Here is a 57,671-nt window from a genome sequence, read left to right on the forward strand (position 1 = left end):
ACAGCGAGTAGACCAGCCCGATCTCGGGGAGCCCGAAAACGAACAGGGTGAGCAGCACGAGCAGCGGGACACTACGGACCGCGGACACGTAGAACCGTCCGAGCAGTCGCAGCGGCACAACCGGGCTGACACGGCAGAACGCCAGGAACGCGCCGATCAGTGCCGCGAGGACGAAGGTACAGGCGCTGATCTCCGCGGAGACCAGCAGCCCGTGACCGAACACGCCCAGGTGGGCGACGACGAAGGTCATGACAGATCAGTCGATCGTGGGCGGGGTGGGAGCCGGGCCGGGCACCTGGGTACCGACGGTGGCCTTCCACACCTTCGCCCAGGTGCCGTCGGCCTCGACCTGCTTCAGCCAGTTGTTGACGAAGGCCTTGAAGTCGGGGTCGTCGAGCGAGAGCCCGATGCCGTAGGGCTCCTGGCTGTAGGTGCCGGGGAGTACCTCGAGGCCGGGGTTGGACAGTGCGTTGCCCGCGAGGATTCCCTGGTCGAGGACGTAGGCGTCGGCCCGGTGCTGGCTGAGCGCCTGAACGCACTCGGTGTTGGTCTCGAACAGCTGAATCTTGGCCGAGGGCGCGGCTGCCTTAATGGCCGTCGGCACAGTCGACCCGGATTGGGTGATCACCGTCTTGCCGGCCAGGTCCGCCAGCGACTTGATGCCCGTGGTCCCCTTACGGACCTGGATGGCAAGGCCGTCGGTGTAGTAGGGGCCTGCGAAGTTGACGAGCTTCTCGCGCTCGGCAGTGATCGTGTAGGTGGCGAAGACGGCGTCCACCTGGTGGCTCTTCAGCAGCGCCTCGCGCGTCTGTGCGGTGACGTTGACCAGCTTCGTCGACGGCTTGCCGATGATGTACTTGGCGAGCAGCCGGGACATCGCCGCGTCGAAACCCTCGACCTTGCCGGTCGTCGGGTCGAGCAGGGAGAAGAGCGCGGCGGTCTGGGTACCGCCAACGGTGAGCGTACCGCGCTCCTTGATCTTGGCCGCGGTGGATCCCGCCGGTATCTGCGAGGCATCGGCCGGCTTCTCAGCGGCGATCAGCGCATCGATGGCCGATCCGTCGATGGCCGCCGGACGGGCTGCCTTCCCTCCCGGCACGGCCTCGGTCGTCGCGGATCCGCTGGAGCAGGCGGTCGAGAGCAGGGCGACCGCGGCGAGGGCAGCGGCGGCGGCGGCACGGCCTCTGCTGGTACGGGGGACTTCTCTGGACGTGGTCATGTGCAATCTCCTGTCGGGATGACGAGTTGGCGGATCGACGTACGAAAACCACGGCGGTCGGCGGTCGGAGCTGTGGCGGAAGCGGGGACAGCCGCTGCAGGAACAGCCGCGGACCTGGAGGGGCCCATCGGGGTGTCCGTCAGTGCTGCAACACCCTCGACAGGAACTCCGTGGCCCGTTCGTGGCCGGGTTGCTCGAAGAAGCGTTTCGGCGGGGCGATGTCGAGGATTCGGCCCGCGTCCATGAAGACGACCCGGTCGGCGACCTCGCGGGCGAAGCCCATCTCATGCGTGACCACCAGCATGGTCATTCCGCTGGACGCCAGCTCGGTGAGCACATTGAGGACTTCCTGGATCATCTCCGGATCCAGGGCCGAGGTGGGCTCGTCGCACAGCAGGACCGACGGTTCCATGGCCAGCGCCCTGGCGATGGCGACTCGCTGCTGCTGGCCTCCGGAGAGCTGAGGGGGGTGGGCGTCGGCCTTGTCGGCCAGGCCGACCCGGGCCAGCAGCCGTCGTCCCCGCTCCTGCGCCTCCGCACGCGACAGGCCGCGCACCTTCACCGGAGCCAGTGCGATGTTCTCCAGGGCCGTCAGGTGCGGAAAAAGATTGAACGACTGGAAAACCATGCCCGCGTCGGCCCTCAAGCGGGACAGCGCACGCCCCTCGGCCGGCAGGGGGACCCCCGACACCTCGATGGTGCCGGACGAGATCGTCTCCAGGCGGTTGACGCAGCGGCAGAGGGTCGATTTCCCTGACCCCGAGGGGCCGATGATCGCCACCACCTCTCCGCTGTGCACGTCCAGACTCACATCGTGGAGCACCTGGGCCGTGCCGTAGTACTTGTTCACGCCCCGCAGACGCACCAGCGGGGCTCGGTCCGCCCCCGCGGCGGCGGAAGAGGCCACGGGGTTGTCAGAGGGTTCGATCACAACGGGGCTCCTGCGATACAGCGCCGAGACAGCCTGTCGAGGGCCAATTCCAGTCGATCACCCGCGCATATGTCCAACGGGTCATTTTTCGTGGACTCATCAAAAGTCTTTATGGTTTCATCTGCGTGTGGACGTACAGCAGCTTCGCGTGCTCGCCGAGGTCTCGCGCACCGGCTCCTACACAGCCGCGGCCCAGGCCTTGGGCTACACCCAGCCCGCGGTGAGCTACCAGATGCGCCGCCTGCAGCAGTCCGTGGGTGCCCCGTTGGTCGTGCGCGTCGGGCGGGGGCTGCAACTCACCGAGATAGGGCACGCGCTGGTCCGCCACGCCGACACGATCTTCTCTGCTCTCAGAGCGGCCGACCAGGAGATCTCCGCGACCGTCGCGCGCAGGGGCGGCCTGGTGCGCCTGGTGGCCTTCCAGAGCAGCTGCGTCACGCTCATGCCACGCGTCATCGAACGGCTGGGCACACTGAGTCCGGATATCCGCATCACCCTGACGCAGGCTGAACCGATCGACGCGCGGAAACTGATCAGGAGCGGCGAGGGAGAACTCGGCCTGCTCTGCAACTGGGAGAACGAAAGCCTGCCGGAGGGAGAGGAGACCATGCTCCGGCTGGAACTGTTCACCGACCGCCGTTGCGTCCTCATGCGCGAGGATCACCCCCTGGCCGGCCAGGAGACCATCCACCTCGCCGACCTGGCGGACAGCGACTGGGTGATGGAGAGCATCCGGGACCGCTTCACGGCCGCATGCACCAACCTGGGTTTCTCACCCCGCGTGGTCGCCACGGTGGACGATGCACTGGCCATCCAGACCCTCGTGGCCTCCGGGCTCGGTATCAGTCTGATGAACGAACTGGCCCTGCGTTCCTACGTCGTTCCCGGGCTCGTCCATCGCCCGCTGAAGAGCTGGCCGCTTCGTCGCACCTACCTGCTCCTGTGGCCGGACATGCTCCAGGTCCCTGCGGTAGCCGCTACGATCCGGGCGGTGCAGTCCGTGGTCCGGTCCGAGTGGGAGCCTGTCTGGGGCCCGGAGAAACCAGCGGCCGACGGCACCCCGATCATCGACCTGGCCCCCCGGTGTGATGGGCCCGCGGGGGCCCATCCGTGAACCGCGGTGGCCCGGGGGATGCGTGCGGTCACTGGGCGACTCCGAGGAGCTGACCGCCCGCGCGCGCCGGTCCCGCGGGATGAGGCGGGACCGGGCGACCGGACCCTCCCGCACCGCGGTGAGGGGATCCACGCGGGGACGAAGAAGCCCCCGAAGACAAAGCACGCCCCAACCCGGAAGTCCAGGGTGGGACGCCCGTCGTGGCGCCGTCAGCTGGTACCGGCACCAATACCGGGATGAGCCCGGCCGCGCACGTCATGCGGTGGCGCAACCGCCTCGCCGCCCCGTGACCGGGTCCCGTCGCGCGCTGCCCCGCCCGCTGCGCGACGCCGCCCGGTGACGGCGCGGCGCGATCCGGGTACCGTACGCGCAATGCGGATCCTGCATCTCTCGGACACCCACCTCGACCGTTTCGGCTCACCGCAGGCGGGTGGGGTCAACGCGAGGGAGTCGCTGCGCGGACTGCTCAACGACCTCGAGCCGGTGGCGGACATCGACGTCATCGTCATCAGCGGCGACATCGCCGACGACGGGTCGCTGGACGCGTACCTCTCCGTGCGCGACATCGTCCGGGACTTCGCCCTGCGCCGCCAGGCACCGGTGTTCTACAGCACGGGCAACCACGACGAGCGGCGCGCCTTCGCCCGGGCGCTGGGCAGCGGGCACCTGCGCCCGGACGGCCGCAACCACGCCCTGACGATGCTCACCTCGCCCGCCGGGGAGCGGGCGGCCGTGAGCCTGGTGGACGGCTACCGCTTCGTCACGCTCGACTCGCTCGTGCCCGGGATGGGTTACGGCCTGCTCGGCGGGGCGCAGCTCGCCTGGCTGAGGGAGGTCCTGTCCGTACCGGCCCCCATGGGCAGCGTGCTGGTGCTGCACCATCCGCCGATCACGCTCGACGTCGAGGTGCAGCGTGCGCTGGGCCTGCGCAACCCCGGTGAGCTGGCCGACGCGATCCGCGGCACGGACGTCCGGCTGATCCTCTGCGGCCACTTCCACCTCCAACTGTCCGGGCACCTGGAGTCCGTGCCGGTGTCGGTGACGCCCGGGGTCGTCGGCCGGGTCGACCTGACCGCGCCGACCGGCACCGAGCGCGCCGTCCGGGGAGCCTCCGCGACCTTGGTCGAGATCGGCGCCCACGGCGGGCCGCTGATCCACACCCTGCACGCGCGCGACCCACGCGCCGGCGAAACGATCTACGAGCTCGACCGGCAGGAGGTCCGTACGATCATCGAACGCCTGGGACCGGGCGCCCGGACCGAGCACGGCGGCTGACCTCATGCGGGTGTCCCGCCGTTGCTCCCACCCGCTTCCCTGGCGACTCCTGACGCCGTCCGCTCGACGGCGGGTCAGGAGGGGCCCGGGCCGCCCCGGCCTGCCCCTTTCCGTAAAGATCCGCCCATATGTTGGGCCGTTCTCGTGATGCGCCGAGTCCGGGTGAACGGGGGCGGCCGGCGGGCCGTACAGGCTTGTCGGCGGCCCGGGCTCTCCCGTCCGGGTCGCCGTCCCTCACTGTGGCTCGCTCGGAAGGAACGTCGGGTGTCGCTCTCCAGCGCTCATCAGCGACCGTCAAGGGACCAGGCGGCGTCGACGGAGCGACAGCCCCCGGACGGGACCCCGTCGAAGACGGCCGAAGCGGAGCCGGGGGAGCCGGCGGAAGCGGCAGAAGCGGATTCACCCGCCCCGGAGGCAGCCGCCGGCGGCGGTGCGGAGGAGGAACAGGGCACGCAGGGGGACTCCGGCGCGCCGGGCTCGCCCACCCGCCGCCGGGAGCGGCATCCGGGCGTCCGGCGCGCCGCGTCGTGGAGCCTCACGGCCCTCGCCGCCGTCCTGGTGCTCTCCGCCTTCCTGATGCCCGATCGGCTCTCCCGTCTGACCGTCTCGCATTTCGCCCGTGTCCCGGCGGAGCCGATCCTGCTGGCCGCCCTGCTGCTCGTGCTGCCGCCCCGGCCGCGGCGCGCGGTGGCGGTGCTGACCGGTGTCGTCCTCGGTTGCCTGCTCGTCCTCGACTGCGTGGACATGGGCTTCCACCAGACGCTGCGGCGCCCCTTCCACCTGCTGTTCGACTGGCCGCTGTTCGCCGACGGGCTGTCGTTCCTGAAGGACTCGGCCGGGCGGAAGACCGCGTACGGCGCGCTGGCCGCGGCCCTGGTCGCCGTCCTCGCCCTGCTCGTCCTGATGCCGCTGGCGGTGGTGCGGCTCACCAAGGTGATGGCGCGGCACTCCCCGGTGGCACGCCGCGGCGCCCTGGTCGCCGGCGTGGTCTGGATGACGTGCGCGACCCTCGGCATCCAGGTCGCCGGGACGAACCTCGCCGCCAGGAACGCCAGTCTGCGGGTGCGGGGCCACGTCGATCTGGTGCGGCAGGGCCTGGCCGACCAGAAGGCGTTCGCGACGAAGCTTGCCGACGACCCGTTCGCGAAGCTCCCGCCCGAGCGCCTGCTGTCCGGACTGCGCGGCAAGGACGTCATCTTCACGTTCGTCGAGAGCTACGGACGCGGCGCGGTCGAGGACCCGGCGCTGGCCACGGGGATCGACGCGGTGCTCCGCGACGGCACCCGCCGGCTCGCCGACGCGGGGTTCTCCGCCCGCAGCGGCTGGCTGAGCTCCCCCGTCACCGGAGGGGGCAGTTGGCTCGCCCACACCACCTTCCTGTCCGGGCTGTGGGTCCCGGACCAGCAGCGCTACCGCTATGTGAGTTCCAGCGACCGGATGACCCTGACCAGCGCCTTCAAACGCACCGGCGACTTCCGGACGGTCGGCATGATGCCCGGCGTCACCCGGGCGTGGCCAGAGGGCCGGTTCTTCGGCCTGGACCACGTCCACGACTCGCGCGGCATGGGCTACCGGGGGCCCAAGTTCAGCTGGTCGCCGGTGCCCGACCAGTACACACTGTCGGCCTTCGAGCGCCTGGAGCACCGGAAGGCGGCCCGCCGGCCGATGATGTCGGAGGTCGTCCTGGTCTCGAGCCACACCCCGTGGGCCCCGATCCCCCGCATGATCGACTGGGACCGGGTCGGCGACGGCTCGGCCTACCACGCCGTCAAGAAGGAGGGCAGGGACCCCAAGGAGGTCTGGAGGGACCCGGCGCAGGTGCGCCGGGAGTACGGCAGGGCGATCCAGTACTCGCTCACCAGCCTCATCGAGTTCATGACGAGGTACGGCAACAGGAACACCGTGCTGGTCTTCCTCGGCGACCACCAGCCGGTGCCGGCGGTCGTCGGTGTCGACGCCGGCCGGGACGTGCCGGTCGCCGTCGTCGCCCACGACCCCGAGGTGGTGGACCGGGTGTCCGGCTGGGGATGGAGCGAGGGGCTGCGGCCCGCGCACGACGCGCCCGTTTGGCGGATGGACGCCTTCCGCGACCGCTTCCTGAGCGCGTTCAGCGCCCCGCAGCCGTAGCCGCGCGGCCCGCGGCCCGCGGCCCGGGTCCCGTCGTCCACCGCCGGCCAGGAGGCCGCGCGGGGCGCGACGGGCCCCCGGGGTCGCACCGGGGCGGCACTGGGGAAGACCGGCTGCCCGCGCGCCCATGGCCGTGGTAGCGTCACCGCGCAGTGACGACCGAGGAGGTGAGAGCAATCAACGCTGTATCAGGCCGGGTGCTCCCCTCCCGCACGGCTGCGCGGACCCTCTGACGCAGGTGTCCCCGGGAGTGCCCGCAGGCATCCCGAAAGGCACCGATCCATGCGCATCACCTCGCAGACGACCGCCGACGGCATCTCGGAACACCACTTCGTCCTGGGCGACATCACCGGTGTGCTCTGGTCCCCCGCCGGCGCGGACGGCGACCGCCCGCTGATTCTGCTGGCCCACGGCGGCGGCCTGCACAAGAGGGCCCCGGGCCTCCTGGCCCGCGCCCACCACCATGTGACCGCCGGGGGCTTCGCGGTCGCCGCCATCGACGCGCCCGGCACGGCGACCGCCCGCGCACCGCCGCCGACGAGGCCGCCGCGGCCCGCATCAGGGATGCCGTGGCCTCCGGCAGACCCGCCGCCCCGCTCGTCGCGTCCCACAACGCGGCGCTGGCCGCCCGCGCCGTCCCGGAGTGGCGCGCCGCCCTCGACGCCCTGCAGGGCCACGGCCGCGTCGGCCCCGACGTCCCGGTCGGGTTCTGGGGCCTGTCGCTGGGAACCGCCGTCGGCGTGCCGCTCGCGGCCGAAGAACCCCGGATCACCGCAGCCGTGCTCGGCCTGCTCGGCCACGAGTCCCTGGCCGGCGCGGCGGGCCGGATCACCGTCCCGGTCCGCTTCCTCCTTCAGTGGGACGACGAGCTGGTGCCGCGGGCGTCGGCCCTCGCCCTCTTCGACGCCTTCGCCTCCCGCGACAGGACCCTCCACGCCAACCCGGGCGGGCACCGCGACGTGCCGGAATCCGAGGTGGAGAGCGAGCACCGCTTCTTCGCCGACCGTCTCACCCGGGCCCCCGGTGCACGGCGCGCACGCCTCTGACGCCCGGCCGCCCACCGCCCTCGTCCGGCACGACGCCCCTCGCCCGGCACGACGCCCCTCGTCCGGCACGGCGCCTCGCCCGGCACGGCGCCTCGCCCGCCACGACGCCCCTCGCCCGGCACAACGACTCGCCCGCCACGACGCCCTTCGCCCGGCACAACGACTCGCCCGGCACGGCGCCCCTCGCCCGGCACGGCGCCCTCGCCCGGCACCGCTCCGAAAGGACTTCGCCATGCCCTTCTTCCCCTCCTACGACGGCGCCGAGCTCGCCTACCACGTGCTCGGCTCAGGCCGCCCGCTGCTGTGCCTGCCCGGTGGGCCGCAGGACTCGGTGTACCTCGGCGACCTCGGCGGCCTGTCCGCGCACCGGCGGCTGATCAGGCCGGACCTGCGCGGCACGGGCCTGTCCGGGCTGCCGGAGGACCTCGCCTCCTGCCGCTGCGACCGGCTCGTCGACGACGTCGAGGCCCTGCGCACGCACCTCGGCCTCGGCCGGATGGACGTGCTCGCCCACAGCGCCGGGGCGAACATCGCCGCGCGGTACGCCGCCCGGCATCCGGGAAACGTCGGCAGGCTCGTCCTCGTCACCCCGAGCGTCCAGGCCGTCGGCATCCCCGTCTCCGGCGGCCTCCGGCGCGAGACGGCCCTCCTGCGCCGGGACGAACCGTGGTTCGCCGAGGCGTTCGCGGCCCTGGAGGCCATCACGGCGGGCGAGGCCACCGCCGAGCGGTGGCAGGCGATCGCGCCGTTCTCCTACGGCCGCTGGGACGAGGCGGCACAGGCCCACCAGGCGGCCGAACGGACGCAGACGAGGGACGAGGTGGTGGCCGCGTTCGGCGCCGAGGGGGCCTTCGACCCGGACGGCACCCGAGCCGCGCTCGCCCGGCTGGCGGCGCCCGTCCTGCTGCTGGCCGGCGAGACCGATCCCGGGGCGCCCCCGGCCGCGGTCGCCGCGTACGCCGGCCTGTTCCCGGACGCCGCGCTCGTCGTCCAGCCCGGCGCGGGGCACTTCCCCTGGCTCGACGACCCCGGCCGCTTCGTGGCGGCCGTCGCGGACTTCCTGGCGGACGGGGCCGAGGTCAGGGCCTCATGACGTACGCCGGTGCCGGGCTGCCCGTACCGCGCGCACCAGCACCGGCGGAACGAGGTCCTTGGCGATACGGCGCGCGGCGCGGGCCCGTTCCCCGGCCCGGGACGCGTGGCCGCGGGGCGGCGCGTGGCGGGAGACCGGCGCGGCCGGGGCCTTCGCCCCCGTCCCCCTGATGCGGATCAGGGGCGCGCCCGCCACCTGGTCCACGGCGTGCCACAGGTCCTGACGCGTCCTCAGCCAGCTCAGCAGCTCCTCGCCCGCCGGGGCCGGGTCGCCCCAGGTGCCGTAGAGCTTGGTGCTCGTGACCACGATGGGCTTGAGTCCCGACGTCGCCACCGCCGCCCAGACGGCGGCGGCGACGCCCGGGCAGTGCTCGCTGCGGAAGTCGTCGAAGGCCGCGATGCCCTCGGGGGCCAGCAGCTCGCGCGTCGCCTCGATGTCACCGCGGACGTGCTCGTACAGATGCGAGGCGTCGACGTGCACGAAGCGGCAGCTGCCGGCGTCGACGTGCGAGGTGATCACCGAGGTGGGTCCCTGCACCATGGTGGGGAGCCGGTCGTGGAAGGCCAGGTAATTCGTTTCGAAAGCGCGCCGGGTCAGCGTCGCGTAGGCCTTGTCCATCTCGGCGCTGTTGGGGTCGTCGACCGCCGGGGAATCCCACAGGTCGCAGACGGTGAAGCGTTCCCCCGGGCGGAGGTAGTTCCCCGTGAAAATGGCGCTCTTCCCCAGATAAGCGCCGAGTTCCAGTAGGTCGCCCCGGTGCTCCCGGTCGCTCTGCCGCCGCAGGAACCAGTCGAAGAGCAATTGGTCCACGGGCCAGAACCAGCCTTTGACGTCCGCGAACCGCTGCGGCCGCGGAATTCCGTCCACGGTTTCTCCCGCATGTGGCATGAAGGCTCCCTGGAGAGGTGCTCCGCCGAACTGATCGTGAGGATATCGATCCGCGGCCCGTATCGTGGGACGCCGCCTCGCGAGGGCATCGCGCCGCCCGCGCCCGCCGTGCCGGGGCCGCTTGACCTCAAGGGCGGTCGAGGTTCTACGGTCGGTCCATGAGCATGGAAACCACGGCCTGGACACAGCTGCACAGCGTCATGAACGCCACGCAGGACCGCCGTCCCCTGGCCCGCGACACCCTGCGCCGCGTCGGCGCCTTCGCCAGGCCCCACCGGCGCCGCATCAGCGCGTTCGTCCTGCTGAGCATCGTGACCGCGCTGCTCGCCGTGGCGACCCCGGTCCTCGCCGGCCGGGTCGTCGACGCGATCGTCTCCGGCGGCGACCCCGGGCGGGTCACCACGCTCGCCGTGCTCATCGCCGTGATCGCCCTGGCCGAGGCGGGCCTCGGGCTGCTGGGGCGCTGGCTGTCCGCGAACCTCGGCGAGGGCCTCATCCTCGACCTGCGCACCGCCGTGTTCGACCATGTCCAGCGCATGCCGGTGGCCTTCTTCACGCGGACCCGCACCGGGGCCCTGGTCAGCCGTCTCAACAACGACGTGATCGGCGCCCAGCGCGCGTTCAGCAACACACTCTCCGGGGTCGTCGGCAACGTCGTCACCCTGCTGCTGACCCTCGGCGTCATGCTCACCCTGTCCTGGCAGATCACCCTGCTCGCCCTCGTCCTCCTCCCGGTCTTCGTCGTCCCGGCACGCCGGATGGGCACCCGCATGGCGCGCCTCCAGCGGGAGGCCGCGGCCCACAACGCCGCCATGAGCACCCGGATGACCGAGCGCTTCTCGGCTCCCGGTGCCACCTTGGTGAAGCTCTTCGGGCGGCCCGCGGACGAGTCGGCCCGCTTCGCCGAACGTGCGAGCCGGGTCCGGGACATCGGCGTGCGGACGGCCATGGCGCAGTCGGCCTTCATCACGGCGCTCACCCTCGTCTCCGCCCTCGCGCTGGCGCTCGTCTACGGGCTGGGCGGGCACTTCGCGCTCACCGGCGCCCTCGACGCCGGCTCCGTCGTCACCCTCGCCCTCCTCCTCACCCGGCTCTACGCGCCGCTGACCGCGCTCGCGGGCGCCCGCGTCGACGTCATGAGCGCCCTGGTCAGCTTCGAGCGGGTCTTCGAGGTGCTCGACCTCGAGCCCCTCATCACCGAGGGGCCGGACGCCCGCCCGGTGCCGGACGGGCCGGTCGCCGTCGAGTTCGAGGACGTCCACTTCGGCTACCCGTCGGCCGACAAGGTGTCGCTGGCCTCGCTGGAAGAGGTGGCGACGCTGGACACCCGCAACGGCGGCAAGGTCCTCCACGGGATAACCTTCCGCGCCGAGCCCGGCCACACCGTCGCCCTCGTGGGCTCGTCCGGCGCCGGGAAGTCGACCATCGCGCAGCTGCTGCCCCGCCTGTACGACGTCGACGCCGGCGCCGTCCGCGTCGGCGGCGTCGACGTCCGCGATCTGACGGCCGCCTCCCTGCGCGCCACGGTCGGCATGGTCACCCAGGACGGCCACCTCTTCCACGACACCATCCGCGCCAACCTGCTGCTCGCCGCGCCCGACGCCACCGACGGCGAACTGCGCGACGTCCTGCGCCGCGCCCGTCTCGACGGTCTCGTCGCCGAACTCCCCGACGGCCTCGACACCGTCGTGGGCGAGCGCGGCTACCGCCTCTCCGGCGGCGAGCGCCAGCGCATGACCATCGCCCGGCTGCTGCTGGCCGGCCAGCGCGTCGTGATCCTTGACGAGGCCACCGCGCACCTGGACAGCACCTCGGAGGCGGCCGTCCAGGAAGCCCTCGCCGAGGCCCTCGCCGACCGCACGGCCGTCGTCATCGCCCACCGCCTGTCCACGGTGCGCGCCGCCGACCTGATCCTCGTCGTCGAGGCCGGCCGGATCGTGGAGCGCGGCACCCACACCAAGCTCCTGGCGGCGGACGGCCGGTACGCGGAGCTGTACCGCACGCAGTTCCAGGAGGAGGCTGTGCCGGGCGCCTTGAGCTGACACGCTCCGGTATCGGACCGTCGCCCGTCCCGGGGGGGATGCGATCCTCACGCTCGCCTTTTCGACACGACGAAGCGGAAGCCCACGGACATGCGCGATCTCCTCCCCGAAGCCCCGAAGAAGCAAGACTGGTTCACCCAGATACGGAACCTACCCGTGTGGCAAGGGGTGCTCGTGGCAATGCCGTTCGGGCTGCTGTTCATCGGCGGCGCGATCGGCGGCGCCCTCGGGGCTTTGGGGGCCGTGGCCAACCTGAGGCTCGCCCGGACCTCGCTGGCGCCCGCGGCGAAGGCCCTGAGCATGGCGGGCGTCGTCGTCGGCTGCGTGATCGTCTACTTCGCCGTCGCGGCCGCGCTCGCGGCGGTGTTGCAGGGCGGTGCGCCGCCCCCGTTTCGCGTCAGGGCCACGAATTCCCGGTGACGCGCCGCTCGGCTCACCCCGGGGTGGTGGCTTCCACCGATCGACGATGTCCTGCTGCATCTTGGATGGGCAGCCGGCGCCGGCGGGCGGGACGGCGTGCGGGCTCGACCGCGACCGGCTCCGCCCCGTGACCGGGCGGAGCCGTCCCCGGGCGTCCGGTCAGGGCTTGACCAGGACCTTGCTGATCAGCGGCAGGTGGTCGGAGGCCGTGGGGTCGCTCTGCACGACGCGCGTGACGAGCGGCTTGACCTCGTCGGTGGTGTAGATGGCGTCGATGCGCTCGGTCGGGGCCTCGGCCGGGTAGGTCGCGCCTTCTGCCGGGCCGTGTGCCGTACGGGCCCACGCGTCGGTGTAGTGCGACTGCAGAGGCTGCGACTCGGGCGCGTCCGGCAGGGCGTTGAAGTCGCCGACGAGGACGGCCGGCTGCTTGTCGCCTATCAGGTCGACGATCTGCGGGGTCTGCTGGAGGCGGTCGGTCTGCGAGCTGGCGGCCAGGTGGGTGCAGTAGAAGTGGACGGACTTGCCCCGCACGTCCAAGGTGGCGTGCAGCAGGCCGCGCTGCTCCTGCCCGGGCGAGTTGTAGAGCCAGGTGTTCTCCGACGCCGTGATCGGGTAGCGGGACAGGATCGCGGTGCCGTACTGGATCCGGTGGTCGCTGCCGGCCGGGGGCGCCTTGTCGATGTTGGCGCCGAACACGACGTGGTAGCCGAGCAGCTTCGCCAGATCGGCGGCCTGGTCGGCCCAGTCGCTGCGTGCGGAGTAGTGGTTGTCGACCTCCTGCAGCCCCACCACGTCGGCCCCACTGCTGCGGACGACGTCCGCGACGCGCGGGACGTCGAGCACGTCGTCGGTGCCCTGGGCGTGGTGGATGTTGAACGTCATCACGTCCAGCACGCGCGCGCCGCGCCCCTCGGCGGCGGGGGCGTGCCCCGTGGTGGCCGAGGCGGCGCCGGTGGTGGCGGCGGTGAGCGCGCAGACGACGGCGAGTGCGGACAGGGTGCGGCGGAGCATAGGGGGTCCTTCTGGGACGGCTTCGAGGAACTCACCGATCATGGTCGCGCCTCCTGGCGACCGCGTGACGGCCAGGTGAAGTCCTCGTCCCCTCCCGGTGTCGGAGGCGGCACGCGGACAACCGGTGCACTGTCGGCCCTAGTCTCCGCGCGGGTTTGAGTGCTGCGCCGGTTCGAGCGGGACGGGGAGGGCGGCGGAGTTGGGCGGTCATTCGCCATCAGGTCGATCCGTCTTCTCTGTATGACCATGACATGCCACCAGGGTGCGGGACATGCGTCTTCGTCACCTCGCCGCCTTCGGTCTAGCGGTCGCCCTCGGCCCGCCCGCTGCAACCCCGTGAACGCGCCGAAGCCCTGCCGCTCCGTGGAGAGCTGACCGACGACGTGAGCACTGCCGCAGGGGCCGGACGCGCGCCGTCCGGCCCCTGCGGCACTGGCGGCTCCGGGATCCGTGTTGACCCTCGACCTGGTGGAGGAGGCAGAGTCCCCGGTGTGGAGAACGACATGCGCAGTATCGGTGAGCTGGCCCGGGACAGTGGACTGGGCGTGAGCGCGCTGCGGTTCTACGACACCGCTGGGGTGCTCGTCCCGGCCCGTGTGGACCCGTCGAGCGGTTACCGCTGGTACGTCCCCGAGCAGCTCGCGGAGGCCCGGTTGCTGGCGCGGCTGCGCCGGACGGGCATGCCCCTGGCGGACGTCCGCCTGGTGCTGGCCGCCTGGTCCGGAGCGGACACCGGTCTCGTCCGGAAGCTGCTCGAGGCCCAACTGCGCCGACTGGAACGGGGGCTGTCCGACGCCCGCGCCGAGTTCTCCGCGATCCGGGCGCTACTCGACCGCAAGGAGAACCTCATGACCGCTCCCGTCACCGACGCCGCCGTCCGCCTGGCCGTCCCTTCTCCGGACCTGGCCGCCGCACTGGACGCGGTCCGCTTCGCCGCCGGGACCGATCCCGAGCTGCCGGTGCTCGGCGGTGTGCTCTTCGACATCGAGGGCGATGCGCTCCACGTCGTCGCCACCGACCGGTACCGGATGGCGGTCGCGCGGACCGCCGTCACGGGGCACGGCGGGCCCCGCCGGCAGGTCGTCGTGCCGTCCCCGCTCGCCGGGGCCATGCGGGCCCTGCTGGACGGAGACCAGGCGTCCGTCGACCTCACGGTGGACGGTGACCTGGTCGTCCTGGCGGCAGGCGACCGCCAGGCCGCCGGTCGCTGCCTCGACCACGACTTCCCCGACTACCGCCGCATCGTGCGGCTGCCGGAGGGGCGCCGCGTCCTCGTCGACGTCCCGGCCCTGCGCTCCGCGCTGGAGACCGGGCCGGTACGCGCCGGCGAGGCGCGGGAACAGGACGGAGCCGCCCCCGCCGTCAGCATGCTCACGGTGGCCGCCGACGGCACGGTGGGCGTCTGCGAGGACGGCGAGGAGGGCCCCGACGACATCGCCGTCAACCGCGAGTACCTTCTGCAGGCACTCGCGGCCGGAGCCTCGGAGCGGCTGGAGCTGCAGTTCGGCGCTCCCACGGCCCCCCTGGCGATCCGCCGGCCGGACGCCGAGGGCACGTTCTCTCTCCTGATGCCCGTCCGCCTGGAGGCCTGAGCGCGCACGGCCGCCCGCTCGCCGTCACACCGCCACGGCCACCCGCTCGCCATCACACCGCCACGGCCGCCCGCTCGCAGAACCAGTAGCCGCTCACGAGCACGATGGGCGCCGTCATCGCGGGCAGGGCCCAGCGGTGGGCCGGAGTGCGGCGCAGCAGCGCCAGGAGCGGGAAGGCCAGGGCGATGACGGCGAGCTGCACGACCTCGACGCCGAGGTTGAAGCTGAGCAGCGACCGCCGGCCCGCCGTCCCGGACTCGAGCGGTCCGGAACGGCGGGCGGTGCCGCGGGCTGTCGCGCGAAGCCCGGACGGGCGGTACGTCGCCACCTTGACCGGGCACAAGACCCTGCGCCTCTGGGATGCCGTGAGCGGTCGGGAGATGCACCGGATCGTCCACAACAAGTACCTGAGCTCGTTGGCCTTCAGCCCGGACAGTACCCGGATCGCTGCGGCGGGGGAGTGGAGGGCGGGCCCCTGGCTGTGGGACACCGACACCGGTGACCTCCTGTCAGAGGGGCGAGGATGCGGAGCCGTCCACATCACGTTCAGTCCGGACGGCACAAGGCTGGTGACCGCGAGGCCGAGAACCTGGGGTAAGGGGTGGACGGTCTCGATCCAGCATGTGACCGACGGCAAGGAGCTCACGAGCTTCCGGACCCGTGACACATCCCAGCACTGCAGCGGGAGTCTTGCAATGAGCCCGGATGGACACCGACTCGTCGTGGCGGGTGGGACTCACACGTTCGTCCACGACTCGCTCACCGGGCGAGAACTCATCAAGGTCGACCACGGCTACTCGGTGGTGTGCTCTGTGGCGTTCAGCCCCAACGGCGACTGGTTCGCCACCGGCGTCGGCAAGACGGCGCGGCTCTGGGACAGCCGGGCGGGCGAGGAACTCCTCAAGATCACACACACCAAACCGGTGGTCTGTGTGGCCTTCAGCCCCGACGGCACCCTCCTCGCCGCCGCAGGCCGCGACGGGGCCGCGCAACTCTGGTCGCTCACCGAGGGCTGAGCCTCCCCCGTCGGCAGCGACCGCCCCGCAGCCCGGCCTCCGCCAGAGCGCGGGCAGAACGGTGGGAACGCCCGCCCCGTATGACGGCCCCGGGACCGGCCGCGCACGGGGCGCGGGGCACCGCGCGGCGCCTCGGCCACGTCACCGGGACGGCCCAGCGCACCCACGTCGCCCACACCACCGCGCGGCCCCCGGTGAAACGGGACATCGCAGGTCAGGGCCACCCTCCCCCCTCCCGCGCCGGTCGGCCGGCGCCGCCTCTCTTATCGCACCGAATGTCGCGGATGGGTAGATTTTCGAGGAGCCGCCCGAGGCGTGGCGCAATCAACCCTTCGGCCCGTCGAGGCCGCCGGAGAACGGGGAAACCGACGATGGCCACTGACTCACCCGTGCAGCTCGGCATGATCGGGCTCGGTCGCATGGGCTCCAACCTCGTGCGCCGGCTGATGCGCGACGGCCACTCCTGCGTCGTCCACGACCTCAACCGCGACGCCGTGCTGGAGCTGGAGAAGGAGGGCGCGACCGCCGCCGCCTCCCTCCAGGACTTCGTGGCGAAGCTGGCACCGCCCCGGAAGGTGTGGCTGATGCTCCCGGCGGGGGTCGTGCAGTCGACGCTCGACGAGCTCACCGCCCTGCTGCAGCCCGACGACACCGTGGTCGACGGCGGCAACTCCTACTACCGCGACGACATCGCCCGTGCCCGGCAGCTCGCCGGGCGCGGGATCCACTACGTCGACTGCGGCACGTCCGGTGGCGTCTGGGGGCTCGAACGCGGCTACTGCCTGATGATCGGCGGCGAGGACGAACCGGTGGCGCGACTGGACCCGGTCTTCCGCACCATCACGCCCGGCCGGGGCGACGCCGAGCCCACCCCCGGGAGGACCAGGACCGACGGAACGGCTCCCGAGGGCTATCTGCACTGCGGGCCGAGCGGCGCCGGCCACTTCGTGAAGATGGTCCACAACGGGGTGGAGTACGGGATGATGGCGGCCATCGCCGAGGGCCTCAGCATCATCCGGCACGCGGACGCGGGGCTCGGGCGCAGGGCCGTCGACGCCGAGACGGCGCCGCTGCGCGAGCCCGAGGCGTACCAGTACGAGATCGACGTGGCCGAGGTCGCCGAGGTGTGGCGGCGCGGCTCGGTCGTCGGGTCCTGGCTGGTCGACCTCGTCGCGGACGCGCTCGCCCGCTCGCCGGAACTGTCCCAGTACACGGGCCGGGTCTCGGACTCCGGGGAGGGCCGCTGGACGGTCCAGGCGGCGATCGACGAGAGCGTGCCCGCCCCCGTCATCAGCGCCGCGCTCGCCGAGCGGTACGCGTCGCGGGGCTTGGGCGAGTTCGGCGGCAAGGTGCTGTCGGCGATGCGCGGCGAGTTCGGCGGCCACGCCGAGAAGGCCGGGTGAGGGCGCCGTGGCGCACCGCTCCCCCTCCCCGAGTCACGGTCCGGTCCCCGACGACCACGTGGTGGTGCTGTTCGGCGCGACCGGCGACCTCGCCCGGCGCAAGCTGCTGCCCGGGCTGTTCCACCTCGCCAAGGCGGGGCTGCTGCCGACCCGTTACCGGATCGTCGGCTCCGCGCCGGCCCAGAGCGCGCTGAGCGGCGAGGAGTTCCGCAAGCACGCACGCGAGGCGGTCGCGGAGTTCGGCCGCTCGAAGCCCGAAGGCCGCGCGTGGCAGGAGTTCGAGGCCGCCCTGTCCTTCGGCGCGTGTGATCCGGGCGCCGCGGAGCCGCTGCTCGCGGCCGTGCGGGAGGCCGAGCAGGCCATCGGCGGCGAGCCTCGGCGGCTGTTCCACCTCGCGGTGCCGCCGAGCGCCTTCACCTCCGTGGTGGAGACGCTGGGGGCGACCGGCCTCGCCGAGGGCGCCCGGGTGATCGTGGAGAAGCCCTTCGGCACGGACCTCGCCTCGGCACGCGCCCTCAACGCGTCGATCCACGCCGTCTTCGACGAGTCCCGGGTCTTCCGCATCGACCACTTCCTGGGCAAGGAGTCGGTCGACAACATCCTCGCCCTGCGTTTCGCCAACGGCCTCTTCGAGCCGGTCTGGAACCGCGACCACATCAGTTATGTGCAGATCGACGTGCCGGAGAGCATCGGCATCGAGGGCCGCGCGCAGTTCTTCGAGGGCACCGGAACCTTCCGGGACATGATCGTCACGCACCTGTTCCAGTTGCTGGGGTTCGTGGCCATGGAGCCGCCCACGGCGCTGCAGGCGAGCTCCCTGAGGGACGAGAAGGAGAAGGTCTTCCAGTCGCTGCAGCCCGTGGACCCGGCGCATGTCGTCCGCGGGCAGTACGAGGGGTACCGGTCGGAGCCGGGCGTGGACCCGGAGTCGGACACCGAGACCTTCGTCGCGCTGCGCGTCGGGATCGACAACTGGCGCTGGGCGGGCGTCCCCTTCTATCTGCGCTCGGGCAAGTCCATGGGCGAGTCGCGGCATGTGGTGACGCTGGGCTTCCGGGAACCGGCGCTGCGCATGTTCCCTCTGGCCGCGCGCGGGCACTCCGGGGCCCGGAGTAACACGCTGATGATCGACTTCGACGACCCGGGCCGGATCACCGCGTCCTTCCTGGTGAAGGAACCAGGCCCCGCGATGCGCCTGCGCGAGGCGGAGATGGTCTTCGCCTACGCCGACTCCTTCAACACGATGCACGCGCTCGAGGGCTACGAGCGCCTGCTGCTGGACGCGATGCTGGGCGACCAGTCGCTGTTCACCCGCTCCGACGGCATCGAGCGCCTGTGGGAGGCGTCCACCCCGCTGCTGGAGAACCCGCCCCCGGTCGAACCGTACGCCCCGGGATCGTGGGGCCCGGACAGCGTCCGCCGGCTGATCGCGCCGCACCACTGGAGCCTGCCGGGCCGGGGGTGAGGGACAGGCGGCCGGTCGGGCCCCGCGTGCCCCGGGAGCCGGCCGCGGAAAGCGTCACCGGCGGACAGCCGCCCCCGCCGGGGTGGACGCACGGTGGCCGAGGACGGTGCGGTCGGCCGCGGCATCCGTCGGGACCGCCATCGCTGTCAGCGCGCTCACCCGCCCCGGCCTGCCCGCGCCGGCGCCGGCGCCCGCGTCCTGCCGTGCACCACGCTGCGCACCGCGGTGCCGCACGGCATCCTCGACGGTGTACGCGGTGGCGCGGACCTGCCGCCCGCCGAGCGCCGGGAGAACCACCGACGTGAGGATGCGAGCGGCACAGGCCGCCGCACCCCCGGTCAGTCCGCCAAGGGAGCCGTCAGGTTCCCGATCCGTGTGACCGCCCAGCGCACCATGATCACGGTCACCATGGCGCTCGCCGCGACAGCGGTGACGACCGAAGCGGCCGAGCCGGAATGCAGCGCCGTCAGGAACGGGACGACCAGCGTGACCACGGCCGCCAGCGCCCCGGCGGCGTACCAGCCCAGGAACAGCACCGGTCCCATGCTGCCGGTGGGAGACTGGGCCGACGACATCAGCAGATGATGCTTGGTCGCCCCCCGGCACGCGTTGACCAGCGAAGCGCCCACCAGCGGCGGTACCAGGGCCGGTGCCAGCAGCGCGCGAGCCCCCGCACCCTCCCCGGCCAGCACCCCCGCCGCCACCAGCGCGCCCACCAGCCCCAGCACGACGGGCACCGCCGTGTGCCGCAGCATCAGGCCGCGGTACGGATAGGGCGCCCACGACCCGCGCCGGGTGTCGTCGGTCTCCACCCGGGCCGGCTCCATCAGCTGGGTCAGCGCCCAGTAGCCGAAGACCAGTGAGGCCAGTGCCGCCGCCACGCCCGGCCAGCCGTGAGCCGAGGCCGCCAGCACCGCGCCCAGCACCGCCGGCACGCCCAGCACCACGGCCCGGCCCAGCCGGCCCGGAGTCCGCAGCAGCGCCAGGGTGTCCCGCCACGGCACCGCCAGTTCCGGCCTGCGGGGCGCCGGCAGCCTCCATCGCGCCGACCGGGCCCCGCCGGTGACCCCGGCCACCGCCTGCCGCGCGGTACGGAACTCCACCGTGCGCAGCGCGGCCATCACCCCGGTCGCGGTCCGCGAGCGCCGCCGTACCGCGGACAGCGCCAGCGACCCGGCGAAGCGGTGTGCCGCGGCCAGCGCGCCGGCCACCACCACCGTCAGCAGGACGCCGGCGGCCGGGCCGCCCGGCAGCGAGGCCGGTGTGGGGGCCAGCGCGGCAAGACCGGCCCAGCCCCAGGGCCCGGACCACAGCTCCACCCGTTCCAGTGCGGGCAGCCGGTCGCCGCCGACCGCCATGACGGCCTGCGCCACCAGCGCCAGCACCGCCATGCCGACGTAAGGAGTGGCCAGCCGGGCCCAGCGGGCCACCCGCTCGCTGCCTTCCACCGCGGTGGCCAGCGAGGTCGCCAGCAGCGGCAGGCCGCAGCCGCCCAGCAGGCACCACCCGAACGCGGCCGGCAGCCCCACGCCGACCGTCAGGCTCAGCGCGACCGCGCCGATCGCCGCGACCAGCAGCCCGGCTCCGCCGGTGATCGCCGCCGACCCCCAGAACCACGGCCGCAGCACTCTGCCCACGCGCACCGGCTGGGCGAGCAGCCAGTCGACGGTCTCACGCGGCGGCACCACCGGCCCGCGCCACTGGGCGTCCCAGGCGGCGACCAGCAGCCATCCAAGACCCAGCGCGCAGGACCCGGCCGGCAGCGCGGCCAGGATCGCCGGTCCGTGACCGGAGTAGTCGGCGCCCATCGACCTCTCGAGGAACAGCCCCATGGTCGGCAGCGCTCCCCACACCGCGAGGAGCAGCGCCACGCAGTACAGGGTGTAGGCGATCTGGCCGGTCCTCTTGCGGCGGTGCGGGCTGCGCAGGTCGCGGACCAGCCGCAGCGTCTCCGGCGTCCAGTCGTCCTCGTCGGACCAGGCCGCGGAGTGCTCCCCGGTCCCCTCGGTCTCCCCGGTCTCCTCGGCGAGAGTGGTCACCGGGCACCCTCCGGGCTCTCGGCCAGCCAGGTGAGTCCGTCGGTCCCGGTGGCGAGCACCTCGTCCGGGTGGCCGTCGGCGACCACCGTGCCGTCGCTGAGGACCAGCACCCGGTCGGCGACCGCCCGGGCCAGTTCCCCGTGGTGGGTCACCAGCAGCACTCCGACGCCGGCCGCGGTCTCCTTCGTGATCAGGTCCGCCAGCTGCCGCCGCGCGCCCGGGTCCAGTCGCTGTTCCGGCTCGTCCAGCAGCAGCAGGTCGCGCGGCCGGACCATCGCGGAGGCCAGCAGCAGGGACTGCAGCTGCCCGGAGGACAGTGCCCCGGGCAGCGCGTCGGCGTGGTCGGACAGCATCCGTTCGGCCAGTACGTGGCCGATCCAGTCGCCGGCGTCCTCCACCCCGTGGGCCACCGCCACGAGCTGCAGATGCTCGCGCACGGTCAGGTCGGGGTAACAGGCCGCGGTGTCGCCGACCACGGCCACCCGGGCCCGGACCGCCGGGTCGTTCTCGTTCATCGGCTTGCCGTCGAACGTCACCGTGCCGGTGCTCGGCTTGTCCCGGCCGGCCGCTATGCGCAGCAGTGTCGATTTGCCCGAGCCGTTGCGGCCGAGGAGCGCCACGCACTTCCCGGACCGCAGTCGCAGGTTCACGGTGGCCAGCGCCGTGCGCCTGCCGTAGACCCGGCTGACGCCGCTGAGCTCGAGCAATGGTGGTGCACCCATGTCGCCGGGCCTCTCGTCGAACACGATCGCTGTCCCCGCTTCGACCTCGGGACGACGGCCCGGAGCGGCCCGGCCATTGTCCATCGTCCGCCCGGCCGCGGACCAGCGGCGTCGGCTGGGCCTGGACGCGGTGCCGCTGAGAGGGGTCGCCACCGCGCCGGACGTCCGTCCGATGCGGCCGTACGACTGCGTCGCCGAGATCGTGCGCCACCTGCGGGAGGAAGGCGACGTCATCGCCCCCGAGGACCTGGCCCGCAACTCGCCGTAGCTGACCGAGCACATCCGCCGCTTCGGCGAGTGCTCCACCCACGAACCCGGCATCCAGCCCGAGGCGTACGACAAGGCTCTTGGCGGCTACTCCCTGGTCACCTCGTCACTTCCGCGGCAACACCCGGCTGCGGCCGGGTCCGTACACCCCAGCGGGCAAGTGGCGGGCCGGCAGCACCCAGCGCCGCGAAGAACAACGCCAGCAGCAGCCAGCCCGGCGTGCCGAGGCCGAGTACCACCGTGGTGAGGATGGCCGGGGCAAGAGCCTGGCCCGCGCTGAAGCCGAGGCCGAGGACACCTTGGTATTGACCCTGGGCATGGTCGGGGGCAAGACCGAATCCCAGGGCGAGGCCCGCCGAGGACTCCCAGACTTCTCCCAGGCTGTGGATGAAGATCGCGGCCAGGACCAGTCCCGCTGCCGCCCAGACAGGGGCGTACGCCGCCAGCGCCATCATCGGACAGCTGACGAGGAAGAGCAGCCCCGCGGTGCGAAACGCCCTGCCGCCGTCGTACGGGGTCTCGATACGGGAGCCGATCCTGTTCTGCGTCAGTACGCAGAAGGCGGAATTGACTGCGAACAGCGCGGCCACCGTCCAGCGCGGCGCTTCGGTGTGCTCGGAGATCCAGATCGGCAGGAGCAGGGAGACCACCGGGTACTGCAATCCCATGGCCCCGTAGAGGGCGGTGAAGGTCAGGAACGGACGGTCCGCGAAAGCGAGCCAACGGCGCTGCCGCGGCGGTGCGGCCGGCACCGGGTAGCGGGGTAGCAGGAGCAACAGGGTCGCACACAGGGCGAAGCTCGCCGCGTTGCTGAGAATCAGCGTGACATAGGCGCCGCGGGTGCCCGCCGCCAGCGCCAGCCCGGCACCCAGCGTTCCCAGGACGACGCCCAAGTTGACGAAGGTGCGCAGCTTCGCACGGAACACGGCGGGTCGCTCACCCCCGACCCGGGCCACCAGAGCCCCCCACGCCGCCCCTCCGACCGCCGCGGCGATCTGGTCGACCGTCGCGATGATCGTGAGTGCGGCCCAGCTCTCGACGAGGACGAGGGCCGCCATCGACGCCGCCTGGGCCGCCAGGGCCGACATCATGATCACGCGTGCGCCGTGCCGGTCAGCGAGATGGCCCCCAGGTATCCCCGCGCACAGGCCGATCACTGCGGCGATGGTGGGCGCGGCGCCGACCCGCACCGCAGGCAGGCCCACGACCAAGGTGAAATAGAGCGCCGACGCCGCGTTGAACAGACCGTTGCCGACCCGGTTGACGAAACTGGCGGCGACCAGCACGCGCTCCGGCCCACTGTTCCCCGCCATCCGGGCTGTTCGACCTGCCAGACCGCTCTTGATCATGGAGCGCAGGCTAACAGCGCCGCAGAACCCGCCACCGTCGTACGAAGATCGCGTGCTCTGACGGCGACGCAGGCCCCGACGCGTGTTCCATCCTCTGAGAGACGGCGTCGGCGAACGAAGGGATGAAGACAGGAACGGTGGGCGTCCGGTGAACCCGGACTTTCCGCGACCTCACGGCGCCGCGCATCCCATCGGATCCGATGGCGATGAAGAGCCTCCCGGGCGGCCGGCCCCGACTCGGGCCACACGCGCCGGCCGACCAAGAGACGGCGGTGGCCGCGCCGGGGGCGTCGACGTGGACGCCGTCATGGCGGTGGTCGCCGCGGTGAACGCCTATGCGATCGGCGCAGTGCGCCGGGAGGCCAGCATCGGCCAGTGGCGAGGCCCCTCCGCCCGAATCAGCGCGTGCGGGGCCGTCCCGACGGCTCGGGCGCGAGGTCGGCGAGCAGGGTGTCCAGCACCATCTCCTCCTCCACGCGGACCCCGTGAGCGGCCAGGGCTTCGGCGAGTGGCGGGTCCCACGGGGAGGCCGCGGGGAGGCCGGTCAGGGGCAGCGCGCTGTCCCTGGCGACGGCGCGGTAGTCGGCGGCCGTGTAGCGCCAGGGGATCCACGGCACGCGGGCGAGCAAGGCGGCGGCGATGCGCAGCCCACCCCAGTCGAAGTCACCGTGGTAGCGCAGGCTCGCACCGTGGTCCGCCATCCGGCGCAGAAGCGTGAGGGCGGCGGCGGAGGGCTGGCCCTGGAGGCACACCAGGGGTGGGCAGTGCGCCCCGTACGCGTCGGCGGCGGACGCCATGACTGCGGGGTTCTCGCAGACGCGCACCACACCCCCCGGCGGGATCGGCACAGCACCCGAGGCGAGTTGACGGAGCGTCAGCACGGCGGGCTCGCCGTTTGCGGTCAGCCAGTCCAGAGCGGGGGTGCCGCGCAGGCCGAGGGTGAGGACGGTGGAGGACAGCTCGTCGCGCAGCAGTCCGGCCGAGGCCCATGCCTCGCGCCGCCACCCCGTCCCGGAGCCATCGGGGAAGCCGGTGAGGGCGCGGATGCCGGACAGGGTGAGGGTGGCCAGCGGCGTGCCGTCGTCGAGCGCGTGCGCCGAGCCGAGGACGCGGGCCGCGAAGGCGGGCAGCGAGACCGCGGGGTCGGCGGGCAGTTCGCGCAGCGCCCGAGCGGTGCTCGCCAGCAGCTCGTGGGCGGCCCGCGGCGTGCGGGCGAGACGGCGCACCACCCCGTCCGCCCGCAGCCGCTCCGCCCAGGCGGCCAGGTGGGGCAGCTGATCCAGGGGCGCGTAGGCGGCCCGCCAGGCGCGGTCCTCCGCGGCACGGGTCAGCCGGGCGGGGACGACGGGGCCGGTGAGGGCGACGACGGCGGCGGCGAGGCCGTCGGGGCTGACCGCCGAGCGGCGCAGCACCGCGTCCACGGCCTCCAGCCGGACGGTCAGGGAACCGCCGCCACCGGGTGGCCGGCCCAGCAGGCGCTCGGCGGCGCGGCGCTGGGCCTCGGTGGGACCACGCAGGGACACCGCGCCCGTGAGGGGTTCCTCACGTTCCATCCGGCGGCGGACCCGTTCGACGAGCCAGCCGAGGTCGGGCCCGCCGAGCAGGCGCCGTAGGCGCGCCGCGTCGACGGGCGCCGGATCGGCCGTCCGCGCACCGGTCACTCCAGGGTCCGGCTGTGGCAGCCCGGGCGGTGAGGCGCACGGTGTGCCCGGCGCCGGGAGGGCCGCCCCCTCCGGGGCCGCCACCGGTCCCGCCGATGCCCCTACCGGCGCCACGCAGGGCACCGGCGCGGTGGCGGTCGCCGCGGATGCGGCGGCGGGCGCACACGGATCCGGCGCCGACGGGCCCACCCCCGCGGGGAGGACGTCACCGGGCGAGCGGCGCGTGCCTGGCGCCGGCGGCGGCGTCTCGCCGCCCCCTTCCGGGGTCACGGCCACCGGCCCTCCGTCCGCGCCGCGGCCGGCTCCGCCGGCTCGGCTCCCTGCGGCCCGGCCGCGGGCCCGGGATCCTGGCCCCGCGTCCGGGTGGCGCCGTCCCACTCCCAGCGCGTGACCAGCACCGCGGCGACCTCGTCGATCCGGGAGAGCTGGGCGATGGCGACCCCGGGCACCTGCGGGTAGCAGGCCCATTCGCGTTCGCTGGTCATCACCACGTCCAGGTCGAAGGCGTGCAGCAGTCCGAGGCACTTGGCCCGGGAGTCGTCGTCGACGCCCGCGAACGCCTCGTCGAGGGTGACCAGGCGCGGCGCGTGGGGGTTGCCGGCGGTGGCGTAGTGGGAGGAGGCGGCGGCGAACAGCGGCACGCTGACGGCGAGGACGCGCTCGCCGCCGGAGGCGGGGCCGGTCGCCGGGACCCACCGGCCGTGCTGGTGGCGTTCGATGCCGAACTCGTGCCAGGCGCGGTAGTCGAGTGCGGCGGTCAGGTGCTCCAGCCAGCTGCCGGAGGCGTCCTCGCTCTGCCGTGCGGCGATGCGCGCCTGGAGGAACTCGCCGACGGCGGCCCGGTCCTGCGGTGTCCACGCGTCCGCGGACTGGCGGAGCCGGGCGCGTGCCTCGGCCAGCCCGGCCGGGGCCTTGCGGGAGGGGCGCCATACCAGGCGCAGTTTCATCCCGGTGGAGGTCGGCCGCTGCTCCAGCTCGTCGTTCATGGCGGCGACCTGGCGTTCGGCCGTGCCGATCAGTTCCTGCAGGGTTCCGGCGACCTCGGTGACGAGGTGGGTCTCCAGGATCTCGCGTTCGTGGGCGGACAGGATGCGGGTCAGTTCGCCGACCTCGGCGGCGAGGGCCTCGGCCAGTTCGGGTACGGCGCGGGCGCGGCCCTGGTAGACGATGTCGACGACCATGCCCTCCTCCACCATGCGGACGGCGGCCGAGTGCCCGTGCCGGGACAGGGCGTCCTGAAGGGTTTTCAGCTCCTCTCCGAGCCGTTTCTGGACGCGTTCCCAGGCGGCCTCGGAGTCGTCGGTCGCGCCGAGTCCGGCTTCGATCGCGCGGGCGAGGCCGATGGCGGCGGTGGCGCTCCACGGTCCGGCGTCGGGATCGGGGACGTCGGCGCCGGGCAGCGCCACGGTGAGCAGTCCGGTGCCGGTGAAGCGCTGGAGTGCGGCGATGGCCTCGGCGCGGGCGGCCACCGCCCCGGCGATGTCCCGTTCGAGCTGCTCGATGCGGCCCGCGGCCCGGCCGGCGCGTTCGACGGCGGCGGTGTGGTCCTGCCGGGTCTGCTTCTGCCCGGTGGCGTTCTCCCGCAGGGCGGCGGCCGTGTCGGCGAGGCGGCGCTGGAGTTCCGCGACGGCGGCGCCGACGGTGGAGCGCAGGGTGGTGTGGCGTTCGTCGGCGGCCGCCGCCTCGTGCGCTGCCTCCTCGGCGCGCAGGGCCAGTTCCGCGGCGCGCTCCCCCGCCCTCCCGGCGTCGTCGTGTTCGGCGCCGACGGCCGTGGCGGCCTCGGCGCGTTCGCGCAGGGCGGGCCACAGGGCGGCCAGGGCGGTGTCGAGGTCGGCCAGGGCACGGCGTACGGCGTCGAGGCCCGGGCGGTCGGCGGGCAGGCCCAGATCGGCGGCGGCGGCGGTGAGTTCGCCGGCCGCGCGCTCGGCGCTCCCGGCGGCCTCGGCGGCCTCGGCGGCCCTGTCGTCCCTGCGCCCCGCGGCCCTGGCCGCCTGCTGGGCGGTGGCGGACAGCCGGGCGTGCGCCTGCCGCAGCGCGTCGTCGTCGGGTACGGAGTCGAGTTCGGCGTCCAGGGTGCGGCGGCGCGCCTCCAGGGACTCGGCCTCGGCGGCGACGGCCGCCGCCTGCGCGCCGAGTTCGGCGAGTTCCGCGCGCAGCTCGGCGATCCGTGCCCGCCGGGCCTGCTCGCGGGCCCCTTCGCCGATGTACTGCGCGGCGGGTTTCGCCCAGCGGCCGGTGAGCGCGCCGACCCGGAAGCTGCCGTCGGCGTGGATCCAGGTGTCCGTGGCCGGCGCGTCCGGCGCCGGGCCGGCGGGCCCGTACCCGATGGCCGTCAGGAGCCGGGCCACCGTCGTCTCCCCCACGGCGGCGGCACCCGCGTCACCGCCGTCCACGGCCGGGCGCAGCACGTCGGCGAGGCTGGGTCCGGGGACGGGGCCGCCACGCGGGTCGAGCAGGATGTCGTGGCCGTCGGCGCCGCGCGCCGAGCCGTCGGGCCGCACCCAGGCGTCCAGGAGGCCGGAGGCCTCCAGTGCGGCCTCGATCCCGGCGCGCTCCGCCTCCCCCAGGCCGTCGCGGAAGTCGACGAGCCGCCACAGCGGCGCGCCGGTGCTTCCCTCGCGTACGCCGGGGGTGCGGGTGTGCGGCGCCTGCGGTCCTCGCTGGCCGCCGGACTCCAGGGCGGCGAGCTCCCGTTCGGCCTCCTGACGGCGCAGCACCAGGGCGCTGTGGCGCTGGGCCGCCTCCGCGGCCTGGGCGGCGAGCACGCCGGAGAGCGCGCGATGGGCGCGGGCCGCCGTGTCCCGCGCCGGGTACGGCCCGGTCAGATGGCCGGTCCACTCCTGAAGCGCGTCCAGCAGCCCGGTCGGGTCCGGGTAGGCCAACTCCGTCCAGCCTGCCGCGCGTTCACGGACGGCGTCCAGCAGGCGGCGGGCCTCCGCCCGCACGGCGGCCTGGGCGTCCTCGTACTCTCCCTGCGCGTGGCCGAGGTCCGCCTCGGCCTCGTCGAGCCGGCGGGCCGCGGCCTGGTGCTCGGCGGCGGCGCGGTCGGCCTCGTCGGCGAGGGCCTGCACATGGGTGAGACCGCGTCGGCGGCGGTCCGCGGCCGCCTCGACGGCGTCGCGGGCAGGCTCCCCCTCCTCGGGAAGGGGCACCCGGGCCGCGGCGGCGGCCTCGCGGACCCGGTCCAGCGCTCTCGCGGCCCGGTCGTCCGCGGCCGTGAGCCGGTTCTGCGCCGCCGACAGCCGCGCCAGGGCGCGCGCGTGCACCTGCTCTGCCTGCCGCCGGTCGCCGTCGGCGCGTTCGCGGGCGGCGGCGGTGCGCTCGGCGTGCCGGGCGGCCTGCTCAAGTTCGTGGGCGCTGCGCATCTCGGGGCCCTCGCGCAGGGCCGCGTCCTGCGCCTTGAGCCGTGCCTCGGCGTCCGCGAGGTGGGTGAGCCGCTCCTCGGCCGCGTCGCGGTCCGCCGCGGCGGCCGCCTGCTCGGCTCGCGCGCCGGCCAGGTCCCGTTGCAGCGCCTCGTACTTGGCGTGCTCGGCGCGCGGCAGCCGGGCGCGGCGGCGGGAGGCGGTGCGGGCGTAGCGGCGGTAGTGGTCGAGGAAGGCGGAGGCCGCCTTCTCGGCCTCGGCGGCGGCGCGCAGCTCCTCCTTCTCCTCGTCCAGGGAGCGGAAGGCCTCGGCCACGTCCGCGATGACGGCCTGGTCCACCGGCGGCAGCGCCTCGGTGAGCGCCCTCGACAGCGCGGCCTCGTTGGGCCGCTTGGACAGCTGGGGCTGGCGCAGCTGGATGAGCAGGTCCACGAGGGCGGCGTACCGCTGCTCGCCGAGCCCGAACAGGGCCTCGTCCACGGCCCTGCGGTATGCCGCCGCCTGGTCGTAGACCATGCCGTGCCCGGCGACGGCCTCGGCGATCCGGTCGCGGGACAGCGGGGTGCGCGTGGCGTCCAGGAAGCTCAGGTCCTCGCCGACGCGCTGGTCGGTGACCAGGTACCAGTGGCGGACGACGCCGCGTCCGGAGACGGCTTTCAGGCCGCAGGCGAGGGTGCGGTAGTGCTCCTCGCCGGTGGTCTCGTCGCGGCGGCCGAACTCGATCCAGGTGTAGCCGAGGCGCTCGGGGTGCGGGTGTTCGCCGCCGAGCAGCAGGTTCCACTCCATGCGCTTGCCGGGGTCGGCGTCGGGTTCGACCCGCCGGGCGGACAGGTCGCCGTCGAGGAGGAAGGGCAGGGTGAGGGCGAGGACCTTGGACTTGCCGGTGCCGTTGTTGCCGCGCAGCAGCAGGCGGCCGTCCTTGAAGTGGAACTCCTCGCAGTCGTAGAGGAAGAGGTCGACCAGGCCGATGCGCAGCGGCTGCCAGCGGGAGCGGCCGGGGCGGGGCAGCGAGGCCCCGGGGACGGGGGCCGTCGAGGGGTGGCGGGGGGCGGGGAGCGTGGTCATCGCTGCGGGGTCCTCGGCTGGGCGGCGGTCTTCGCCGGGTCTTCGGTGTGGGCGGGGTCGGCGGCCTTGTCCGCGGCGTCCTTCCGCCCCGTGTCGCGTACGACCGTCTCGCCCACGGCGTAGCGGGCGAGGGCGGGGCGGGGCGCGACCCCGTCGGGGGTGCGGACGGCGAGGGAGAGGGCGGTGAGTTTGGCGACGGCCTGCTCGACGAGTTCGCCCTCCGTCCCCGGCTCGCGGGCCGCCTTGGACCAGAAGCCGCCGTGCTCGGCGGCGAGTTCGCGTACCCGTCGCCGCAGTTCCTCGGTGCCGACCGGTCCCCGGCGGGCGGCGAGGTACTCGGCGAGCAGCAGGGTGACATGGCCGTGGGTGCCCTGTTCGGGCATGCGGACGTCGGTGAGGTCGTCGTCCGGGTCGACCATGGCGATCCCCTCGGCGCGGACCTCGGGCACGAGCCCGGTGAGCTCGGCGATGCGGGCGGTGAGGAAGCCGCGCTGGCGGGTGAGGTAGGCGAGTTCGGCGTCGGTCAGGGTGTCGTAGTAGAGGACGGGGTCGTCCAGCAGGCGCCGGGTCAGGCTCCGCCGCAGGGCGCGGAAGCGCAGTTCGTCGCTGTCGAGGGCGGTCTCGGCGGTCAGCGCTGCGAGGCGCTCCTCGAAGCCGCCGGCCTGGATGAGGGAGGGGCCGTGCCGGGTGGCGAGCAGTCCGGCCAGCACCCGCCGCTCGACGTCGTACAGGGCGTCTCCGGCCCCGCTGACATAGGCGTCCTCGTCGCCGGCGACCCGGCGCAGCACCCCGAGGGCGAGCAGCAGGCGGACGACGGCGGCGAGGTCGAGGCGTTCGTCGCGCCGGTCGAGGGTGAACGCGATCCCGGCGGCGACCAGTTGGGGGTCGGCGGCGTCCAGGACGACCTGTTCGGCCAGTCGGCCGAGCGCGATCTGCGCCTCCCCGCGCTCCAGCGCCGCCAGGGCCAGGCACAGCAGGACGTAGCGGCGGCGGGTGAAGGGGGCGGCGGTGCGGTTGGCCTCGCGGGCGGGGTGGGTGGGGTCGGTCAGGACGCCGGGGGTCTTGCGCAGGCGGGCGGCGTCCGCGTCGACGACGAGGGACCAGCCGGTGTTGCGCTCGAACCATTCGCGCAGCTCGGAGGCGTTCTGCCGGACCAGCCGGAAGGCGTCGGCATGGGGGCCTCGGGCGAGCAGCAGCGGATGGGCCAGCAGGGCGCGGGCGGCCTTGCGCTGGTCGGCGGCCCGCTGCCCGTCGAGGACCTCGGCGAGGGGGGTGCTCACGGAATCTCCTGGGTGAGGTCGACGATCTCGACGAGGTGGTCCGGACCCCGGAAGACCCCTCCGGGGGTGTGGATCTCGGCTGTCGTCCCGTCGCCGAGGGCGGTGAGGCGGATCTCCATGGAGCCGTCGTTGCTGGTGGCGACGGTGTGCTCCAGGCCGGGCCGCCAGGTGGCGAGGGCGTCGCCGAGCAGGTTCAGGAAGAGGGAGAAGGCGAGCGGGTCGAGTTCGCCGAGCGCGGAGAGCCGGACGGTGCCGTCGGTGGTGAGGCGGGCGCGGGCCGCGGCGGTCTCAGCGGCCTGCTTGGCGGCGAGCTCGGCCAGCCTGGCGCGCGCCGCGGAGCGGTCCTCGACCCTGCGGGGCTTGCCGCGCCTCTCGTAGCTGCCGGTGCGGCGCAGCTGGGGGCTGATGCGCAGCGGCTCGGCCGCGGCCCAGGGCGTGGCGGCGGGCAACGGGTGCGCGGTGCGGGCGGCGAGGGTGTCGGCGTCGACGGTGAGGTGGCGGGCGGGGTAGAGGCCGAAGGCGGCGCGCCACAGCCGGTGGCGGGCGTCGTCGTCGGGGGCCTGCGCGAACCAGCGGGCGAGGGTGCGGAAGTCGGCGGAGCGGTCCGAGCGTCCGGCGCGCCGCTCGTTCAGGACCCTTACGACGGCCAGCAGTTGCGGGATCGCGCCGAGCGCCCGGCCGCGCAGCAGCCGGGCCTGCGACTCGCGTCCGTCGCGGCTGATGAACCAGTCGCCGAGCCCCGCCCAGCGGGCCCTCCACCGCTCGTGGGCCTCGTGCTGGGCGCTGCCGGCGGCCTCGGGTGCGGCGTCGGCGGCTTCGCGGGCGGCGGCGATGGACAGCAGCGGTTCGATGCGGTCGGCGAGTTCGTCGATGAGCGCGGCGATGCGGCCGCCGAGGGTGATCAGGTCCTGGATGAACCGCTCCAGGTAGCCGATGAGCTGGTCCTTGTAGGCGAGGAAGGCCTCCTCGGAGACGTCGTGCAGGTCGATGGTGCGCTGCAGCGAGCCCATGAAGGCGCGGGCGTTGTCGGCGAGGGCCGCGAAGCGGCTGGCCAGTCCGTCCAGCGCGAGGTGGGTCTTGGCGGGGTCCGGCTCGTCCTCGGCGGCGAGCACGAGCAGGGCGCGCAGTTGGGTGACGATGTCGTGGAGGGCGACGGCCTGCAGTGAGCCGCGCCGGCCGAGCGCGTCGTCGTACGCGGCGAGCGCCTCCTCGGCGGCCTCGCCGGCCTGGGTGAGCTGGTAGACGTACCGCTTGCGGTAGAAGTCCTCGACGGCGGTGACCCGCGCGGTGTCGGGGTCGGCCCGCAGGTTGCCCCACTCCGGCTGACTGAGGCTGCCGAGGGCCTTGGCCACTGTCTCCGCCTCGGCGGGCCGCACGTCGAGCGGCAGCGCGGCGTGCACGTCCTCGGGGCGCAGGTGGACGGCGTACCGCTCCTTGGCGCGCAGGAACACCCGCATGATCTCCCGGTAGAGGGCCGCGGTGGGGGTGGTGAGGTGCGCGAAGGGGCCGTAGGCGGGGCCGGACGGCTCCTGGGGCGGTGGCGAGCTGGTCATCGCCGGTCATTCTGTCGGACGGACGGCTCGTGTGGCGAGTCCTCGCGGAAGGGCCCGGTTCCGGCCCGGGCCGGGCTCCGCGGCGGGGGCCCTTGACGTTCGCGTCGGCACGCTCATACCAGAGCCCTCGGGGAGCCGGCGGTCCCGCCGTGATGCCGTCAAGCAGGTTGGGGCATGGTCGCTACGAATCTCACCCACCCTCCTTCTTGCGAGATATCCGTCATTGTCTGCCGTACGTCGAGGGCCGCGGTATGGTCAACGGTATGGCGACGAAGAAGTACACCGTGACCCTCCCCGAGGAGCTTGCCGAGGCCATCCGGGCCGAGGTCGGGCCCGGCGGCTTCAGCCGTTATGTCACGCAGGCCATAGAGCGCCGGCGGGAGCAGGACCGGCTGGGGGAACTCGTCGACTGGCTGGAGTCCGAGTACGGGCCGATCACCGGGGACGAGCTGGCCCAGGCCGAGGCCGAACGCCTTGAGATCGAGCGCAGGCACGCCGAGCTCGCCCGGGCACGACGCGCCGACGCCGGGGAGAAGTCCGGCCGCACCCAGGACGCCGCATGAGGGGTGAGGCGGTCTACCTTCTCGACAGCGAGGGCCTGTCCCAGACCGTACGGGGGGAGCCCTCCATGAAGCGGCGCCTCAAAGTCGCCAAGATGACCGGGACCCGCGTCATGACCACGTCGATAACCCTCATCGAGGCCTTCGACCCGAAGCGCCGCCTCCCGGCATGGCAATGGGCGCTGTCCCTCATCCGGGTCGAGCCGGTGACCGAGGAGATCGCACATGCGGCGACCGGCCTCCTGAAGGACACGGGGCTGCACGGGCACAAATACGCCATCGACGCGGCCCTCGCCGCCGTCGCCCTGCGGCAACCGGGCCCGGTCACGGTCTTCACCTCCGACGAGGACGACATGCGCAGGCTGTGCGGCGACCGCGCGGTGGTCGTCAAGCTCTGACCGGTCACCCGGTCACCTGACGGTCTCGGCCACCGACGCGTCGGGCGCAGCCGCACGGAAGGGCGGAAACGGCGGACTCCAGGCAACCCGGCCGAGGGCACACCACAGTGAGCGGCTCACAGCGAGACCACCGTGAGAGCGCTTTCCAGCCCCTTGAAGTCATCGCCGTTTCGCGTGTACAGCGGGAGCCCGTGAACCGAGGCGATGGCCGCGATCATGAGATCGATCCGGCGGGGGCGCGGGTCGCGCTCCGCCTTGAGGACCAGGGCGACCAGGGTCCCGTAGCGCGCCGCGGCATCGGCGTCGAAGGGCAACGGCTCGAAGTCGGCCACGGCCGCTCCCAGCATCTCCATGCGCTGGGCCCTGGCGACGGGATCCTTGGCCAAGGCGACGCCCTGCTGCAACTCCGCCATCGTGATCGAGGTCAGCTCCGGGTGCACCGGCAGGTCCAGCGGATCGAGCACTCCGAGATCGATGTACGCACAGGTGTCGAGCACACCCGCGGGGTGCCGCTCAGCCACGCTCGCGCTGCCACGGATCGTCGTCGCCCACGCGGTCCGCTCCGCCGAAGAACTCCTCGGCTTCGCGCCTCATCTCGCCATGGTCCACGCGGGGCAGCCGGTGATGCCGCGCAACCAACTCCTCGGCTCTCGGACGACGCCGTCGCCGTATGGGACGGAGCTCGGCGACCTCGACGCCGTTCCGGGTGATGTGGAACGTCTCCCCGCTCGCCACGGCGTCCATGACGGCGGCGGAGTTGTTGCGGAACTCACGTTGCGTGATCGTCTTCACACGGCCAGTGTAGCGAGCCGTGTCCCGCTGTGCTACACAACGAGCTGTGCTACACAACGAAGGGACGATGACGCGCGCAGGACCATCGGCAGGGGGCCCGTCCGATCACCGGCGGGTGACCCGCACCCGCGAAGGCTGGGCACGACACGACGCCGCAGGCGCCCATGCGGTCCCGGGACCCGCAGGGGTGCCCGCGGGGGGTCGCCGTCAGTTCGCCACGGCTGCCGCGCGCGGCTCACCGCGGAAGACCTGCGAGGTGTGCCACTCGATGTGCTCGGCGGCCACCGGGGCGCTGCCGGGCTGCGGGCCGAGGAGCGGCCGTCCGGCCAGGTCGATCACCTGCGTACGGGCGGCCGGGCTCCGCCCGGTGAACTCCCGGGACACCGTGACCCGGCGGGCCGGGTCCAGGCCGAGCACTCCCTTGTCGAAGAGCTTGTGGTGCAAGGAGCACAGGCACAGCGCGTTGGAGACGTCGTCGGGGCCCCGGAAGGCCCACCACTTCACATGGGCCGCTTCCAGTCCGACCGGAGCGCGCCCGATCGCCCCGTCGTAGCCGCAGAAGGCGCACCGGTACTCATAGGCGACGAGCACCCGCTCCCGCATCTCCGCGTCACGCCGCCGGGGACGCGGGATACCGGGGACGTCCCCTACCCTGCCGGCGGCCTCGAGGTCCAGGCCCACGTCGGCCGCGATCTCCGCGTGCAGGGACGGCAGGAAGTGAGCCTCCAGCAGCAGGTGCGCCAGCCGCCCGAGCAGTCCCGGGTCGGCGGTCAGCGCGGCCCGGAGCCCCGGCGCCAGCCGCCCCTCCGCCCCGCTCTCACGCAGAGCGCGCACCCCGGTCCCCGGACTGCCCGGCCCGAGATGCGTCCGCACCTCCCAGACGCCGTCGTTGACGAGGTGATGGAAGGGGTACGCGGGATTCGTGCGGCGGTGGGGACCGTACTCGCGCAGCAGTCCGGCCAGTTCCTGCTCGACGTCGGTGTAGCGCAGGGGCTCCCCCGCGTCCCGCTGGAACCGTCCGAGTGCGTACAGCATCAGCAGCGGCTTGTGCGGCGCGCGCTCCCCGTTCTGCGACCACTGCCGCAGGTTCCGCACACGTTGCGTCCAGTCCACGGGTGGACTCTAACGGGTGCTCACGAGACGTCCGCATGGCCGCGAAGGAAGACGGTGCACGCCGCGACCGGTGCCCGGTTGCCCGGGGGCCGGTGGTCCGGGACAGGCCGTGGACGGCCGGGGGCCGGTGGCCCGGGTGACACCTGCCAAGGACTGTGAAGAAAGAACCAGAACCCCGCCCCACCTGCCCTCTCCCCCAAGCAGTCACCCGTAGGGGTGACTTGGAGGCGCGAAGCCGGAAGGTGGGGGTATGGTCGCGGCAAACAACCCCACACAAATGAACGGCCCCGGCAGGGACTACCCATCCCGGCCGAGGCCTGACCACCCAGGAAGAGTCAAGCTTCCCGATGGCTGAGCCGCAGTCTAGCGCGCCCGCGCGCCCGTCCGCCGAGCCTGTGACATCCGGTGCCGTCCACGTACGACGCCGCCTCACAGCGAACTTCACGATCCTGTCCAACCGCCTCGCCCAGCGCCCCGGAAGCGCCGTGACCGTCGGCGTCGGGGCCTACCTGATGTCCGTACCGGACGGGGTGCCCGTCAGCATCGAGGCGCTGCGCAAGCACTTCACGGAGGGCGAGACGCGGCTGGCCCGCGCCCTGAACGAGCTGGAGGCGGAAGGCTTCCTGGAACGGGTGCCGGTGCGCGCGGCGAACGGCCAGATCCGCACCCGTACGTACGTCTACGACGACCCCTCCCCCGCCGCACCGGCAACCGGCGAAGCGCGCAACGCGGCGCCGCCCGAGCCGGAACCCGCGCGGGCGCCGGAGCCGCAGCCCGCCCCCTCGCCCACCCCCAAGCCCACGCGTTCGACGGCGCCGCCCGCAGCCGAGGCGGTCGCCGTACTCGCGGCGCTGCGCCTCAGGGACCCGCGGCTGCTGCTCTCCGAGCGGGACGTCACGCGGCTGGCACCCGCCGTGGAGGACTGGCTACGGCGCGGCATCGCCCCCGACCGGATCGCGGAGGCGCTCAGCGCGGACCTCCCCGTGCCGATCCTGCGCAGGCCGGCCGGGCTGATCGCCTACCGCCTACAACACCTCAAACCGATCGAGGCAGCACCATTGCCCGCCCCACGTGCCCAGCGCCCGCACGTCCTCCCGATGCAGAACTGTGACGCCTGCGACCGCGCCCACAGGTCTGAACACCCGGGCCTGTGCCGCGACTGCGCCACGACGGCGGCGGTCGCCTGACGGGCACGCCGCCCGCGGGGCGCCGCAACTGCGGTGGCTCACCGGGGAAGGCACGCTGGGGCGGGCGCCCACTCGCCATGGCATCGTGACCGGCCAACCGGGCTCAACGGACTTGGGCAAGCCAGTGGCGGTAGCCTGCGCCGAAGGGCTCGGTGCCATCGCGCAGTGCGGCGGACAGCCACTCCGCCGTGCTCTCCGCACGGCTGACGCCGTGCGGCGGATAGCCGTAACGCGCCTGGTGAAGGGCGAACTCGTCCTCATCGTCGACGTACACGGACCCGTCCACGCGTGTCCGGCAGACGTCCAGGTCCAGGTCCACCGTGATCACTTCACCGGTGCTTGTCCACTCGGGCGGCGTGGTGACGTCGCAGTACACGTCCAGCCGAGCGGGCACCTCCTGGAACAGGGCCGTCCACCAGGTGTCCCGGGGAAAGAGCATGACTCGCCGCTCCTGGGTGGTGTAGACCTCGGCTTCCTCGCCCTTGCCGTAGACCGTACCGATCGGCGCACCGAGCCACACCCCGAAGTCGTCCTCGCCCAGCCGCAGCATGGTGTGGTGCCAGTGCGGACTGCCGTCGAACTTACGGACGACGACCCGAACCTCTCCGTGATCCATGCTGAGAGGCTACGGTGCGCGCCACCACGCTGGCCGCGGTGACCGTCCCGGACACGGGCGGCTGGGCCGCCTACCAGTCCGTGCACGTGCCGGTCACCTTCGCGGCGGGCGACCAAGTGGGCAGGCCCCACTGCGAGAAGGGCGACTTCAACATCGACCTACCTGCGGTTGTCGTAGCGCAACGGGCGGCCCGCCGTCACTCCTCGATCGCCAGGAGAGTGACGACGGGCACCGTACCGTGCGGTCACCGGGGGATGCCGATGGCGTCGAAGCGCTGCATGAGCGAGGGCTTGCCCCGGTGCACGACCCGCAGTTCGCCGACCCGCCGGTCGAAGTCAGCCGTGCCGCCGGTGCGGGCCTCCATCTCACGCAGGTCCGCCAGGAGTGCGACGGCGGAGTCGTAGGCGCCGGACTTCTTCTGAGCGATCAGGTCGTCGACGTCCAGCCACACCTGTTCGACGTCGCGGGCGAGGCGGTCGAGGTGCGCCTCGCGCGCCTCGGCGGCGGCGCGCGCCCGGCTCCGTTCGGCCGCGGCGCGGGCGACGCGCTCGCGCTCCCGGCGTTCCGTACGGCGGGCGTGGGCCAGGTCCAGGAGCTCGGCCGCGCTGCGCGGTGCGGTACCGCCGCGAGGGGCCGGGACGGTGGTGGCGCGGTAGCGGGCCAGAAGGTGCGGTCCTGGAGAGGGCGCCGTACCCAGGGCGGCCTCCAGCAACAGGGTGTCCTTGTCGGCGGCGGGGAGCCCGGCGATGAAGGCCGCCAGGGCCTTGCGGCTCACGGGGCTCGCGGTGGCGGGTCCGCTGGCCTCGGCGGCCACCGCCAGCAGGTCCATGTCGACGCCGATGAACTCCGCGAGGGCCCGCTGGGGACCGGTGAGCGATCCCAGCCCCGCGGGGACGGGCGGCTCGACCTCATGGGCGTACTCCTCCTCATCGTCCTCCGCCAGCTCCCAGGCGGTGAGCCCGGCGAGCCACGCCAGATACAGCGCGCGCAGGTCTCCCGCCGCGAGTTCGGAGCGCAGTCCCCCGAAGGTCGAGAGCGTGTAGTGGGTGTCGAACTCCCACTCGGCACCGTCCTCGGAGGACACGGAGAAGTCCAGCAGGGTGTGCCCGGAGCGAGTCCAGACGCCGAGCGACTCGTCCATGGCGTAGGCAGTGGCTTCCTTGGCCCTCAGCGTCCCGGCGGGCAGACGCAGGACGAGGCGGCGGCTGCCCCAGTTCGCGTAGTACAGGTGGGCGTCGTAGAGCTGCTCGACCAGCTTCGTCGGATCGCCCTTGAAATCGCCCCAGTGGTACTCGTTGACGAAGCGGGTCGCGGTGATGTCGGCACGCGTGGACAGCGCCCGCACCCGGGCGACCTCGTCGTCGTCCAGCGGACGGTCAATCGCGAGGAACTCGTAGTACTGGTACTCGCTCACGGCGTTGAAGCCTACCGGCCAGCAGGTGATGCCTGCCCTCGCGCCGACAACGGACGGAGGCAGGCTGGGACGGTGCTCTTGGCGGTATCGCCGAAGCGGCCGACTGCTAATTTGTGGAGATCGTACGGCGGCCTCGTGGGGGGAGCCTCCGGGCCCGGAAGGCAGGCAGCAAGACGTGCAGATTTCGCAGATCCTGGACAAGGTCGACGCAGGTGACATCGCCCTGCCCGAGTTCCAGCGCGGCTACGTGTGGACCCGCGACCAAGTCCGAGGCTTCTTCCAGTCGTTGTACCGCAACTACCCGATCGGCGGCTTCCTCACCTGGAGCACCAAGGCGGAGGGCGCCGACACCAGGGGCGGAGGTTCCGAGAAGGACGGCACCATTCACCTCCTGCTCGACGGTCAGCAGCGGGTGACCACCCTGTACGGGGTGATGCGTGGCCGCCCGCCCCGCTTCTTCGAGGGGCATCCCGCCACTCTGACCGGTCTGCACTTCAACCTGCAAACCGAGGTCTTCGAGTTCTACGCGCCCGCGAAGATGAAGGACAACCCGGTGTGGGTGGACGTCACCGCCCTCTTCCAGGGCGGTCTGGGGAATCAGCTGCTCACCGTCACCCAACTCGCCGAAGGCGACGCGAGCCTTCAGGTCGCCTACATCGAGCGCCTCAACCGGATCACGCAGATCAAGGACCGCAGCGTCCACATCGACGAGGTCACCGGCGAGGACAAGACGATCGACGTCGTCGTCGAGATCTTCAACAGGGTGAACTCCGGTGGCACCAAGCTGTCCAAGGGAGATCTGGCCCTGGCCGCCATCTGCGCCGCATGGCCCGAGGCCCGTCCCACGATGAACGCCGCCCTGAGCACGTGGTCAGCCGCGGGGTTCGACTTCAAGCTCGACTGGCTGCTCCGCAACGTCAACGGGGTCCTTACCGGCGAGGCTCAGTTCTCCAAGCTCGCCGACGTCGACGTACCGGCGTTCCAGACGGGTTTGAAGGACACCATCGACTCCATCGGGTTCCTGCTCAACGCCCTCGGCGGGCGGCTCGGCCTCGACCACGGACGCGTCCTGAGCGGCCGCGGCGCTTTCCCGGTGATGAGCCGCCTCCTCCACCACCATGACGGCTCGTTCCCGGACGCGATGACGCGGGACCGGCTGTTCTACTGGTACGTCCACAGCTTCCTGTGGGGCCGCCACACAGGGGCCACCGAGACGGCCCTCAACCAGGACCTGCAGGCGCTCGACGACGGAGGGGTCGACGGGCTCATCGACACGCTGCGCCGCAGCCGCGGCGGCCGGCTCCTCGTCGGCCCGGACGACTTCGTCGGCTCCAGCATGGGATCGCGCTTCTACCCGCTGCTTTACATGCTCACCCGGGTGTACGGGGCGCAGGACCTCGGCAGCGGGGTACCCCTGCGGGACGGCATGCTCGGCCGGCTGAGCTCTCTGCAGGTCCATCACGTCTTCCCCAAGGCCCGGCTGTACGAGCACGGCTACAGCCGTGCCGAGGTGAACGCCGTCGCCAACTTCTGCTTCCTCACCCAGGACACCAACCTGCGCATCGGTGCCAGGCTCCCTGTCGAGTACCTGGAGGAAGTCGAGGCCCGGGTGCCGGGCGCCCTCGCCTCGCAGTGGATTCCCACGGACCGCGCACTGTGGCGCGTCGAGAACTACCCGGCCTTCCTGGCAGCCCGCCGCGAGCTCCTGGCCCGTGCGGCAAACGACTTCCTGCGGGCACTGCACGACGGCCCGTCACCGGTCGAGCTCACGCCGTCCTCAGCGTTCGGCACCGCACGTTCCGCCGTCGCCACGGCTGAACCGGCCGCTGACGAGGATGTGCCCGGCCTCACGGCGCTCCTCGCCGAACTCGAAGCCGCGGGCCTGGCGGCCCCGGAGCTCGACAGCGAGGTCAGCGACTCCCGGAGCGGGGCCGCGATCACGGTGGCCGCCGCCTACTGGCCGCAGGGCCTCCAGGAGGAGCTGGGTGTCCCCGTCGTCCTGACTCCGGACACCACTGCGGAGGAGCAGGCGGCGCTCGAGGCCGGCGACTACCGCGTCTTCCACAGCACCGACGCCCTGCGCCGCTACATCGCCCATCTCCACTCCTGACCGCGACGAGCCAGCCACGCGATGCATTTCTGGAGGGCGTCCACATCGCCGTACGCACTCTGATGTCCGAGCAACACCCCTCTCTGCCGACTGCGCGCGACTCGTCAGCTTGGTCACAGGGGAGCCGATCTGAGTAGGACGTGACTCCCTGGGGCCTGCTGCCTCCACATGCACGAGGCCCCTCAGCTCTTGGACCGCCGGGCCAGCTCCTCCGTCATTTGCCCGCCTGGGGGAACGGACCGCGGCATCGGCATCCCTTTCCGCCAGCTGCACGTGGGCAGGCCTCACAGGTCGCGATCAGACCAGCGCAGCGCTCCGGTCCGTTCCCACCAGCTCGCGCAGCTTGCGCCTCGTCTCCGAGTCCGTCGAGTACACGACGGTGCCCACCATGCCGCGTGTCAGCAGCACCTTGTAGGTGTTGCGGATCAGGCGGTCCACGTCGGCGTCGGGGGTGGACTTCCTGAAGACCGGGTCCTTGGACTTCGTACGGTCGGTGACCCATCGGTCCTCGCGCCACACAAGGTCGGGGCCGATGATGACACCCGACCAGTCGTACTCGAAGCCCTGGGCGGTGTAGACGCATCCGATCTGACCGAATCCGGCGGAATCGGTCGCCCAAAGAGCGGACGGCGGAGCGCCGGAGATGGCGCGTTCTCCGCGCAGGTTCCAGGGGCGGGCCCAGTCGCCGATCACCACGTCCGGGGGAAGCGGTTCACCGGGCTTGGGCTCGGGTGACCACGGCCAGCAGTAGCCCGCGGACATCCGGGCACCGTGGCCCTGGGCGCGGCGCTCCTCGAGGAACGCCTCCATCTCCTGCGGTGCGTCGGCGACGAGGAGCTGCAGGCGATCGTCGGGTTCCCAGACCACCGAGCCACCGGGTTCCAGACCGAGGAGGCGGCCGACCCACCGCAGATAGGCGTCGCTGCCGCCGCAACGGAACTGGCTGTCGAGCGGTACGACGCTGCAGGCCAGACCCTTTCGTGCGGCGGCGGCCTTGATCTCGGCCACGGTACCCATCTCGCCGGGGCGCACGACCTGGTGCTCGTCGAGAAGGAAGACGGGGACCCGGGCGACGTCGATGAGCTCGTCGATCTGTGGCTTGCCCGTCCGATGGGCGGCCGAGGTGTAGCGGTTCGCGGAGGTCTCGCGGATGCGGTGCGCCTCGTCGCATATCACCACGTCGAGGGTGTTCTTCTCGGTCGTCATGAAGCTGTTGAAGTACTTGAAGAGGTCCTGCACCTCGCGCTTCCGCGCACCCGCGACCTTGCGCATGGTCCTGGTGAAGGACTGCGAGCCGGTGGCGTGCAGGGCCGGCACGCCCTCCCGGTACAGGTCGCCGAGCAGGGAGAGCGCAATGACGCTCTTACCCGTCCCCGGGCCGCCGGTGACGACCACGACCTCCTTGTGGTCGGACCGCTTCGCCTTGCGTACCGCGTTGAGCACCATGCGGTAGGCGACCTGCTGCTCGTCGAGCAGGACGAACTGCTCGCGCTCACGCACCTCCTGCGCCGCGACGGCCATCAACTGCCGGGACGGAACCGTCTTGGCCGCCTGCAGCTCGTCGGCAGCGCGCGTCCCGGCGTGCCTGTCGCTCAGCTTGGCGCGCAGGTGCTCGATGAACGCGCCTCTGCTCTCGGCGGTGAACAGCTGGCCGCGGTCGTCGAGTTCGATCTCCCGCAGGCCGCTGACCCCGAACTCCGTCGCGTTGTGGAGGTAGGCCACGCCGCTGACCCGCTCGGGGTGCTCGGCTACCGCGCCGTTGAAGTTGACCAGGTAGTCGCAGTAGCGGCGCACCTGCTCGATGGGGTTGAGCACCGGGTGCGCGTAGGCGTCCACCAGGCACAGGGCCGGATCGTCCTCGTACGGTGCCGCCTGGCTCCACTGCTTCAGCTCGACGATGACGTAGGAGGGCTCGCCCGTGGACGGATGCACCCCGGCCAACACGGCATCAGCCCGCTTGCTGTTCAGCGGCAGCGCGTACTCCAGCATCACTTCCACGCCGCCGAGCCCCGCGTCGTTGAGCGCGCCTACCAGCCCCGGGATGCTGCGCTCCCAAGAGCGGGCCTCGGAGGGCCCCGGGCGATAGCCGTGCATGTGGACGAACTGCTCAGTCAGGCGGTGGTAGAGCGACCCGTCGTGGGCCATGACGGCGACCGTCCTGGCCGACTCGCGGAGCAGCAAGGAATTCCCCCAGGCAGCACGAAGTGACTCGTGCGGGTGGGGGCGTGTCCTTCGAGACTCCGCCGGAGCGGAGCGGAAGCCCGTCGGGCCGCGATGATGTGATCAAGGATAGTCATGTGACAGGCGGCGGTGAAGGTGCTGTGTGCGGCGGTCTTTCGCCATCGCTCGGTGTTCTTCACTGCGATCGCCTCTGCCACCCGAGGCGCCGAGGTCGGTACGATGGTGGCCCCCTCGGCAACCTCTGCGATCACGCCGCTACAGCGGCTCGCTCCTCGTGTAGGGGGTACCGTTTGTTCCGCGGGCACGGCGATCCGGCCCAGTCACGCGAAACGATGTACTCCGGCCGTCCCAGTACTCCAGCACGGTCTGGTAGGCCCGCCAGCCATCGGGCAACTTCGGGACCAGCGAGGTGGAGGGGTGGTTGTCGAGGAGCCCCCGGCGGGCGCCGGTGCGGGTCCTCGGCCTGGAAGCGGCTTCGGGATTAGTCAGGTCAATGAGTGGGCCGATCCAGCCCAGAGCGGCGGCCAGGTGCAGTAGGGCGCCGAGCGGGCCGGGCCCCTGCTTTCGCAGGAGGCGCGCCGAGACCGGTCGACGAGGGCGGACACATCAGATCCACCGGCACCCGCCGCTGGGCGGGCTCGCCCCACGCGAACGAAGGCTGCCCGAACGCACGGGTCGGCCGCCTCCTTGCGAGTTGCACTGAGAAGGCGTCAGCACGCTTCGGCGTGCGCCCATGACCAGGGTCGGCGGAGCGCGGGGACACACACGCCGCCGGTGGCCTCTGCCCGCCGGGCTCGCCATCGTCACCCCCTGAGCGCCACTCCTCGCCGCCCTGCGCCCCTCGCACCTGTGGCGGCGGCGACGCAGCTGCGCTCCCCACCGCCGAGTGGCCGGGCATCTTCCTCGCGGGCCGCGCGCACCAGCCGAGCGCCCAGGCCTGTTCCAAAAGGCCGCATTTGGCGAAACGGCTGGGCCTTCGAGGAGTCGGGCCGCTACGGCAACGAGACAGGCGGCGAGGGCGGCTTCGCCATCGCCGACAACGCCGCGTTCACGCCCCTCGACTCCCAGCTGATCAGCCCGTCCTACGACCTCACCGACGTGTCCGACCCCGAACTGGCCTTCAGCACGATGTACTTCGGGTACGCCGACGACGCGATCACGGTCGACGCCACGTCCGACGGCGGCGCCACCTGGAAGAGGGTGTGGAAGGCGCCCACGGGCTTCGCGGACCACGCGAAGGCCGAGATCCCGCTCACCGCGTTCGCCGGGAAGCCCGACGTACGGGTGCGTTTCCACCTCGTCACCGACGTCGGCTGGTACTGGGGCGTCGACGACGTCTTCGTCGGGCAGCGGGACTTCGACGCCACCCCCGGCGGCCTGGTCACCGGCCTGGTGACCGACGCCAACACCGGCAAGGGCCTGGTCGGCGCCACCGTCACCGCCAAGGACGACCCGCAGGTGACCGCGACCACCGTGGCCACCCCCGGCGATCCCGCGCTCGACGACGGCCTGTACCTGATGTTCTCGCCCGACCTGGGCAAGCACGACGTCACCGTGGCCAAGCCCCGCTACACGGCGCTGACCAGGACGGTCGACGTCGCGGCGGACAGCACCGTCGCCGTCTCCCACGCCCTCAAGGCCGGGCAGCTGACGATCCTCCCGGACTCCGTCGAGGCGTCCCTGGGCTGGGGCACGTCCGCCACGCGGAACCTGACGGTCAAGAACACCGGCGGCGCGCCCGCCACGGTCACGCTGGACGAGAGGTCCGGCGGCTTCCACCTCCAGGCCCTCGGCGGCGGCGCACCCCTGCAGACCGTGAAGGGGAGCTTCTCCCCGCACGCCAGCATGGCCGGCCCCGCCTCGGCCCGGCGCAAGGCCGCAACGACCGCCGCCGCGTCGGGCAGCGCCTGGCAGACCGGCCCCGACCTGCCGGAGAAGGTCCTCGGCAACGCCGTCGGCACCTCCGAGGGCAAGGTGTACTCCGCCTTCGGATTCAACGGGCTCGAGGTCACCAGCGCGATGTACGTCCTCGACCCGGTCGTCGGCACCTGGACGAAGAGGACTCCCGCGGAGGACGCCCGGGAGGCTCCCTCGGCCCAGTTCATCGACGGCAGGTTCTACGTCGTGGGCGGCTGGAAGCAGGGCATCAACCCCGAGACCGACCGCAAGCTGGAGATCTACGACCCCGACAACGACACCTGGAGCACCGGGGCGTCGGCGCCCGTCGCGTACGCCGGGCAGGGCAGCGCGGCCGTCGACGGCAAGCTGTACACGGTCGGCGGCTGCGACGAGCGGTGCGGCACCGCCGAGGCGTACGCCTACGACCCCGGAACCGACGCCTGGTCACGGATCGCGGACTACCCGGAGCCGACGTCCTGGGAGTCCGAGTCCTCCAGCACGCCGATCTGCTCGGCGGTGGAGAGCGCCGACTCCAGCTTCTCGTCGTCGCTGCCCGCGGCGGCCGCCGAGGCACGCAGGTCGGCGAAGCTCCGCAGCAGCACGTCGAGCAGGGTGGGCGGCACGTCCAGCTCGATCTGGTGGCGGCGCAGCAGTTCCTCGGTGCGGAAGCGGACGATCTCCGCCTCGCTCTTCTTGTTCGTCACGACGGGGATGCGGACGAAGTTGAAGCGCCGCTTGAGGTACGTGGGCCGGGGGCACCGCCGATCGCGTCCGGAAGGGCCGCCGGCATCGGCTGCCCCCCGTCCGCGCCCGTCCGACCCGCGGCGCCCTCGGCTCTCGCCCCTCAGCGCGGCGAGGGGAGACCGCCCCGTTGCGGCAGCGGCGCGGCGAAGTCCCAGCCGCGGGCGAGCAGCGCGTCCACGGCCGTCACGGCCGTCCGCAGGCGCTGCTCGTGCGGGCCGCTGAGCACCACGTACGGCAGGCCCCGGCGGTCCAGTTCGGTGCGGAAGCGGCCGGTCATCCAGGAACGCAGGTGCTCGCCGTCGCGCAGGCCGTCGTCCTCGAGGGGCACCCCGGTGTCGTCGGTGAGCAGCCACAGGTGCTGCCGGCACCGCTCGGCGACGGCTTCCACGCGCGGGTTGCGGCCGCCCATGTAGCGCTCGTGCCAGATGGTGGTGGCCATGGCGTCGGTGTCGCAGAACAGGACGGGCGAGCCGGTCCGCGCCGCGGCGTCCTCCTCTTCGAGCTGGCGTTCGGCGATGACCTCGAACTCTTCGGAGGACCAACTCACATCGTCGAACGCCGCGTCCGGTCGGGTGGCCAGCAGCCGCGCGTACTTCTCCTCGCTGTAGGTGCGCCCGTACTCGGGCACCCACCGCGTCGCCTCCCACACGCCTCCGCGCGACCGGTAGTGCTCGGCGAGGGCGCGGGCCATGGTGGTCGTGCCGGTGGACTCGGCGCCGACGACGACCACCCGGCGGGCCAGGGCCGCCCGCACCGGCGCGGCCAGGTGGCGCCAGCAGGCGACGGGGTCCTCGCGGACGGCGGTCCCGGAGACGGGATGAGCGGTACGGCGCAGATCGACCGTCACCGGCACCGCGCCGAACCGGCGGCCGAGTTCGAGGCCGTACGGCTCGGAGGTGAAGACGGCGTCGACGGGCTCGGGGACCGCCGCCTTGAAGACGGCCATGTGGGCGTCCCAGACATCGGGGTCGGTGTAGTCGACGGGTATCTCGTCCACGGCGCCGACGATGTCGATGCCCGCCTCCGGGTGCACCTCGCGCATCCAGGCCACGCGGTCCGCGAGCGGGATCGACTCGACGGCGGAGGCGCAGACCAGCACGGTGAGGCGGCGGCACCGCGCGGCGGCGGTGCGGACGAGGTGGTGGTGGCCGGCGTGCGGCGGGTAGAACTTGCCCAGCACCAGCCCGTGGTCGAACTCGCTCACGCCACCGCCTCCGTCCGGACCGCCGGGCCTGCCGCGCGGGTCGCCGCCTCGGCCCGCCAGCCGCGCAGGCCGGCCAGGCACAGCAGCAGGAAGCCTGCGTAGAGGACCGAGGTGAGGTAGAGGCCCTTGTGGGCGTACAGCGGGATGTAGACGAGGTCGGCGGAGATCCAGAGGTACCAGGACTCGATCTTCTTCCGGCACTGGCCGTAGGTGGCGGCCAGCGACAGCGCGGTGGTGAGCGCGTCCCAGAAGGGCACCGTGGAGTCGGTGAAGCGGTCCAGCCCGAGGGTCAGCAGCACGGTGGCGACCGCCGTGACGGGGGCCAGCACTGCCCACGTACGGGGGCCGGTACGGCTGATCGGCAGCCGCCCTGCGCCTGATCCCGCGGCGGCCCAGGACCACCATCCGTACGCCGCCAGCACCACGTAGACGACCTGCAGGGCGGCGTCCGCGTAGAGCCCGGCGCCGGCGAAGAGCAGGATGAAGAAGAGGTTGTTGGCGATGCCGACGGGCCAGTTGGCGATGTGCCGGCGGGCCACGAGCCACACGCACAGCGCTCCGCTGCCGAACCCGAGTACCTCGACCCAGCTGACGGGGGTGTCCAGCAGCGTGAACAGCGGCTGCTGAAGGGGGGCGAGCACATCCGCGAGAGACACGCGGCGACCTCCTATAAGTGTCACCCTGACGATAAAGGCGGCGGGGTGGGCGGGGCAAGGGGATTTCCGCGGAGGCGGCGGCGCCGTTGACGCCGGAGGGGTCCACGGCCGACTGCGGGCGGCGTGGGTCGCCCCGCACCGACGTGGACCCGCCCGCACCGACGTGGACCCGCCCGCGCCGACGTGGACCCGCCCGCACCGACGTATCCCTACGTCGGCAACCCGCCGATGCGCCCCGCCCCGGGCGTCCGACAGGATGACCCCCGTGACCTTCCTCCCCGGTACCCCTGCCCGCGCCGTCGACACGAGAGGGATCCGCACGGCGGCGGCCGCTGCGGCGATCGTCACCGTCGGCGCCGGGCTGGGGTTGCGCGCCATCGCGGCGGGCAGCGCGGCCAAGTACGGCGGGGATGCGCTCTACACCGTCCTGGTGCTCGCCCTCGTCGTCCTCGCCGCGCCACGGCTCGCGCCCCTCAAGGCCGCCGCGACAGCACTGGCGTTCAGTTGCGGCGTCGAGTTCCTGCAGCTCAGCTATGTGCCGGCGGAGTTGTCCCGGCGCAGTACCATCGCCCGCCTCGTGCTCGGCTCCACCTTCAACGCACCCGACCTGCTCTGGTACGCCGTCGGCGCGGCGGCGGGCTGTCTCGCCCACACCGCCGTGCGCGCCCTCCTGTCACGATCGCGGGCGCCGCTGACGCCACGGCCGACGCCCTCCCGGCCCGGCGGGCAGCCGGGCTGACGACCCGCGGCGCGCCCCCGGGCTCAGCGTCCCGCCGCGAGCCGCACCGCCAACTCCCTTGCCGAGGAGGGGACTCCGCGCACCCGCTCGCCGTACTGCGGGTGCGCCTCGTCGAGAGCGGGGACCAGTGGCCGGGACCGTTCCGCGGGGACGCGTTCCAGCACCGTGGTGCCCGTCTCCGCCTCGAGGGCGGGGGCGTAGCCGGCGGCGCGCAGGGCGGCGAGGGTCTCCTCCGGGGGCGCCGTGGAGATCAACACGGTCGGCGCGATCTTCCGCAGGCCCAGTTTGGCGAGGCCGCGCGTCTTCGCGACCTCCTCGATCAGGGACGTGTCCTCGGAGCGGACGCAGCACGCCGAACGCACCACCCGCAGCCGCCCGTGGGTGCGGGCGACGTCCTTGACCGTGTACGTCAGCGGCTGCGGGAGTTCCGTCCCCGGTCGGCGGACGGCGGACAGGCGGTCGAGGATCTCTTCGGCGTCCCATCCCGCGTCGAACGCCCGGCGCAAGGAGGCGGGGGTGATGCGCCAGACCACGGCGTGCCCCTCGGACTCGATGTCGCCGACCGCGGACAGCAGCGCCGCCAGGTCGGGCGCGGGCGTGCCGGTGACCGTCGCCGTCGAGTCGGCCTGGAACCGGGCCGTGGTGCTCGGCGGCGGCAGCATCGCGCGCAGCGCCTCGCGCAGCGTGGCGACCGCCTTGGCCAGGGCGGGGCGCTCGGCCAGGCCCTTCCCCAGCCGGTCGGCGCCTTCCGCGGCCGGGTCGGCGTCCGTGCCGGGCACGGCCGGGTAGTGGCGGGCGGCCCCGGCGTCCAGGAGTCCGACGACCGCGCGGCCGGCTTCGGTGAGCGCGCCCCGCACCACCAGGCCCAGCAGTTCCGCCTCGGCCACCGTGGCCTCGAGCATGCCTTCCAGTTCCTCGTTCTCATAGGGGCCCAGCAGCACCGGATGGAACCAGACGGCGCGCTCGAGGAGTTCCTCGCGTGCTTCGTCCCCGGCGGCGAGCCCGCGGCCTTCCGGCAGCGTCGCGAGCGCCTTCAGGACGCCGTGCCGCAGCGGCGCCGCGTACGGGTCCTGGGGACTGACCAGCGCCACCGGGGTCTCGTCCGCCTCCGGCCAGTAGGTGAACACCTCGGGCACGACGGCCCAGGTGGCCGCCAGCGGCAGCAGCTTCCCGGCGGGGGTGGCGGCCGCCCAGGCGTCGTAGCGCTCGCTGGGCAGCAGCCGCGTCGGCGGCTTCGCCGCGGGGGGTTGGCGGCGCCCCCTGCCGCGGGCGGCGGGTTGCTCCTCCTCGGCCTTGGGGGCGGCGAGGCCCGCGTTCACCGCGAGGTCGAGCCACAACCGGGTGTGCTCCTCGCTCGTCCCGGCCGCCTTGGCCAGTCTCCTGGTCTCGCGCACCGCGATCCCGCCCGCCTTGCGCACCGCCACGGGCTGCGCGGCGAGTTCCCGCAGCACCAGTTCCACCCGCCACGCCGCGGCCGCGGCGGCCACCGCGCCCTGGCCCGCCCAGTCCCGGGGCAGCGGCGCAACGCACGTCAGCGGTTCGGGATCCAGGCTCGGCACGGGCGCGGGCTGCTGCCCGCGCAGGGCGCGGCCCACCTCGTACGGCAGCTCCACCAGGTCCTGCCCGACCGGCACCACCATGCCGCGTTCCGCGAGCCAGTCGGTGCCCTCGTCGCCGCTGCCGCCCCCACGGAAGACGTACTTGTCGTCCGGCCCCGCGTAACCGCCGTACCGGGAGACGAAGCAGTGCGTGCGCAGCAGCGGGGGGCCCTCCAGCATGTGCCCGAGCAGTTCGTGGGCCGCCGCCGGGGCGCCGGCGACCAGTTCCCGTACCCGGTCGCCGTCCGCGAGCAGCGCTCCGATCGCCTTCTGCGCGTCCGCGCGGGTGCTCAGCCCGATGCCGAGGACGGCGGCGATCCGCTTGATCTCCGGCGCGTTGTACGCCCGGGTGAGCAGCGTGTCGACCGGCCTTCCGTAGCCGTCCATCCGGGCCGACAGTGCGTGCACCCGGGAGGGCAGCGCCAACTGGCCGGGCGGCGCCGGAAGCAGCAGGGCCCGCTCCCGCAGCCGTTCCAGGGCTCGGGACGTCCTCTCGCGGGGCGTGCCGCCCTGTTCCAGCCAGTCCAGCAGCTCGGACTCGGGCACCATCCGGGTGTAGGGGTCGACCGGCGGCGGCGCCGGGCGCCAGGCGTAGGCCTGCCGCCCGGCGTCGGGTGCCGGCCCGTACCTCTCCAGGGCGCGGGCCGCCACGCACGCGAGCAACTGCGCCTCACCGCCCGTTCCGGCGGCGACGGCCCGCTCCACGGACTCGTCGGTGAGCAGGTGCTCCGCGAGGTGCCGGAACGTGGCCATCGGCATGTAGCCGGCGGCCTGCGGCAGTTCGCGCTCTTCCAGCAGGGCGGTCAGACGCTCGGCGGAGAGTCCGGCGAGCCACTTCTCCAGGGCGGTACGTGTATCCACCCCGCGAGCCTAGAACACCCCGGGTCTCCCCCGGGGGCTGCCCGGAACGATCTCACTCCTCAAGGGCGTCAGAACGAGGCGCGGCCCCGCGGCACGGTCTGCCGCCGTGTCGCGGGGCCGCGCCCCGCGGTGGCCGCTCGGGGTCCCAGGCGCCCGGTGGCTACGTTCAAGGGGAGGCCTCCACGCTCACTGCGGACAGATCTCCTCGGACTCGACGACGTTGTCGCCCGTGAAGATCTTGACTCTGTGGTCGAGGATGTCGGCGAGTCACACGGCTATCCGTCGGCGGGTGCCGACAGCAGGATGTCGGTGCTGTACGCCCCAGTCCTGTGTGTGGGCGATCTTCTCTCGGCGGCCTGCCGGGTCGCGGTGGTGACGGCGACGTCGCGCCCGACGGTGGACGCCGCCAGTCGCGACGACCTGCCCGCGACTTCGTGGTGCGCTCAGCGCGAGGCGGGGCCGAAGTCGGCGCCGCCGCGGCACTCCGGGGGAAGGAGCTGCCGCGGCGCCGCCGTGGGCTGTCAGGACGACATGGTCGGCGGGCAGACTTGCACCGCGGAATTCGCGTCGGCCGACATCTGGATGTGAAGGCTGCGGCGAAGGGACGCGACGCCGGCTTGAACGGCTTGGATGGCCGCGGGGATCATGTGGACCGGGGTGGAATGGACCTTCACATGGATCACCGAGGCCGGATCGCTGAGGGTCGCCTCGGGGAGCCGGCCTCTGATGCCCGTCACCAGTGCTTCCGCCGCCACGGTGGGATGCGCCAGCCTCCTGGGGTAGTCGGCGTGGGTCGGCTCGTCGACCCCGAGCAGTTCCCACAGAGGGAGGGGGTTGGACGCGGTTCCCCAATCGACCACCGCATCGGGGACGATCACGGTGTCGTCCTCGCGCGGAGTCGGCGTCAGGACTTCCGCCCCGGCCTGGTCCGGCAGGAACACGGACTCCGTCGTGTCCAGGGCCGTCGTGACCCGGGCCGACGTGTCCCGAACCGAAGTGACCCGGGCCGACGTGTCCCGAACCGACGTGTCCCGAACCGATGTACCCGTCATCGACGTTTCCAGCCCGGCTGCCGCCGAGGCCAGGTACGGCGACGTCCGTCCCTCCCGCAGCGTCGACCTCGGCTCGTTCAGGAACGCCGGAGGCGCCTCCAGGAACCTCCGCTGCCGGTCCTCCTGCCGGCGCCCTGGGCGGGTGTCGTCGATCCGGACCTCGGGTATGGACGGCTGCTCCCGCGTCCCCTCCAGGGAACCGGCAGCCGGATCCCTCTCCAGGGGAGAGCGATCCGGCTTCTCCTCCTCCGCCTCCCGCAGGCCGGACTCCGCCACAGGGGCCAGATGAATCCTCTCCTGGTCGAGCGTGTTCGCCCGCAGGTCATTGATCACGGCCACGGCCGCGTCGATGGTGAAACCAGGCGCCGTGGAAGCGGCGACGTTCCCGGTACCCCGTGCCAGTGCGCGGAGTTCGCTCAACTGCGTCTCGGCCAGGCGCTTGAGCCGGCCGGCTTCCTCGTAGCGCGTGTTCAGCGCGGTGGTGTACGCCCTGGCACGTCTGTCCTCCTCGAACGCCCGCCGCATCCGCGCGGTCTCCGTGTCCTCGCCGGTCGACACACGGCGCAGATCGAGTACGGCGTCCCGCGCTCGGCGGTTCGCTTCCGGACGCAATGCGTCCACTTGCTCCTGATGGGAACGCCACCGCCGGGCCTGCTCATGCGCCGAGTCGATCAGTTCCGGCAGGCGCTCGTCGAGCGTGTGCAGGGTATGGCGCCGTTGGCCCAGTTCGGCGACCACCGCGGTCGAGAAGTCGTACAGGTCGTTCCAGGATGTTCGGTAGATCCGCACCATGTCTTCCTGGCCCAGCCCGTAGACCTCGGCCGCCGCCCGGGTCTCCGGGGAGAGCAGACCCGCGTCCGCGGCCATGTCCACGGTCAACGACGTCTCGTCGAACGTCGTGGGGTCGAAGTCGTGGACGCGTCCGGTCCGTGTGATCCAGTACTGCCGGCTGCCGCCCGTCGGCACCTGCACGTCGAGCCGTACGGGCACGTCCAGTTCGTGTGCGAGATCCCGGGCGAGGTAGGCCGGCTCCAGATTCAGGTACGCCACCGTCGCGGGCATCTCGACGGGCCGCAGCGGCTTCCCGGCATCCGCGTTCCTGCGCTCGAGGATCGTGTTGACCTCGCGGACGATGTCGTGGACGGCAGCCGGCACGTCCTGGACCTCGGCGGGAATCGCGGGGAAGTCCGCGCTCCACTGCGTCCACCGCGCCTGGGTGGCCGTCGGGATTCCGTCGGCTCCGGCGTCCGGGCTGACCATGCGGAGCGCCCACGTGACGGTGTCGCGGAACGCCTCGACCGCCATGGCCGCGGGGTCGTATCGCAGGACCAGCGCGTGCGCCGGGGACTGGAGGGTGCCGGGCAGTGCGCGGGCCACGTGCCGGTAGAGGCGGTGGGGCTCGACGTCACCCCGGCGTCCCGCGCTGATCACCAGGGGCGTCAGGTTCACGACCGGTGCGCGCTCCAGCAGCGGCCATGGCGTCTCCGTGTGGTCGAGCTCCCGCCTGCGCCGGTCGATCCGCGCGCGCAGTTCCTCGATCTCGCCCTGGTGCATCGTCAGGTACAGGTCACCGGTGATCGGGTCGCTGAGGAACGTGCCCTTCAGTTTGCTCCCGGAGCCCATGAGGTGCTTGTGGTACTTCACCAGCTGCGCGCGGAACTTGCCCTGCACCCTCACCAGGGAGGACGGGCCGAGCATCTTCACATGCTGTTCGCGCCGTGCGTTCTGGGCCAGAGAAGCCCCGATGTTGTGGCTGTTGCCGCGGGTGCCGGTGCTGGCCGGCGACCCGTTCAGCGAGATGGCGGGATCGGTGGTGTGGACGTTCCCCGCGGCGCCGCCGGTCAGAGCGACCGTCGCCTCCCAGCGGTTGCTGCTCGCGAAGGCCGAGGTTCCGCTCTGGTGCTTGTGGTAGCTGCCGGGCCCCGTGCCGGCGATCGGACCCAGCACTTCGAGGTTGTACAGATCGCCCCGCAGTCTGAGGTCGAACCGGTCCGAGGAGTGCCCGGGTATGAAGGCGCCGCGGAGGAGTTCGTACGTTCCTTCTCTGCTCGCGGTCTCGATCACATGCTTGGGCAGGTGCTCGCGGGAGAACAGGGGGCGCAGGACGGGGCTGGTACGTACCGCCTCGCCGCTCGCCTCGCTCCCGTAGGCCTTGACGAACATGTCCATCACGATCGGGAGCGCGCGGTCCAGCAGGCCGCCCGCGATGTGGGTGTCCGGCGGCAGCGCCGGCAGCGGCGTCAGGTCGCGGGCACGTCGCGGGCCGGGCACCGGGGCCTCGAACTCGCCCAGGCCCTTCGGCACCTGGAGGACGAGGCTGCCGGAGACGACGGTCTGCTGCGGGATCGAACGCTGCGGGTCCCGCTTGCGGTACAGCTCGGCCAACTTGTTGTTCAGCCAGCGTCCCGCCATGTTGATCCGCCGGGTCGTGACGGTCAGTTCGTGTTGGTACGCGACCAGGTAGTGGCCGTCCCAGGAGTAGACGGTGCGCTCGCTGATCTCGCTATCGGACTCGTTCACTCCACGGTGATGACTCTCCGTGAAAGCGAGGGACGCCCCACCGGAGGGGTGCTGACCAGCCGCATTGAGCTTGCCGACGGTGAAACCGAGCCCGCCGTCCCTCGATGTCCCCCTGGACTTGGCCGCGTACTCGTGCGTGTAGTTCTCCAGGCCGGTCGCGGGCACGAAGTCGCGCACCTCGGGGGCGGAGGTCAACCGGTCCTGGAGATGGATCTCCACCACGTCCGCCAGGAGCCACCCGATCGGGTTGACCAGGAACAGCCGGTGGCCGTTCCCCGAGATCATGTCCTCCCACAGGGCCTGGTCGCGGCCGTCGGCGAACATCGCCTGGAGGGCGTTGACGCCGAGTTGCAACCGCCCGATCAGGCGCCCGTCCTCGGTCCGCACTTCGGGACTCGACGACAGCAGTCCGGGAGCCGTCCGCTCCACCGTCCTGCGCACGATCTCGTAGGTGGAGTCGCCCCCCTTGTACGTGAGGGAGTGGACTCCGGAGTGGCCGAAGATGTTGCCGTCGGGATTTCCCGTCAGCAGGTACTCCGGGAGGCGTACCGGGTCCCCCGGCCTTCGGGGGTCGTGCAGATCGTGCTCGAAGACCGCGTTGAAGCGGTGCCTTCGCGCCGCGTCGAGGATCGGCGACGCGCCCTCGCTGTGCAGTCGCGCCAGGATGCGAGCCGCGTCACGGATGTCGGTGAGTACCGGCGCGTCGGCGGCGGACTGCTCTTTCCAGCGGACCAGCACGCCCGCCATCGTGCTGCCCGACAGTCGCAGCTCGTGGTCCTTCCAGCGCCGCAACACGCTTTTGAGCTGGTCCTCCGGTAACGGTACGATTTTGTCCGCGTACTGCAGCAGCGCCTCGGGTTCGGACAGCAGATAGAGCATGGTCCGGCCGGGCACGTCCGCCGATCCCCTGCGCCGCGAGGACGGCAGCAGCTTTCCGTGCTTCTCCTCGCTGCCCCTGACGTGGAAGGTGACCGTGGTACTGAAGACGTAGGCACGGTTGAAGTCGAGCTGGATGAGTTCCTTGCCCGCGGTGCGGACGTCGCTGGAGTTCCGGTTCCCCTGCCACCGGCGTGAGCCGGAGACCCCGCCCTGGAGGGAGACGCCGGGGTGGGACGCGAGCGCATCGCCCACGCTGACGTCGAGCGTCGTCCAGCTCACTCCGGCGCTGCTGCGCTCGGAGGTGCCCACGCTGGTCAGGCCGAGCTTGATGATGCCCCGCACGAATTCGCTGGTGGTGGCGGCCTCGAAACGGGACGGCCCCATGGTCATGTTCATGGCCACCTGTCCGAAGACGGACCGACCCAGGAACCGGGAGTCGAAGAAGGAGTCGTCGTGCTGCTGGTTGTTGGCCATCTCCTTGACGTGCGCACGGGCGAGAACACCGCTGGTGAGCGCGCTGATCTCCAGATCCGCGGTGCCGTTCGGGCCGGTCATGTCCGGCAGGATCCCCGCGACCGCGGGCCGCAGCCCCGTGGAGTCGAGGTAGTACACGACAGCGTTGGCCAGCGTCTGCGGCGGGGTGGTCCGCACGGTGGCCGGGTCCTCGTAGGACTGGTGGTCGATCGGCAGCAGATGCGCCGTGGCGACCTGATCGGGGAAGTGTGCGCGCGCCGGGCGGCGGGGAGGCGTGCTGAGGCGGCCTGCGAGACTCGAATGCTCGTACTCGATGGTCACGGAGTACGAACTGGTCACCTCGAACACCTCGGACGTGCCCGAGTACTCCAGGAGTTCCGGCCGGTTGGTGAAGGTCCCCACCTCCTGGCCGGCGCCCACCTCGCGCCACACGCCCCCTCCGGTGGCACCCCCGCGCAGCTGTCGAGCGATGCCCTTGAAAGTCGCGCCGATTCCGATCCGTCGGCTGCCGGCGGAGCCGAAGGACACGCCCCCGCCGCTCATACTCAGGTTGACCAGGTGGTATTCGTCGGTGCTGCCGACGTGTCGCGGGGGCTTGTCCTCCGCTTTGCCGGCTGTGACGGTGATTTTGGCCGCGTCCACATCGACGTCAACGCCCATGGTGCCGGTCGGCAGGCGCAGCGTGAAGGTCACTCCGTCCTGGTGGAGCTGGTCGAAGTGCGCCTCCAGCCCGCGCCTGGAGATGACGTTGTCGAGCCGCTCCCTGTTGTCCATCTGAGCCTCGAACATGTTCCCGTGCGACCACCACCCCCGGCCACGCATCGGTTCGCGCTCGGAGGCCGGCAGGAAACCGCGCCGTGTCAGCTCTCGCTCGATCCAACTCTTGATCTGCCGAACCGTGTCGTCTGCGACGTCGACCAGTCCCATGCCGATGCCCTTGCCCTCCGTCACGTACGAGGGCGGGGTGCGGACCCGGTCCGGTGCTCTGCGTACGTCGCGGAGCGACGCCGGCTCGTACGGCACCACATCGGGCAGGCCCGGGGCGCTCTTCGTGCGTGGCAGGGCGGGCACGGCTTCACTGTCGATCGTGAGTTGGTGCTTGTACGCCAGCCCTTCCGTTGTCCGAACGAGCGCCCGGCTCACGACGACTGGTGTTTCGACGGATTCCTGTCCGGGGACCGACGTCACGGCGACGTAGGAGGTGCGGAGAGCGTGGGTACCTGTCGGCACCGCCGAACGCGGCACCAGCACCGCCAGGCCGGATCGATCGGCCCGGAGCGAGTCCTCGGAGGACCAGGTCATGTCGGCGTTCAGGCCGACGCCCAAGCCCAGATCGGGGTGGAGCTGGGAGGGCACCAGGCTGAACTCGGCGGGTGTCACCTGCACCGAGCTGGAATGGGAGATGCTCTGGGAACCGCCGGTGACCGTCACCGCCGTACGCACGTTCTCGATGTGGGCCTGCTTGTCGGTGGCTCCCACCCGGCGTGCCGGCTCCGCGTCGCCGTCCATGCGCCGGGCGCGCACGGAGACGGTGGCGATCGTGCGGCCATACTTGTCGCGTAGACGGAACGGGTAACCGCCGCTGTTGTTGATCGCGTCGTCCAGATGGGCGTCCAGCTTCTGGATCCTCTGGAGCAGCTCGTTCCGCTCCGTCGAGCCCATCCGCAGCACCACTCCCTGCGACTCCAGCGCGCCGGTGACGGCGTCGAAGAGCACGGGGATGTTGGTGAGCCCGGAGGCGAAGTAGGTGGACGGGAGACGGTGCGCGTCGTCGCCGGCGGCGCGCTGGTCGATGCGCACCTGGGCCGGCGCCTTCTGCAGATAGTGGTTCGGCACCACCAGCATCAAGCTCTCGGTGATCCGGTCCTGCGCGACCACCGTCGGTGCGATCTCCTCCCAGCGCTGAGCGACGTTGGTGCGCACGCGCATCGACCACCGGGGCCGGTAGGAGAGCAGAGTGGCGGCACCTCGGTTGTCCTCGACGTGGCCTCCTTCGGTGAAGTCGGAGACGCCGCTGCGGCGTGAGAAGGAGTTCGCCACACCGGACACACCGACCCCGCCACGGAAGACGTTGAACACGGGAACGGGGGTACCCACCCCGAACGACAGGAAGATCGCGCCGCGGGTGGCGCCGGTCGTGCCGGAGTGGTCCTGCGATCCCGAGCCGGTGAGATATGAGGCGTTGATCGTCCCCTTGACGACGAACGGCTCCTCCTGTCCGGGTGACGCCGCGGCGCCGGTGCGACCGGCGGGCGTGACGCCCTCGATGTGCGGGAGCTCCTCGGGGATGGTCTCGAGGGTCGAGGGGCGGTCGTAGGAACCGGAGGAGCGTTCCACGAGCCGCGGCTCGACCGCGTCCAGGGTGAAGAGGACCTCGGCCGGCCCCAGCGGGACCTGGAGCCCGGTGACGTCGTGGCCCTGCTCGCCGGGCGCTGCGCTCGGCTCGCCGGGCACCAGGTAGCGGTAGTTGCTGAACAGGCGGTGCGGCAGGCGGTCCCAGTCGAGGTCGGAGACCTCACCGGCCCGGTCGCCCAGGATGTCACGCAAGGTGGCCACCACGGCACCAGTGTTCGGCAGCGCGGCCCTGGGCACTCCGATGCTGCGGATCAGCGGATCCAGCTCCAGCACCTCCGGCACGGACGGACCGGGCGTGAGGTCCTCGGTGCCGCTGCGCTCCAGGTCGACAATGGTGTCGGGAACCAGGGCGTCGGTCCCTTCGGTCCCGAGTCCTTCG

At 72.6% G+C, this 57,671-nt stretch carries 40 protein-coding genes and 3 pseudogenes (2 of these 43 cut by a window edge); 18 read left to right on the forward strand and 25 right to left on the reverse strand.

The annotated features are described in order from the left end of the window. The 3 genes from ACRWND_RS06735 to ACRWND_RS06745 form a co-directional block, all read right to left on the reverse strand. On the reverse strand, positions 1 to 250 hold the 5' end (the start) of the coding sequence (locus ACRWND_RS06735; protein WP_431946952.1) for an amino acid ABC transporter permease. 392 nt of this gene lie to the left of the window's left edge; the window shows 250 of its 642 coding nt (coding positions 1–250); its start codon is at positions 248 to 250; its stop codon lies off the left edge, out of view. A gap of 6 nt (positions 251 to 256) precedes the next feature. Continuing rightward, entirely contained in the window at positions 257 to 1,219 is a 963-nt protein-coding gene (locus ACRWND_RS06740; RefSeq protein WP_431946954.1) for a glutamate ABC transporter substrate-binding protein, read from the reverse strand. Between the two features lie 139 nt (positions 1,220 to 1,358). Next, on the reverse strand, positions 1,359 to 2,147 hold the full coding sequence (locus ACRWND_RS06745) for an amino acid ABC transporter ATP-binding protein (protein WP_431947027.1): 789 nt from the start codon (positions 2,145 to 2,147) through the stop codon (positions 1,359 to 1,361). A 130-nt stretch (positions 2,148 to 2,277) separates the two neighbouring features. Between ACRWND_RS06745 and ACRWND_RS06750 the strand changes: the two genes are divergently transcribed. From ACRWND_RS06750 to ACRWND_RS06770, 5 genes and pseudogenes are all read left to right on the forward strand, one after another. Then, on the forward strand, positions 2,278 to 3,264 hold the full coding sequence (locus ACRWND_RS06750) for a LysR family transcriptional regulator (protein ID WP_431946956.1): 987 nt from the start codon (positions 2,278 to 2,280) through the stop codon (positions 3,262 to 3,264). A 372-nt stretch (positions 3,265 to 3,636) separates the two neighbouring features. Beyond that, on the forward strand, positions 3,637 to 4,539 hold the full coding sequence (locus ACRWND_RS06755; RefSeq protein WP_431946958.1) for a metallophosphoesterase family protein: 903 nt from the start codon (positions 3,637 to 3,639) through the stop codon (positions 4,537 to 4,539). A gap of 264 nt (positions 4,540 to 4,803) precedes the next feature. Then, positions 4,804 to 6,666 carry a sulfatase gene (locus ACRWND_RS06760; protein WP_431946960.1) on the forward strand — a complete coding sequence of 621 codons (1,863 nt, stop codon included), beginning with the start codon at positions 4,804 to 4,806 and terminating at the stop codon, positions 6,664 to 6,666. A gap of 282 nt (positions 6,667 to 6,948) precedes the next feature. Continuing rightward, a pseudogene (locus ACRWND_RS06765) lies at positions 6,949 to 7,712 on the forward strand (dienelactone hydrolase family protein). Positions 7,713 to 7,944: 232 nt separating this feature from the next. Next, positions 7,945 to 8,805: an alpha/beta fold hydrolase gene (locus tag ACRWND_RS06770; protein WP_431946962.1), complete on the forward strand. Its 861-nt coding sequence runs from the start codon at positions 7,945 to 7,947 to the stop codon at positions 8,803 to 8,805. On the opposite strand, the gene ACRWND_RS06775 is transcribed toward ACRWND_RS06770, so the two are convergent. Further along, on the reverse strand, positions 8,800 to 9,693 hold the full coding sequence (locus tag ACRWND_RS06775; protein WP_431946964.1) for a class I SAM-dependent methyltransferase: 894 nt from the start codon (positions 9,691 to 9,693) through the stop codon (positions 8,800 to 8,802). The genes ACRWND_RS06770 and ACRWND_RS06775 overlap by 6 nt on opposite strands. Positions 9,694 to 9,857: 164 nt before the next feature. On the opposite strand from ACRWND_RS06775, the gene ACRWND_RS06780 reads away from it, so the two are divergent. After that, positions 9,858 to 11,735, forward strand: a complete 1,878-nt coding sequence (locus ACRWND_RS06780; protein ID WP_431947029.1) for an ABC transporter ATP-binding protein — start codon at positions 9,858 to 9,860, stop codon at positions 11,733 to 11,735. A 90-nt stretch (positions 11,736 to 11,825) separates the two neighbouring features. After that, the gene (locus ACRWND_RS06785) at positions 11,826 to 12,155 is read left to right on the forward strand and encodes a hypothetical protein (protein ID WP_431946966.1); all 330 of its coding nucleotides are present in this window, start codon (positions 11,826 to 11,828) and stop codon (positions 12,153 to 12,155) included. A 159-nt stretch (positions 12,156 to 12,314) separates the two neighbouring features. Here ACRWND_RS06785 and ACRWND_RS06790 read toward each other — a convergent pair whose 3' ends face one another. Then, complete coding sequence (locus tag ACRWND_RS06790; protein ID WP_431946968.1) at positions 12,315 to 13,208, reverse strand: endonuclease/exonuclease/phosphatase family protein; 894 nt, start codon at positions 13,206 to 13,208, stop codon at positions 12,315 to 12,317. Between the two features lie 461 nt (positions 13,209 to 13,669). On the opposite strand from ACRWND_RS06790, the gene ACRWND_RS06795 reads away from it, so the two are divergent. Then, the gene (locus tag ACRWND_RS06795) at positions 13,670 to 14,758 is read left to right on the forward strand and encodes a MerR family transcriptional regulator (protein ID WP_431946970.1); all 1,089 of its coding nucleotides are present in this window, start codon (positions 13,670 to 13,672) and stop codon (positions 14,756 to 14,758) included. Positions 14,759 to 14,810: 52 nt separating this feature from the next. Here the strand turns inward: ACRWND_RS06795 and ACRWND_RS06800 are convergent, their stop codons facing one another. Beyond that, positions 14,811 to 15,254 (reverse strand): hypothetical protein, encoded by a 444-nt coding sequence (locus ACRWND_RS06800; protein WP_431946972.1) that lies wholly within the window; start codon positions 15,252 to 15,254, stop codon positions 14,811 to 14,813. A 226-nt stretch (positions 15,255 to 15,480) separates the two neighbouring features. On the opposite strand from ACRWND_RS06800, the gene ACRWND_RS06805 reads away from it, so the two are divergent. The 3 genes from ACRWND_RS06805 to zwf all read left to right on the forward strand — a co-directional run bounded on the left by ACRWND_RS06805 (position 15,481) and on the right by zwf (position 18,642). After that, positions 15,481 to 15,774, forward strand: coding sequence for a WD40 repeat domain-containing protein (locus tag ACRWND_RS06805; RefSeq protein WP_431946974.1), 294 nt, complete (start codon positions 15,481 to 15,483; stop codon positions 15,772 to 15,774). A gap of 371 nt (positions 15,775 to 16,145) precedes the next feature. After that, a complete protein-coding gene (gene gnd, locus ACRWND_RS06810; protein ID WP_431946976.1) occupies positions 16,146 to 17,177 on the forward strand; it encodes a phosphogluconate dehydrogenase (NAD(+)-dependent, decarboxylating) in 1,032 nt (343 codons plus the stop codon). A 7-nt stretch (positions 17,178 to 17,184) separates the two neighbouring features. Beyond that, entirely contained in the window at positions 17,185 to 18,642 is a 1,458-nt protein-coding gene (zwf, locus tag ACRWND_RS06815; protein ID WP_431946978.1) for a glucose-6-phosphate dehydrogenase, read from the forward strand. 54 nt (positions 18,643 to 18,696) lie between these two features. Here the strand turns inward: zwf and ACRWND_RS06820 are convergent, their stop codons facing one another. Genes ACRWND_RS06820 through ACRWND_RS06830 form a run of 3 tightly spaced genes read right to left on the reverse strand, consistent with a single transcriptional unit; the run spans position 18,697 to position 21,403 of the window. After that, on the reverse strand, positions 18,697 to 18,939 hold the full coding sequence (locus ACRWND_RS06820; RefSeq protein ID WP_431946980.1) for a hypothetical protein: 243 nt from the start codon (positions 18,937 to 18,939) through the stop codon (positions 18,697 to 18,699). A 41-nt stretch (positions 18,940 to 18,980) separates the two neighbouring features. Beyond that, complete coding sequence (locus ACRWND_RS06825; RefSeq protein WP_431946982.1) at positions 18,981 to 20,681, reverse strand: hypothetical protein; 1,701 nt, start codon at positions 20,679 to 20,681, stop codon at positions 18,981 to 18,983. After that, complete coding sequence (locus tag ACRWND_RS06830; RefSeq protein ID WP_431946984.1) at positions 20,678 to 21,403, reverse strand: ABC transporter ATP-binding protein; 726 nt, start codon at positions 21,401 to 21,403, stop codon at positions 20,678 to 20,680. The genes ACRWND_RS06825 and ACRWND_RS06830 overlap by 4 nt, the downstream gene beginning before the upstream one ends. A 76-nt stretch (positions 21,404 to 21,479) precedes the next feature. Between ACRWND_RS06830 and ACRWND_RS06835 the strand changes: the two genes are divergently transcribed. Further along, complete coding sequence (locus ACRWND_RS06835; RefSeq protein ID WP_431946986.1) at positions 21,480 to 21,671, forward strand: hypothetical protein; 192 nt, start codon at positions 21,480 to 21,482, stop codon at positions 21,669 to 21,671. Positions 21,672 to 21,768: 97 nt separating this feature from the next. Here ACRWND_RS06835 and ACRWND_RS06840 read toward each other — a convergent pair whose 3' ends face one another. From ACRWND_RS06840 to ACRWND_RS06860, 5 genes are all read right to left on the reverse strand, one after another. Continuing rightward, positions 21,769 to 22,956: an MFS transporter gene (locus ACRWND_RS06840; RefSeq protein ID WP_431946988.1), complete on the reverse strand. Its 1,188-nt coding sequence runs from the start codon at positions 22,954 to 22,956 to the stop codon at positions 21,769 to 21,771. Between the two features lie 461 nt (positions 22,957 to 23,417). Continuing rightward, positions 23,418 to 24,680: a TIGR02679 family protein gene (locus ACRWND_RS06845; RefSeq protein ID WP_431946990.1), complete on the reverse strand. Its 1,263-nt coding sequence runs from the start codon at positions 24,678 to 24,680 to the stop codon at positions 23,418 to 23,420. A 266-nt stretch (positions 24,681 to 24,946) separates the two neighbouring features. Further along, positions 24,947 to 29,107 carry a TIGR02680 family protein gene (locus tag ACRWND_RS06850; RefSeq protein ID WP_431946992.1) on the reverse strand — a complete coding sequence of 1,387 codons (4,161 nt, stop codon included), beginning with the start codon at positions 29,105 to 29,107 and terminating at the stop codon, positions 24,947 to 24,949. Beyond that, positions 29,104 to 30,387 (reverse strand): TIGR02678 family protein, encoded by a 1,284-nt coding sequence (locus ACRWND_RS06855; RefSeq protein WP_431946994.1) that lies wholly within the window; start codon positions 30,385 to 30,387, stop codon positions 29,104 to 29,106. The genes ACRWND_RS06850 and ACRWND_RS06855 overlap by 4 nt, the downstream gene beginning before the upstream one ends. Then, on the reverse strand, positions 30,384 to 31,940 hold the full coding sequence (locus ACRWND_RS06860) for a TIGR02677 family protein (protein WP_431946996.1): 1,557 nt from the start codon (positions 31,938 to 31,940) through the stop codon (positions 30,384 to 30,386). The genes ACRWND_RS06855 and ACRWND_RS06860 overlap by 4 nt, the downstream gene beginning before the upstream one ends. 263 nt (positions 31,941 to 32,203) lie before the next feature. Here ACRWND_RS06860 and ACRWND_RS06865 point away from each other — a divergent pair, with 263 nt between their 5' ends. Next, positions 32,204 to 32,503: a hypothetical protein gene (locus ACRWND_RS06865; RefSeq protein WP_431946998.1), complete on the forward strand. Its 300-nt coding sequence runs from the start codon at positions 32,204 to 32,206 to the stop codon at positions 32,501 to 32,503. Next, complete coding sequence (locus ACRWND_RS06870) at positions 32,500 to 32,898, forward strand: hypothetical protein (RefSeq protein WP_431947000.1); 399 nt, start codon at positions 32,500 to 32,502, stop codon at positions 32,896 to 32,898. The genes ACRWND_RS06865 and ACRWND_RS06870 overlap by 4 nt, the downstream gene beginning before the upstream one ends. Before the next feature lie 116 nt (positions 32,899 to 33,014). Here the strand turns inward: ACRWND_RS06870 and ACRWND_RS06875 are convergent, their stop codons facing one another. From ACRWND_RS06875 to ACRWND_RS06885, 3 genes are all read right to left on the reverse strand, one after another. After that, positions 33,015 to 33,419, reverse strand: coding sequence for a type II toxin-antitoxin system VapC family toxin (locus tag ACRWND_RS06875; protein ID WP_431947001.1), 405 nt, complete (start codon positions 33,417 to 33,419; stop codon positions 33,015 to 33,017). After that, positions 33,412 to 33,690, reverse strand: coding sequence for a type II toxin-antitoxin system Phd/YefM family antitoxin (locus tag ACRWND_RS06880; RefSeq protein WP_431947003.1), 279 nt, complete (start codon positions 33,688 to 33,690; stop codon positions 33,412 to 33,414). The genes ACRWND_RS06875 and ACRWND_RS06880 overlap by 8 nt, the downstream gene beginning before the upstream one ends. A gap of 207 nt (positions 33,691 to 33,897) precedes the next feature. Continuing rightward, positions 33,898 to 34,803 (reverse strand): phosphorothioated DNA-binding restriction endonuclease, encoded by a 906-nt coding sequence (locus ACRWND_RS06885; RefSeq protein WP_431947005.1) that lies wholly within the window; start codon positions 34,801 to 34,803, stop codon positions 33,898 to 33,900. Positions 34,804 to 35,198: 395 nt separating this feature from the next. Here ACRWND_RS06885 and ACRWND_RS06890 point away from each other — a divergent pair, with 395 nt between their 5' ends. Then, on the forward strand, positions 35,199 to 35,990 hold the full coding sequence (locus tag ACRWND_RS06890) for a hypothetical protein (RefSeq protein WP_431947007.1): 792 nt from the start codon (positions 35,199 to 35,201) through the stop codon (positions 35,988 to 35,990). 103 nt (positions 35,991 to 36,093) lie between these two features. Here ACRWND_RS06890 and ACRWND_RS06895 read toward each other — a convergent pair whose 3' ends face one another. After that, positions 36,094 to 36,606 carry a DUF402 domain-containing protein gene (locus tag ACRWND_RS06895; RefSeq protein ID WP_431947009.1) on the reverse strand — a complete coding sequence of 171 codons (513 nt, stop codon included), beginning with the start codon at positions 36,604 to 36,606 and terminating at the stop codon, positions 36,094 to 36,096. Positions 36,607 to 36,850: 244 nt separating this feature from the next. After that, complete coding sequence (locus tag ACRWND_RS06900) at positions 36,851 to 38,020, reverse strand: hypothetical protein (protein WP_431947011.1); 1,170 nt, start codon at positions 38,018 to 38,020, stop codon at positions 36,851 to 36,853. A gap of 175 nt (positions 38,021 to 38,195) precedes the next feature. Between ACRWND_RS06900 and ACRWND_RS06905 the strand changes: the two genes are divergently transcribed. Continuing rightward, positions 38,196 to 40,130 carry a GmrSD restriction endonuclease domain-containing protein gene (locus ACRWND_RS06905; RefSeq protein WP_431947013.1) on the forward strand — a complete coding sequence of 645 codons (1,935 nt, stop codon included), beginning with the start codon at positions 38,196 to 38,198 and terminating at the stop codon, positions 40,128 to 40,130. Positions 40,131 to 40,427: 297 nt separating this feature from the next. Here ACRWND_RS06905 and ACRWND_RS06910 read toward each other — a convergent pair whose 3' ends face one another. Beyond that, a complete protein-coding gene (locus ACRWND_RS06910) occupies positions 40,428 to 42,311 on the reverse strand; it encodes a DNA/RNA helicase domain-containing protein (RefSeq protein WP_431947014.1) in 1,884 nt (627 codons plus the stop codon). Positions 42,312 to 44,330: 2,019 nt separating this feature from the next. On the opposite strand from ACRWND_RS06910, the pseudogene ACRWND_RS06915 reads away from it, so the two are divergent. After that, a pseudogene (locus ACRWND_RS06915) lies at positions 44,331 to 44,657 on the forward strand (Kelch repeat-containing protein); the annotation flags it as partial. Between the two features lie 38 nt (positions 44,658 to 44,695). Here the strand turns inward: ACRWND_RS06915 and ACRWND_RS06920 are convergent. The 3 genes and pseudogenes from ACRWND_RS06920 to pnuC all read right to left on the reverse strand — a co-directional run. Beyond that, positions 44,696 to 44,950: pseudogene (locus ACRWND_RS06920) on the reverse strand (ATPase); the annotation flags it as partial. A gap of 104 nt (positions 44,951 to 45,054) precedes the next feature. Beyond that, positions 45,055 to 46,158, reverse strand: a complete 1,104-nt coding sequence (locus ACRWND_RS06925; RefSeq protein ID WP_431947016.1) for an AAA family ATPase — start codon at positions 46,156 to 46,158, stop codon at positions 45,055 to 45,057. Further along, positions 46,155 to 46,814, reverse strand: a complete 660-nt coding sequence (gene pnuC / locus ACRWND_RS06930; RefSeq protein ID WP_431947018.1) for a nicotinamide riboside transporter PnuC — start codon at positions 46,812 to 46,814, stop codon at positions 46,155 to 46,157. Before pnuC ends, ACRWND_RS06925 begins: the two co-directional genes overlap by 4 nt. 256 nt (positions 46,815 to 47,070) lie before the next feature. On the opposite strand from pnuC, the gene ACRWND_RS06935 reads away from it, so the two are divergent. Further along, complete coding sequence (locus ACRWND_RS06935; protein WP_431947020.1) at positions 47,071 to 47,553, forward strand: DUF2809 domain-containing protein; 483 nt, start codon at positions 47,071 to 47,073, stop codon at positions 47,551 to 47,553. A gap of 23 nt (positions 47,554 to 47,576) precedes the next feature. Here ACRWND_RS06935 and ACRWND_RS06940 read toward each other — a convergent pair whose 3' ends face one another. Beyond that, complete coding sequence (locus ACRWND_RS06940) at positions 47,577 to 50,012, reverse strand: helicase-associated domain-containing protein (protein WP_431947021.1); 2,436 nt, start codon at positions 50,010 to 50,012, stop codon at positions 47,577 to 47,579. Positions 50,013 to 50,533: 521 nt separating this feature from the next. Beyond that, positions 50,534 to 57,671, reverse strand: partial view of a hypothetical protein gene (locus ACRWND_RS06945; protein ID WP_431947022.1) — the 3' portion only. 1,085 nt of this gene lie beyond the right edge of the window; 7,138 of the gene's 8,223 nt are visible here — the last part of the coding sequence; the start codon falls outside the window, past its right edge — the gene reads right to left on this strand; the stop codon is at positions 50,534 to 50,536.

Origin of the sequence: Actinacidiphila sp. bgisy167, assembly GCF_965342175.1 — a bacterium.
Lineage (GTDB): Bacteria > Actinomycetota > Actinomycetes > Streptomycetales > Streptomycetaceae > Actinacidiphila.

Excerpts from the sequence above, each read along its gene's own strand:
- ACRWND_RS06740 (WP_431946954.1), bottom strand. The coding sequence starts at position 1,219 with ATGACCACGTCCAGAGAAGTCCCCCGTACCAGCAGAGGCCGTGCCGCC.
- ACRWND_RS06755 (WP_431946958.1), top strand. The coding sequence starts at position 3,637 with ATGCGGATCCTGCATCTCTCGGACACCCACCTCGACCGTTTCGGCTCA.
- ACRWND_RS06770 (WP_431946962.1), top strand. The coding sequence starts at position 7,945 with ATGCCCTTCTTCCCCTCCTACGACGGCGCCGAGCTCGCCTACCACGTG.
- ACRWND_RS06775 (WP_431946964.1), bottom strand. The coding sequence starts at position 9,693 with ATGCCACATGCGGGAGAAACCGTGGACGGAATTCCGCGGCCGCAGCGG.
- ACRWND_RS06780 (WP_431947029.1), top strand. The coding sequence starts at position 9,858 with ATGGAAACCACGGCCTGGACACAGCTGCACAGCGTCATGAACGCCACG.
- ACRWND_RS06785 (WP_431946966.1), top strand. The coding sequence starts at position 11,826 with ATGCGCGATCTCCTCCCCGAAGCCCCGAAGAAGCAAGACTGGTTCACC.
- ACRWND_RS06790 (WP_431946968.1), bottom strand. The coding sequence starts at position 13,208 with ATGATCGGTGAGTTCCTCGAAGCCGTCCCAGAAGGACCCCCTATGCTC.
- ACRWND_RS06795 (WP_431946970.1), top strand. The coding sequence starts at position 13,670 with ATGCGCAGTATCGGTGAGCTGGCCCGGGACAGTGGACTGGGCGTGAGC.
- gnd (WP_431946976.1), top strand. The coding sequence starts at position 16,146 with ATGGCCACTGACTCACCCGTGCAGCTCGGCATGATCGGGCTCGGTCGC.
- ACRWND_RS06830 (WP_431946984.1), bottom strand. The coding sequence starts at position 21,403 with ATGGGTGCACCACCATTGCTCGAGCTCAGCGGCGTCAGCCGGGTCTAC.
- ACRWND_RS06850 (WP_431946992.1), bottom strand. The coding sequence starts at position 29,107 with ATGACCACGCTCCCCGCCCCCCGCCACCCCTCGACGGCCCCCGTCCCC.
- ACRWND_RS06860 (WP_431946996.1), bottom strand. The coding sequence starts at position 31,940 with ATGACCAGCTCGCCACCGCCCCAGGAGCCGTCCGGCCCCGCCTACGGC.
- ACRWND_RS06865 (WP_431946998.1), top strand. The coding sequence starts at position 32,204 with ATGGCGACGAAGAAGTACACCGTGACCCTCCCCGAGGAGCTTGCCGAG.
- ACRWND_RS06870 (WP_431947000.1), top strand. The coding sequence starts at position 32,500 with ATGAGGGGTGAGGCGGTCTACCTTCTCGACAGCGAGGGCCTGTCCCAG.
- ACRWND_RS06895 (WP_431947009.1), bottom strand. The coding sequence starts at position 36,606 with ATGGATCACGGAGAGGTTCGGGTCGTCGTCCGTAAGTTCGACGGCAGT.
- ACRWND_RS06935 (WP_431947020.1), top strand. The coding sequence starts at position 47,071 with ATGACCCCCGTGACCTTCCTCCCCGGTACCCCTGCCCGCGCCGTCGAC.